Below are 56,367 nucleotides of genomic sequence, written 5' to 3'. Positions count from 1 at the left end.
GTCGCGGGCGATGAGGCTCTCCACCGCGGCGACCTGGCCCTCGTTGTCGCCGTCGAACCTGCCGGCCAGGGCGATGAGCTCGGCGCCGTTCTTCTTCGCGGCGTCCGCGGCGGCCTTGCGCATGGTCACGAAGAACGGGTTGGTCTCGGTCTTGGTCACCAGACCGATCGTGACCTTCGGGGTCCCGTCGCCCCCACCGGAGTCCTGACTCCCGCCGCAGGCCGCGGCGCCCAGCAGCAACGTGCCCACCAGGAGGAGCGTGGCTCCTTGCCGGGGGCGCCGTGGCCGGCTGCGCCTGCGGACGGTGTGGTGGTGTGCCATCGGTGACACCTCTTCCGGCCGGATCCAGCTTCTGGGAGGCCTCTGATCGACACATGCGCCTAGATTGTTAATAAATATCGTATTTGCCCCTCTCTGGCGGAGAAGGTGAGATGCGCGTGGCCGGTCCGCCTCTTCTCTCGCTGCGCGGAGTCTCCAAGCGGTTCGGCGCCGTCCAGGCCCTCAAGGACGTCGACCTGGAGCTGCACGCCGGGGAGGTGGTCGCCCTGCTCGGCGACAACGGTGCCGGCAAGTCCACCCTGATCAGGGTGATCGCCGGGGTCGACCCCGCCGACGAAGGCGTCATCGAGTGGGAGGGCCAGGTCGTCCATGTCAGGACCCCCCGGATCGCCCAGCGCCTGGGCATCGCGACCGTGTACCAGAACCTGGCGCTGTGCGACAACCTCGATGTCGCCGAGAACCTGTTCCTGGGACAGGAACGCCGGTGCCCCGGTGTACGGGGCCGTCTGTTCCGGCTGATGGACAGCGGCGGCATGCGGGGCGAGGCCCGACGGCAGCTCGACGCGCTGGGCATCCGTGTCCCCGACGTCCGTGCCCCGGTCGCTTCGCTGTCCGGGGGCCAGCGGCAGACCGTGGCGATATCCCGCGCGCTCCTCGGCCGGCCGAGGGCCCTCCTCCTCGACGAGCCCACCGCGGCGCTGGGGGTCCCGCAGACCGGCCATGTCCTCGACCTCGTCGACGAACTCCGCGAGCGGGGCATCGGGGTGATCCTCATCAGTCACAACCTGGGGGACGTCAAGGCCGTGGCGGACGAGGCGGCGGTGCTGCGGCTGGGCCGCAACAACGGCTTCTTCCATGTGCCGACCACACCGCAGGACCGGATCTTCTCCGCCATCGTCGGCGCCACGGGTCATGACTGACTCGTACATTGAGAGGTGGGAATCCCAGGGGCCCCGGGATGGCGGGCAGCAGCCATGACATCACGCAGGCAGACACCAGCGGCGCACACACCGGCCACGCACACCACGGCAGGCGCAGCGCGGATCGACTACGCGGCGCTGTTCGCCGCCACCCCGAGCCCGTACCTCGTCCTCGGCCCCGATCTGGTGATCGTCGATGTCAACGACGCCTATCTGCGGGCGACCCGGCGCACCAGGGACGACCTGGTCGGGACGTACATCTTCGACGCCTTCCCCGACAACCCGGCGGACCCCGACGCGGACGGGGTGAGCAACCTCAGCGCCTCCCTGCACCGGGTGCTGGCCACCCGGGAACGCGACACCATGGCGCTGCAGAAGTACGACATCCCCGTCGTGGACCGGCCGGGTGCGTTCGAGGAGCGCTGGTGGTCCCCGATCAACACCCCGGTCGTCGCCCCCGACGGGACGGTCGCCTGGATCATCCACCGGGTCGAGGACGTGACGGAGTTCGTCCACTCGCGCCGCTCACGCCGTGAAGAGGCCCACGACGAGGTGACGGTCGAACCGGAGGCCCTCGAGGCGGAGCTGTACGCCCGGGCCCAGGAGTTGCAGCGCCTCAACGACGAACTGCGCCGGGCCCACGCCCGCGAGCGCCAGGTCGCCGTCACCCTGCAGGAGGCGATGCTCACCTCCCCGGACCTGGTCCGCCACCACCCCGACATCGCGGTGCGCTATCTGCCCGCCGTGGGTTCGCTCAACGTCTGCGGCGACTGGTACGACGTGATCGACCTGCCCGACGGCTCGTTCGCCGTCTCGGTCGGCGACGTCGTCGGCCACGGCCTGGAGGCCGCTGCCGTCATGGGCATGCTCCGCAGCGCCCTGAGCGCGGCGACCCGAACCGTCGAGGGACCCGCCCATGCCCTGGAGGTGTTGTGCCGGTACGCCCTCTCTGTGGACGGAGCCCTCACCACCACCGCGGTCCATGCGGTGATCCACAGGAGCGCACACGTGATCGCCTACAGCAGCGCCGGCCACCCGCCCCCGGTCCTGCTGCACGCCGACGGCACCTGCGACCTCCTCGACCAGGCCACCGACCCACCGCTCGGCGCGCACGCCGAACACGTCGAGCGGGCCGAGTCGCAGGTGGCCTACACCGTCGGCGACACCCTCGTCCTCTACAGCGACGGGCTCATCGAACGCCGGGGCGAGGACATCGACGCGGGCCTGCACCGCCTGTGCGACGCGGTCTGCCACTCCGCCCACCTCAGCCCCGAACACCTCACGGACGCACTCCTCGCCCACCTCGGCGTCAGCGGCGGCGCACGCGACGACATCGCCCTGATCGCCGTACGCCTTTAGAAACTGCGACGGTACGGCGACCGTTTCACGGGCTTCCGCCTGTAACGCCTTTTCGCCGACCGCCGGGCCCTCACTGGTCCGAGTAGCCGATGTCCCCGATGGTCCACGCGCTCACGTCCTCGATCGCGACGCGGTACATGCCTCCTGTCTCCGGGATGCCGAAGCTTCCCTGGAGAATTCGGGCGACGTGGAAGTGGAGGTGCGTGGGTGGCGCGTCGTCCTGCTCCGGTCGGCGGTCGCCGCTGCCCCGGTCCGGGGTGAACGCGGCGGCGAACCGTCCGAGGTGTTCGGAGTCCCGCAGGACTTCGGCCACGCGTTCCTTCCACAGGGCTTCCGGGGCGAGCCGTCCCGTGAGGACGGCTCCCGGGATCACCACGGTCAGGGACATCCGGCTGCTGTGCTGCGACTCCACCATCGCGGCGATCGTGACGAGCAGGTCGTCAGGGCGCTTCATGCCTCAGGAGCCTAGCCGGACGCCGGGTGTCGGCGCGCGCAGGAGCCGAACTGTTTCACCAGCCCAGCACACCCTCGTCGGGGCGCGCCGCGTCCCTGGGCGGCGTGATCGCGGGGGCGTTGTGGCAGGTGAAGCCGAGTCGGGTCAGGGCCCGGCGCATCTCCCCCGCGGTGAAGTCGCGGCGGTCCTGCTTGGTGATGACTTCCCCGACCTGCATCACGGAGTAGACGCGGCGGCCGATGGTGACGGCCACGCCGGTGACGGGTTCGGGCTTGATGCCGCTCATCGACTGCTCGACCTCGCTCTTGACCAGGTCGAAGGGGAAACGGGCGATGACACAACGCATGGATGCCTCCACAGAGTTGGGGGAGAAACACCGTCAGGGGCCGACCGTGCGGCAGCGGTCAGTGGGTGAGCGAGAGGACGCCCAGGGCGTATCCGTGCTCGTCGATCACGGGGGACACGTCGAGGGCCCGGACCCGCATGGCGGCTTCGGCCTCGCCGAGTTCGGCCATGGACGAGGTGAACGGTCCGCGGTCGAAGGAAATGTCCCGCAGCCGCGTCCGGTCGCCGTACCACGAGCCGCCGCGGTGCGCGGAGAGCTCGGCGAGGGTGACCAGCCCCGCGCACCGCCCGTCCTCGTCCTCGAGGAGCAGGTGCGGGACGCGGGCACCGATGAGCACGGACAGAGCCACGTCGACAGTCATGTGGTCGTCCACCTGGGGTCCGGGAGCGTACATGGCGTCCCTGGCGGTCAGACCGGTGCCGTCGGTGTTCCCGGCCTGCCGCGCGGGCGGCGGAATCGGCGTCAAGGGCTTCTCCTCTTCGTCGGGTCGGCAGCGAGGTCCATCTGCCCCGCCCGGCACGGAGCTCCGGGCTGCCGGCCAGCGGGCTGCCAGGGCTACGGGTTGTTCCTCGGGGCGGAGCGCCCGGTGCGGGCAGCGGCCCGTCCGGCTCCCCCACGGTCACCCGCCCGTCCGGCTCCCCCACGGTCGGCGGCCCGCCCGGTCCCTGCACGGCCGGCGGCCCGTCCCCTCCGGCCCCGCCCGTTGGCCCGTCCGCTTCGGGCGCGGTCGGCGGATCCCGTGCGTTCGCCCTGTTCGGTGGCCGGCGGGGTGATGGTGACGGGTACACCGGACGGAGTCCGGGCGCCGGTGATGCGCTGCAGTTCGGCCTCGCCCGGGCGGACCCGGGCGGTGCGCGCGGTGATGCCGGCGTCCGCCATCAGACGGTCCACCGCGCGCCGCTGGTGCGGCAGGACGAGGGTGACGACGGTGCCGGACCCGCCGGCGCGGGCGGTACGGCCGCCGCGGTGCAGGTAGTCCTTGTGGTCGCCGGGAGGGTCGACGTTCACGACGAGGTCGAGGTCGTCGACGTGGATGCCGCGGGCGGCGACGTTGGTGGCCACCAGGACGGTGACATGGCCGTCCTTGAACCGGGCGAGCGTCCGGTTGCGCTGCGGTTGGGACTTGCCGCCGTGCAGGGCCGAGGCACGCACACCGACGGACAGCAGGTGCTTGGCCAGCCGGTCGGCCGCGTGCTTGGTGTCGAGGAACATGATCACTCGTCCGTCGCGGGCGGCGATCTCGGTGGCGGTGGTGTGCTTGTCGTCGTCGTGCACGTGCAGCAGATGGTGCTCCATGGTGGCGACGGCGCCCGCGGACGGGTCGACCGAGTGCACCACCGGGTCGTGCAGGTAGCGCCGCACGAGGAGGTCGATGTTGCGGTCCAGGGTGGCCGAGAACAGCAACCGCTGGCCGCCCGGAGCGACTTGGTCGAGCAGCGCGGTCACCTGCGGCATGAAGCCCATGTCGGCCATCTGGTCGGCTTCGTCCAGGACCGTGACGGCGACGCGGTCCAGCCGGCAGTCGCCCCGCTCGATGAGGTCCTTGAGACGGCCGGGCGTCGCCACGACGACCTCGGCGCCGCCGCGCAGCGCACTGGCCTGGCGGCCGATCGCCATGCCGCCCACGACGGTGGCGAGCCGCAGGCGCAGGGCGCGGGCGTAGGGGGTGAGCGCGTCGGTGACCTGCTGGGCCAGTTCCCGGGTGGGAACCAGGACGAGGGCCAGCGGCTGCCGGGGCTGGGCCCGCTGCCCGTCCAGCCGTGCCAGCACGGGCAGGCCGAAGGCGAGCGTCTTGCCGGAGCCGGTGCGCCCGCGGCCCAGCACGTCCCGTCCGGCCAGCGCGTTCGGCAGCGTGGCCGCCTGGATCGGGAAGGGCACGGTCACGCCCTCGGTGCCGAGCGCGGCCAGCAGAGGTGCGGGCATGTCCAGCTCGGTGAACGTCGCGACCGCCGGCAGTGGCTCGGTGACGGTGACCGGCAGGGTGAACTCCTGTGGGCGTGCGGCGCCGCGTGCCCGTGGGCCACTGTTTCGCCCGGTGCCCGGACGGGGACTCTGCCGGCCCTTCTCCTGGGCGCGGAAGCGGCCGGAGCCGCGGCCGGTACTGCGGGTGCGGTTCATGGAGGAACCTTCCTCGATGCGGCGTATCGAGGAATTCCAGCCGGCAGCGGAAGCCGCACGAGGATTCGCAAGAATGAGCCGAGGTAAATACTGAAACGAGCCCGCTCGGCCTGATGCCGGGGCTGTCAAGAACGCGGAAAATCCCGGATAACACTGGATCCGGGAGAGCAACGAGCTGGGGCCCGCACCCCAAGAGTGCGGGCCCCAGTCACAAGGTTCGTGTGACGCGTCGGCGTCAGGCAGGAACGATGTTCTCGGCCTGCGGGCCCTTCTGGCCCTGCGTGACGTCGAAGGTAACCTTCTGGCCTTCCTGAAGCTCGCGGAAGCCGCTGGTGGCGATGTTCGAGTAGTGGGCGAACACGTCAGCGCCGCCGCCGTCCTGCTCGATGAAGCCGAAGCCCTTTTCCGCGTTGAACCACTTCACGGTGCCAGATGCCATATTGAATCTCCCTTGGGGGGCAGTGCCGGACTCCGCACTTTACGGGTCCGAGTCGCCGCTGTGATCACCCCTCCGGAAGCATTCCGGAAAGCTCTGCAAAGAATCAAGTCTCTGGTAACCAAAACTGCAACTGCTATCACGCTAACACAGGTCGGGCGGAAGACCTCATGCGTTTTCGGTATCGTTCAGGAATTCTTATCCCGCGGCGGTCTTCGTTTCTGTAGCGGCGGGACTAGGTATCCGTGCCGCGCTCGGCCAGCTTCCGGCGCATTTCCTGGTTCAGGCGGAGGGCGTCGTCGAGCTGGTCCTCGAGGGAGACGATGCGGCACGCGGCCTCGATGGGGGTGCCCTGGTCGACGAGTTCACGGGCGCGGGCCGCGATGCGCAACTGGCGGCGGGAGTACCGGCGATGGCCGCCTTCCGAGCGCAGGGGAGTGATCAGCTCGGCTTCGCCCACGGCCCGGAGGAAGGCCGGAGTGGTGCCTAGGACGTCGGCGGCCCGCCCCATGGTGTAGGCGGGGTAGTCGTCGTCGTCGAGGTTCCCGGCGACAGGGGCGTTATCAGCGGGCATAGCACCTTCGTTTCGGGGGCGCGGGGAGCGGCCCGGGCGTGCGCGGCACCCGTGCGCCGCGGGATTCGGCACCATCTGCCTCGTGCGACAACCCTAACTCCGGCGGGCACGGAGATGTGGTCTGGCCGCTGCAGACTTTCCCCCGCCGCGCAGACCGGACTGCGAACGGCGCGAGCGGTCAGCGCACGGGACGCCGGGCAACGCGCCGGGACACCACTGCGGCGAAGGCCACATCGGCCACGAAGAGCACGACACCGATGGCCAGCAGATAGCCCAGGCCGTCCGCCGCCGCACCGATGATTCCGAGGACCACGGCCACCAGCAGAAGCAGCAGAAAGGTCACCAGCAACCCGACCACCTCCTGGCGGGGTCAGCGCCGCGCGAGTTGACGTTCGCCGTGCGCACCCGGCTGGTACGCCATGTCGTAGTAGCGGAAGATCGTCTCCTCCTGCTCGGCGGGCAGCACGTCGTCCGTCCCGATGGAGGGCGCCTTCCGCACCGTCCCCTTGGCGTGGGAGACCTTGACGTACCCCGGCCCCAGGACCACCTCGTCGAGCGGGACGAAAACCAGGCGCTGACGGGTGGGCAGCCCGGTACGGACCGTGGCCATGGCCGGTTCGTCGGTGGCGGTGTTCACGTAGACGGCTTCGAGTGTGCCGATCTTGTGCCCCTTGGGGTCGACCACGGCGTGTTCGCGCCACTCCCGGACATCGGCCGCGCGGATCATGCCTGCCCCCTGTCTCCACTGCCGTAAGGGGAAGAGAGGGGCTGGGCACCGGTGTCGACGAGTATCCGCCCGGCCCCCTTGACGTTGTCGGCACGCACCGCCTGGGCCATCGCCGCCCGCGCCGCGCCGGGCGGCGTGTCCGGCGGTACGACCAGCAGCGAGAAGAGGTCCTGATCGCCTCGGGTGACCAGGACGGTGTCGTCGCCCACGGACGACGCGTCGATGTGCACCACCCGGCCGTCGACGACCAGGCGTGTCGGAAGTCCGTCCCAGGCGGCGGAGTCCAGGCCGACCCGTGCGATCGGCCCGAGGTGTTCGCTCAGCGCGCCGATCAGACCGGGCAGCTCGGCGGCGACATCACGGGAGCGCGGCCACCAGGCGCCGTCCAGCACTCCCCGGCGGTCATGCGTCGTCTCCAGCCGCAGGAGCGCCGAGCCCGGGCGTACGGAGTCGTACAGGCCGTCCGGGAGGAGCCCCGCCGCGGGCGGGGGATCGGTACCGGGCACTGTGCTCACCTGCCTGTGCGGTTTGGGCAGCGGCTCGTGAAGGTGGGCCGACGGCTCATCCTCGTTCCACGCTACTCCTGCGGGGGCTGTCGGCCGACGCAGGCCTCAGCGGCAGCGACGGGTACGGGAGACCGGCGGGCCGACCGGGTGCTTCCGACCACGATGGCCGCTGTACCGGGTACACGCTCTGCACCCGGTCCGAAGGCGACGAAGGCCGCTACGGGGACGACGGAGCAGTGACCGACCGTATGAGCAGGGTGATCTGCGACATCACGATCTCGGCCGACGGGTACTCGGCCGGGCTCCATCAGAGCGAGGAACGCCCGTTCGGCGACGGTGGCGACGGCTGGGGCGACAGGCTGCACGCCTGGATGTTCGACGCCTCCGGGCGGCGCGACCATCGTCAGCCAGTACCTCGCCGCCGGCCTGATCGACGAGCTGCGGCTGCACATCGTGCCGCTGACGCTCGGCGCCGGCACGCACGTGACCTACCGCGTGCTGTCGTGAGCCGGCCGGGCTCAGCGCACCGGGAAGCCGAAGGAGTAGCCCTGCTCCTTGAGCGAGGGAAGGATCCGGCGCAGGGCCTCGACGGTCTGGGAACGGTCGCCTCCCGCGTCGTGGAAGAGCAGCGTCGGGCCGTTCGGCAGCTCCCTCTCCACGGTGGCCACGATGGCGTCCGTGCCAGGCCGCTCGAAGTCCTTGGTGTCCACGTTCCAGCCCAGCGGGCGCATGCCCCGGGAGGCGGCGACCTTGCGGCTGTAGGGGGTGAAGGCGCCGCCGGGCGCCCGGTAGTACATCGGCCGTACGCCCCCGGACGCCTTGGTGATCATGCGTTCGGCGTCGAGTATCTGCTGCGACTGGTAGGCCTGGGACTGCCTGTCCATGGTGGTGTCGTGCGACACCGAGTGGTCGCACAGCCGGTGCCCGGCCGCGACCACCTTCTTCACGAGGTCCGGGTGGGCCTGCGCCTGCGTCCCCACCATGCAGAACGTGGCCTTCACCCCGTACTCCCGCAGCACGTCGAGCACTTGAGGCGTCCACACGGGGTCGGGGCCGTCGTCGATGGTGATGTTGACGCCGCGCGCCCCCTTGTCCGAGGCGTGCGCGATGGTCACCGCGACCGGCTTGACGTCACTGGCCGGCGTGGCCGACGCGGTCGCCTTCGGCGAGGAGCCGCCCACGGCACCGGCCTGCGCGGTCCACACCGCGGCACCGGCGGCGAGCACCGTCACCCCGAGCGCCGCCCCGATCACCTTGCCGTACCAGCCCCGCCCACCGCCGTGCCGTGCCATGTCCGCCCCGCTTCCGCACAGTTCCTCGCCGATCCCTGGTCACCTCGCGACCACCTGGCAGGACGAGGGAAAGCGGCCACGGGATCCGTCCGTTACCGATCACGGACAATCCCGGGGGAGTTCGCGGACAACTCGGCGACGCCACGGGCGCACACCGAGGCGGGGCGTGGGGTGGTCAGCTCGCCGGCGTGCCGGTGAGGTCGGCCAGCTCGGCGGCGAAGAGCTGCGCGGGGTCGATGCCCATACCGGTGAAGTGGCCGGCGAGTTCCAGGGACAGGACGCCGTGCAGCCGGGTCCAGAAGCTCAGGGCCCGGTGGAGGACCGCGGGCGGGGCGGGATGGCCGTCCGCCCAGTGCCGGTGGCCCTCGAGGTGCGCGTCGAACGGCGTCGCCGGGCCCTCCGAGGGCAGCGCGGCGCAGGCGTCCAGGAGGGTCGCCATGATCTCGGACGCGATCGCGGTGGTGTCGTCGGGCGCTCGGTAGCCGGGGACGGGTGTGCCGTAGATGAGGAAGTAGCGCTGGGGGTCCCGCATGGCCCATTCCCGCAAGGTGTGCGCCAGCGCGGTCACGTCGGCACCGCTGTACGAGGCCGCGCGGAAGGCGTCGGCGAGGCTTCGGTACGCGTCCCTGACGAGCTCGGTGATCAGCTCGTCGCGGCCGCCGAAGTACCGGTACAGCGCGGGTCCGCTCATGCCCATCTGCTTGGCGATCGCGTTGAGGGAGAGCGCGGACGCGCCCGCCGTGGCGATCTGTTCCCACGCGCGTTGCTTGATCTCCGTACGCACCTGGGCGCGGTAGCGCTCGCGCGGGGTCTTCGCGTCCTCGTCGTCGCTCATGGTTAGAGGCTATCACTGAAGTTATTGACACTTACCTGCCCGTGAGTTAGAACCTATAACGAACACGATGAGCAGTAACTCAAGCGGAGGTCGTCATGAACAGCACCGAGGAACTCGTCGAGATCGTCCTGCCGGGCAAGGTCGAGCCGGAGGGGCTCCAGGTCCGGCACGGAGCGGTTCCCGTCCCCGGTCACGGGCAGGTCGTCGTACGGATGGAGGCGACCGGCGTCTCCTTCGCCGAGCAGCAGATGCGGCGCGGCCGCTACTTCGACCAGCCGCCCTTCCCGTTCGTGCCCGGCTACGACCTTGTGGGTACGGTGCTGGAGACCGGCGAGGGGGTCGAGCGGAGCCTGGCCGGCGCCCGGGTCGCCGCGCTGGTCAAGGTCGGCGGCTGGGCCAGCCACGTGCTCGTCGACGCGGCGGACGTCGTGCCGGTACCCGACGGGATCGGTGCGGCGGAGGCGGAGACCCTCGTCCTCAACGGCATCACCGCCTGGCAGATGCTGCACCGCAAGGCCCGCGTCCGGGCGGGGCACACCGTCGTGGTGCACGGCGCGAACGGTGGCGTCGGATCGGTCCTGGTCCAGCTCGCCCGGGCCGCGGGCGCGCAGGTGATCGGTACGGCGTCCGCGCGCCATCACGACGCCCTGCGCGAACGGGGAGTCGTCCCCGTCGACTACCGCACCGACGACGTCGGCGCACGGATCCGCGAACTCGCCCCGCGCGGCGTGGACGCCGTCTTCGACCACGTCGGCGGGCGCGGCATCGTCGACTCCTGGCGCCTCCTCGCCCCCGGCGGCACGCTCGTCTCGTACGGCAGCGCCTCCACCCGTGATGCCGAGGGGTCCAAGCAGTGGCCCGTCCTCAAGCTGCTGCTGCGGGTGTGGCTGTGGAACGCGCTGCCCAACCGTCGCCGCGCGTACTTCTTCAACGTCTGGGCCGGCCGGGCCCTGGCCAGGAACCGCTTCCGGTCCCGGCTGCGCGCCGACCTCACCCAGGTCTTCGCCGCGCTCCAGCGCGGGGAGGTCAGCGCCCAGATCGCCGCCCGCCTGCCGCTCACCCGCGTCGCCGACGCCCTGCGGCTGGCCGAGTCGGGCACCGTCGCGGGGAAGGTCGTGCTGACCCCGTAGCAAGCACCCGAGTGCCTTCGGCACGGAACGGGTGACGACAACCGAACTCGCGCTCTCAGCCGCACCGTGTGCTGACGCCGCCGGTCTCGTCGCCCTTGAGGTAGATGCCGCTGACGTAACCGACCCCGCCCGCGTTCAGCGGCAGGCGGACCCACTTGTCGTTGGTGATGCCCTCGGCGGTCACGCTCTGACCGACCACCCAGCACTGCGCCGGGTAGGACTCGCCCGCGTACACCTTGCTGACCACACCACACGAAGTCGACGCACAGGAACGGACGTTGGCCTCGGCCCACGCCGTCACCGTCGTCGAACCACCCCCGCCGTTCCCGTCGGGCATGAAGGTGACGTCCACCCAGTCGTTGTCGGTCATGCCGAGGCCGTCCCAGAAGGTGCCGTCCGCGACGTCGATGCCGGCAGGGTTGGCGACCCGCCGGCCGAACTCGTCGAGCCCGCCGTTGTAGCCGTTGAGGTAGGCCGCCTGGGACTCGGGGGTGCCCTGCGGCAGGTCCCGCCACATCTCCCGCTGCGCGGGCGGGTTCCAGTAGTCGTCGCGGGTGTTCCACGGGCCGACGTCCCACACGGGCGCGGTCTCGCAACGCCCCTTGTAGCACAGACGCACCTGGTACTCGTGTCCGCCGTTGGTCGCCAGCATCCGTCGCGAGGGCAGGGCCACGAAGTGGTCGCGGGGCTGGATGACATGGCCGTTGGCGGTGGTCTGCCCGGTGAGGCCCTCCCGGGTGGCGAACAGCCGGTAGGTGGGACCGGACGCGGCCGCCGACATGCCGTTCTGCGGGGTCTGCTGTGGCGCGGGCTGCTCGGCCGCGGCGGCGACGGTGACGGCGTGGACGGTGGGTGACGGCCCGCCGGGGACGCCGAGCAGGGTGAGCCGGACCTGGAGGAGGGAGACCGTCTGCGGCAGCCGGACCGCGCCGGCGCCGTCCGTGGTCCGCCACTGCGTCCAGGTGCCCGGGTGGTTGCTGCCCCGGATCTCGGTCAGCACCTTGGTGCCGGTGGGGATTTCCGCCTCGGTCCGCACGGTGAACGCCGTGAGTTGCCGGCCGAGGCTTCTGCCGGGCGAGGTGTAGACGGCGTGGGACGTGCCGGGTGCCGACGGTGTGCGGCCCTTGCTGTCCTTGACGGTGATCCCGTCCGGACGGCGGGCGACGTTGCCCCGGTCGGCCTCCGGCCCCGCCAGGTCGATACGCCAACTGCTCTGACGTTTCGGATCCTGCGCGGCGGCGGGCGGTGCCGCGGTCAGGCCCGTCAGGACGAGCAGCAGACACAGGATCTGCGTTCTCCACAGCGGCGTACGCCACTTGGCACGCACGGATGCGACATGCACGGGTTCCCCCTCGGCGGATGCGGACGACGGTCCAGGACTACCGCGCTCCCGGGGCACCGTCTCTCCGCAAACTTCCGGATGCCCCGCGCGACCGCCGCGCGTCTATGTTCCGTGGTCCGGCCGACCGCCCCACAGCGGGCGTGGCCGTACACCCACCCGACGGCTCGTCAGAAGCCGCTACCTCATGGGAGGAACCCGTGCGACTTGGTCTGCGCGGCATGAACCTGCGGGCCGGCCTGCTGGCCGCGGCGGCCCTGCTGCTGCCGCTCGCGGCGGCCACCCCCGGCCACGCGGCGACGAACGGCTCCACCGCCGCCACCGCCTACGCCGGCTCCTGCCCGGCCGCAGGCGTGGTCACCCAGGGCTACAGCAGCACCCACGACGGCGTCGACATCGCGAACTCGCTCGGCACCCCGATCCACGCGGTCGGCGCCGGCGAGGTCATCGCCTCCGGCCCGGCCCAGGGATACGGCCAGTGGATCCGCATCCTCCACCCCGACGGCACGGTGACCGAGTACGGGCACATGTACCAGCGGGACGTCTCCGTCGGCCAGCAGGTGTCGGCCGGTCAGCGCATCGCCCTGATGGGCTCCGAGGGCGACTCCACCGGCGTCCACCTGCATCTGCGGGTGCGGGTCGGCACGTCCACCTCGATCCGCGGCATCGACCCGGTCCCGTACCTGCGCGACCGCGGGGTGGGGCTGCCGTGCACGCCCGGCGGGGGCGGCGGAGGTGGCGGGGGTGGTTCGACGACGGTGACGGCGTGGGCCGAGGCCAACGTCCGTTCCTGCGCGTCGACTTCGTGTGGTGTGGTCAGCAAGGTGTACGCGGGCGAGTCCTACCCGGCGCAGTGCTGGGTGGTCGGTCAGAGCGTGACCGCCGAGGGCATCACCAACGACAAGTGGGTCCGCCTGCCGCTGAACGCGGGCGGGGTCGGTTACGTCAGCGGCATCTACCTCAAGGGCGACGAGACCGGCGGCGTCAGCACACGGTGCGGCTGACGTCGGCCGTGGCTCAGCCGGCGCAGGCCGGGACGGCGGGGCGGCTCCTGGTCCGTACGCCGGGCAGCCAGGCGGTGGTCCGCACGGTCTCCGGGCCCTTCTCCGCCGTGGGCAGGCGCACCCGGTACCACCGTGACGACCGGACGCCCGCCTCGTCGGTGATGGGGATGCCGCGTTCCATACCGCACTCGACGGCGAGGGCGTCGCCGTGCCAGACCCGGGTCTGCACGACGTTGTCCAGCACGTACGCCGCGGTGGGGTCGATGGCGAGGCCGAGGCTGCACTCCGGGTGGCGGTCCTTGCGGGCGCGGCACTTGTCGTCGGCGTTGTACACGCTCAGCCGCACCTGCGGAGCCGTTCGCCGGGCGTCGCCGTCGGAGCCTCCCCACTGCCACCAGGCGGCGCCGCCCGCGCCCAGCAGGGCCAGCGCGGCACCGGCGGCCAGCGCCGCGGCCCGCTTGCCGGTCCGCTGCCGGGCGGCGGTGCGGCCGTCCCCGCGCCCGGCGGCCCGGACGCGTTCCAGCAGGCTCTCGGCCGTGTGCGCCGCACGCTCGGCGTGTGCGGGCAGGAGGCAGTCGGCGGCCAGGGCGCGCCAGAACTCCGGCACCGCGACGTGCAGCCTGAGCGGCGCCCTGCCCCCGGCGTACTCCTGGACCGCCGAGGTCCGGGAGATGGGCGTGGCCCCGGGGAAGGGCGAGGCACCGCCGGTGAACACCTGGTGGATCATCACGCCCAGGGCCCACACGTCGGCGGTGGGCCGCACCTGCACCCCGCGCTCGTCCAGCGGGGCCCGCCAGCGCTCGGGCGGCAGGTAGTCGGGCGATCCGAGGGGCGGGATGTAGCCGTGGGTGCCGCGCGTCCCCTCCAACTCGGCGGTGAGACCGAAGTCGGACAGCCGTACCGAACCGTCCGCCATGATCAGCACGTTGGCCGGCTTCAGATCGCCGTGCACCCAGCCGAGCCCGTGCAGGTGGGCCAGCCCCTCGCAGATCTCGGTCAGCAGCCGGTCCGCTTCCGGCAGGGCGGTGCCGTCCGCGGCGTCCAGCAGGTCCTGCAGGCTGCTCTCGGCCCGCTCCATGACCAGCACGACGGCGCCGTCCAGTCCGGGCACCTCGCAGTCGCCGAGCACCACGGAGTCCAACAGCCGCATCAGCCGGGGGTGATGGGCACGGCTGCCGAACTCGATCTCGCGCCGCGCCGTCTCCGCCAGCCGTTCGGCCTGCCGGGGAGCCAGCCCCGAGGTCGGCAGGAACTTCAACGCGACCCGCCGCTCCGCCCCACCGTCCCCTGCTCCGCCGCTCCCTGCCTGCTCCGGGGCCGTTGCGTCCGCCGCCGTGTCGCGGCCCTCGTAGACGCGTCCCCAGCCGCCGTCGGCGATCGGCTCGGTGACCTCCCAGCGGCCCACGCGGAAGCCCCGGGGTATCCGACCGGGCGTCTCACCGGTCCCGCCGTGGTCTGACCCGCCGGTCCCGCCATGACCCGGTTCGCCGGTTCTGCCGTCGACCGTCTCGTCGTACGTCTCTCTCGCGCCGCTCATCGGTGGCCTCCGGGCCGTGCCTGCTCCGGGAGCGGCAGGCTCGGGGTGCGGGGCGGCAGCAGCGCCAGGTGCTCCTCGCGGACCAGGCCGAAGCGCAGCGCGACGCCGACCACGGCCTCGCGCTTGCCGGTACGCCGCGCGCCGCTGCCGGCGTCGGCGGTGTCCTGCGGCCCGCGCACCCGCAGCTTCTGCTCCGCCAGGTAGTCGATGTGGGCGCTGACCGCCCGCGCGGTCAGCCGCGTCAGCGCCGGGTGGGTGCGGATGCGTTCCACCACCTGCGGGGTGGTCGGCACGGAGACCGCCGACTCGTCGCGCAGCCGCGGTTCGCACAGGGCCACCAGGACGAGGAAGTACGTGGCGGTCTCGTCCAGGGAGTAGGCGTTCAGGGTGCGGGTGCCCCAGGCGCCGCCGGGATCGTCCGGGTCGAGGTAGACGTGGTCGGGCGCGAACACCTGGAAGCTCACCGTGGAGCCCCGGGTGGGCAGCACGACCCGGGCGAACTCGAACGGGATCGGCGCCCCCGAGCGGCGCGGCGGGACCCGCAGGTACTCCCCGGCCCCTTCCGGGTTCTCCACCAGGTAACTGTGGGTGGTGGAGTAGTTGGTGAGCTGCCAGTGGTCCTCCGTCACCCGGATCTCGCCGGCGAGCCGGGAGACGGCCGGGTCGGGCAGCAGCAGTTCGACCGGATGCGCCTTCGTGCCGCGGCCGAAGCGCGCCGCCTCCCCCGCCCCCAGGCGCAGGCTCGTCGGCGGCTCCGTGCGGTGCGCTGACGGCAAATGGATCAGTATGCCGCTCATCGGCAGATTTTCCTTCCCCGATTTTCGGCCTGGTCAGTGGCCGGCAGGCATCGTAGCCCCGGGGGGTATCCCGTGCGGGCTCGTTCGCGTGCGCGTCGGCTGGATTCTGCCGTTGGGCGGGGGCGGCCGTCCGCCCTGGGGCGGCGCAAGGGGAAAGGGAGAGGAGGGCGGGCCCCACGTGGAGTCCGTTCCACGTCAGGCCCTTTGCCGCTCTTCCAGCGCTTTTTACGAGGAACAGACGGGCACGCCGGGGAGCTGGTTGCCCGGCGAGCTGATGTAGATGTTGGTCATGTAGCCGCCGTACTGGGGGAGATAGGCCCACCACGCGTTCGTGTATGGCGGAATGGTGACCTCCTGGCCCAGCTTCTGGCAGCTCACCAGGACCTCCACGCCGGCGGGCAGCGTCGTCAGTGGCGCGGAGTCGACGGTCGTCGGCCGCGGGCGCACGTTCACGCCCGAGCCCCAGGTGCCGAACCAGGTTCCCGACGGGCGGACGGCGCCCGGCACGTCGAGGGAGCGGGTGAGCCGGTTGACGGCCGTGTACGCGGTGCCGTACGGGGTGCCGTCGGGGTGCAGGGTGAACACGGCCACGATGGTGCGGTCACCGGCCCCGACCGTGCCCGTGGTGTGCAGCGCCTCGCGCGTCAGGTCGACCCCGGCCGCGGCACGCGGCGCGGACCGCTGCGGCGTGGACCGCTGCGCCGCGGCGGCGGGGACGGTCGTCGGGGGCTTGGGGGTGCAGCTGCCGGAGCTGCCGAAGCCGGACCAGCCCTGCTTGACCGCCCACGGCCGCTCGAACGAGCCCGCGATGCCGAACTGCTGGTCGAACCCGTCGGTGCCACAGCGCGTCGACTGCCGCAGGTTGCCCATCACGTAGTCGCGCACCGGCGCGGAGGCGGTGTCCAGGACGTACCGGTAGATCCGCACCGTGTCGGCGGCCGACAGGGCCACGTATCCCCAGTAACCCTCGTACCCCGGCGGGGGGTTGGCGGTGTCGGTCAGGCCGAGCCGCGCCACCGTCCGGTCGATGACCGCCGTCCGCCCGCCGAGGTCCCAGTAATAGCCGGCCGCGTTGTCGTCGCTGCTGCGCAGCATCGAGTCGAGCCGGGTGCGGTCGGCGGCGGACAGGGCGCGGGGGTCGCGGTTGCGCAGGTAGTCGAGGGCGATGAGCAGCTTCACCACCGAGGCCGAGCGGAACCGCATGGTCTCGTTGAGCCGTTCGGTGAAGGTCCCGGTCGTACGGTCGAAGACCGCCACGCCTGCGGTCACGCCCGCCGGTATCTCCGCCTGCGTGGCGCGGGCAGGTGCGGCGGTGGCCGGTGCCGCGGTGGCCGGTGGTGCCCCGGTCAGGCCCAGCACCGTAGCGGCCAGGGCGAGGACGGCGGCGATCGCGCCGGGTCGCCGCAGGCGCGCACCGCGCCGGTTCGGCGGTCGGCCGGCGGCTGCTCCGCCGTGGTGGGTGGTCGGACTGTTCACAGTGGGTTCCCCTTCTCACTCGGGCCACCGCGGCGCCCCGGTACGGGCCGGCCGCCCCCGCCGCGTCGGCCCTTCAGATGTGCACGGACACCTGTCCCCGGGCCCGTCGTCCGGTCCGGTCCGCAGGCGGCGGGTGCACGCTACGGCGCTCATCTGCCCGCCGGTACCCGGAAGTTGACGGGGTGGCCGCACCGACGCGCCGGTCACCCGCAGCCGCCCGCGACCGGGCCGCCGCGGCCCTACCCCACCGCCCCTCAGGGCGTCATTCCGTGAACTTCCGGATGACGTGCCCGGCCGCGCCCCGGATACGTTCCGCAGCGTTCGGCCGCGCCGCACGCCGTCGGCCGGCGCCACACGTTCCGTCCGCCGCCGGGGCCGTCATCCCGCGGCGGACCACCATCGACGACACGAGGAGTTCCGATGAGCGGAAAGGATCTGCTCCGGACGCTCGCCGTGACGGGCCTGCTGCTCGTCACGGCCTGCTCCGCCGCCGACCGGCCGTCCGAGGACACCGGCGGCCGATTGCGCACCGGGCTGACCGACGCGGAGCGGGGCCTCCTCAGCGAAGCCGAGCAGCGGCTGATCACCAGCTGTATGCGGGACAAGGGCTTCCAGTACCGGCTCGACCCGGGCGGACCGCGCAGCGAGGCACCCGAACGCCGCTTCGGCCTGGACGACGTCGCCTGGGCCCGCCGGCACGGTTACGGCCTGGCCGAGGCGGCCCGGTCCGGCGCCGGGGACGTAGACCGGTCCGGCGACCGAAACGGCGAGCGGTCCGGCGACCGGTCCGGCGACCGGGACCGGAAGGCCGCGGCCGAGAACAGCCCCCAGGCACGCTACTTCGCCTCCCTCCCGCCGCGGCGCCAGGCCGAGTTCGACCGCGCCCTGAACGGCACCGACCGCGCCGCCATCGTCGTCCCGGCGCCCGGCCGCGGCCAGATCTTCACCAGCGCCGACGGCTGCCAGGCCGACGCCCGCCGACGGCTCTACGGCGATCTGCGCAAGTGGACCGAGGCCAAGGCGGCCGTGGTGAACCTGGAGTACTTCACCTTCGACGACGTGGTGGCGGAACCCCGGTACACCGAGGCGCTGGCCGACTGGCGTGCCTGCATGAAGGCACGGGGACTGGCCTACCGGAGCTCTTCGCAGGCCATCGGCGCCGTGGCGAAGGACAACCGGTCCCGCACCGCCGAGGAGGCGTTCGAGCACGAGGTGACCGTCGCCGTCGCCGACGCGGAGTGCAACCGTACGGCCGGACTCGCCAGGACCGGCGCCCGGCTGCAGCGGGAGCACGTGCGGGACGCCGCACGGCACGAGTTCGCCCGCCAGACCCGCTACTACACCCAGGCGGTCACGACCGCGCTCGGCCGAGCCCGCTCCGTCGTCGGCTCCGGCTGAGGCCGCACCACCCCACCGAACCCGCGCGCCCGGCCGCCGTAGGCCCGGCGTGGGACCCCCGGCGCCCGCCGGAGGAAATCCACCACAAGCAGAACCCAGAAGTAGAACGGAGAACACCATGCGCACCACCAAGCGCGCCCTGCTGGGGCTGGCCCTGGCCGCCGCCCTGCTTCCGATCGCCGCCACCACCGCGCAGGCCGGGGGCACGAACCCCACGTACAGCCAGCGGAATCCCGGCAACTGCCCGCAGGGGAACCTGTGCGTCTACAAGGGCATCAACTACGAGCTCGAAGACGTCGGCATCGCCATGTTCAAGTACGACAACCCCATCTGGTCGGACACCGTCAACCGGTTCATCGCCCACGAGGACTCGTCCTGGTTCAACAACGGCACCGGCACCTCGTACAGCTCCGTGGTGGTCTACGCGGACAACGGCTACGGCGGGAACTCCTTCTGCCTGGACAAGGGCTGGGGCAACACCTGGGACTCGGAGGCGAACGACGAGGGCGAGGCCAACCGCTGGGTGAACGGTCCTTGCTGATCCGTCCTCTCCGCTGACCCGTCTGCCACCGGGTGACGCCGCCGGCCGGCCCCGACTCGAGCGAGTCGGGGCCGGGAACCCGGGTTTCAGCGGGCTTCTAGAACAGGCCCTTGTAGCCCTGCCACCCCGTGGCGATCTGCGTGCGGGAGGTGAAGGAGCCGTTCCCCTTGCCGTTGTTGCGGTAGAGGTTCCCGGAGGTGTCGCGGACGACCAGGTCGGCCCTGCCGTCACCGGTGATGTCGCCGACGCCCAGCATCGCGTTGTACGTCCTGCCCCAGGACGTGAAGACGGTGACCCGCTCCTTGAACTGACCCGCGCCCGTGCCGTCGTAGCGGAAGAGCGTGCCGTCGCTGCGGCGGGCCAGCAGGTCGCCGAAGCCGTCGCCGTTGAGGTCGCCGGCGCCGGTGATGTGGGTGTACGTCCACGCCGAGCGGATCTTCAGCCGGCTCTTGAAGCCGCCGGAGCCGTTGTCGGCGAACAGGTAGATGTCGCCCGTGGAGGCCTGTCGCGCGATCAGGTCCGTACGGCCGTCGCCCGTGATGTCACCGGGCGCGGTCAGCACGTTGTACTGCTGCCAGCCGGTGCCGAGGGCCGTGTAGCCGCCGGTGGGGCTGTAGCCGCCGCCCGCGCACTTGCCCGTGTAGCGGCGCAGAGTGCCGTCGGGCACGCGGACCAGCAGGTCGTTGCAGCGGTCCTCGGTGAGGTCGCCGAACGGGACGGCGACCGTGCCCGCGGGCCAGCCGGAGCCGGACGCCTTGCCGGCGAAGGCGCCCTTGCCGTCGCCGTAGTGGGTGGTGAGGTAGCCGGAGGAGGTGAGCGTCGTCAGGTCGCCCGCGCCGCCGTTGAGGTCGTGGTACGGCCGGGTGCCGCCGGTCAGGGTGAAGGTGCCGGTGGCGGAGAGCGCCGGACCCTGACCGTCGGCCGGGGTGCCGGTCAGCCGCCAGGTGTAGGTGCCGTCGGTGGCGTACCGGGTGTCGCTGACTTTGCCGTCCCATGTGGTGGCGAGCGAGGCGTCGAGGCGGGTCGGGGTCAGCGTGCGCACCACGCGCCCGGCCTTGTCCCGGATCTCGGCCTTGGCACCGGTGACCGGCTTGGACAGCAGCCAGGATGCGTTCCACGTCCGGTCGGCGGAGTTGGCGGAGACGTCCACCGACGACTCGACGCGCGACTGGATCTTCTTCACCGGGGACGTCGGCACGCCGCTGTCCGCGACCCGGACCTTCCCGTCGCCGACCGCATAGGCGATCGTCCCGCCGTAGGGGTCCGCGCTGACGGGGTCCTTGACGCCGGGGTCGGCGGGCAGTTCCTCGACGGTGCGCGGCTCGGCCACGGTCCCGGTGTGGAAGTCGGTGACCTCGACACGTCGCGTCGCGCTGTCGTACGAGACCACGTACCCGTCGCCCAGCTTGCCGGGCCGCGGCAGGGTCATCCGCGTCCCGGTCGCGGCGTCGTACACCTCGACGGGGTTCGTCTCGTACGGCGACGAGCACTCCCAGTACACCCAACGCCCCACGGCCTGCAGGTCCTTGGCGGCGCAGGCGGAGACGGTGGCGGTGCCCGATGCGGTGGGCAGGCCACGGCCCTCAAGGTTGCCGGAGCCGTCCACGGTCCACCGCGCGGTGCCCCAGACGGCGGCATTCGTCACGCCTTCGAGGACGCTGTACGAGGGGTCGTCCTGGTCGACCAGGTACTTGTCCTCCTCAGCGCCGGGCCGCCCGTAGACCACGTACCGGCCGGAGGCCGACAGCACCTTGTCGCCGTCGCCCCACGCGCCGTACGGGGCGCCGGTCAGCTTCGTCAGGTCGGTGACTCGGCCGTCCGCGTCGGCGGACTCCAGCACGTCCTGCCCGGCATTGTCGGCCAGGACCACGGAGCGGCCGTCACCGGTGCCGACCGGCCGGACGTCGACGTACCGCTTGTACTGGGCCGCGTCCGATCCGTCCGGCTCGGCCACCGCGCGCCACGTCCCCGTCGACGACGTGGTGCCGACGGTGATGCCGCCGCGCTGCGCCACCGCGGGCAGCGCACGGCTGTCGGGCTCGGCGGTGGTGAGCCGCCCGGCGGCCAGGGACAGGGACGCGACCCTGCCCGCCTTCGCCGGCACGCCGTGCACGGCGGTGACCGCGGGCGCCCCGTCGGCGCCCGGCGCGACCTTGCGCACCGCCCAGTCCGCGGCACCCGTGCCACCGGTCACCAGGGCTCCGCCGCCCGGGGCCTGCACGATCCGGGACTGCACGTGCGCCAGCACGGTGCTGCGCTCGCCGCCGTCCAACGGGTAGGCGTACAGCGGGTTTCCGAGCCGTACTCGGATGTCGGACTCGGCGACCCAGACGGGCTTGCGGGTGAGCAGGACGTAGTCGCCGGACAGGCCGATGACCGGCTTGCCCTTGGTCTCCTCGGTGTCGCCGAACGCGGACATGCCGACCTTGACGTAGACCGGCTCCTTGGTCACGTCCGAGCGGTCCCAGACGCGTACGCCGTACATGTCGTCGTTGTAGAAGGCGATGCGGTCGGGCGAGAACACCGCCATGGAGTCCGCGTCGACGCCGGCGCCGCCCAGCGACGCGGTGATCTTCGCGCTCTCCAGGTCGAGGAGCCCCAGGGCCGGGCCGTGCCCCTCGACGAAGTAGTGCACGGCCAGCGTCCTGGCATCGCCGCCCTGGACGGTGTGGCCGGCGATGGCGCCCGCGTCCAGCCCGGCCACCGGGGTGTCGGTGGTGCCCGCGCCCTCGGCGCGCAGGATGTGCAGCTCGCCGCGCTCGGCGCCGTCGGCCCAGACACCGGTCAGCACGGCGGTGCCGTAGGTGCCGAGGTACTTCTGCCCCGCGGGCACGGCGATCTCGGTCGACGTGCCGGCCCCCAGGTCCTTGAGGGTGACGGTGCGGGCGGCTTCGTCGTAGATGCCGACGGTGTTGGATCCGGCGCCGGTGACGGCCCCGGCCTCGGCCTGTTCCTGGCTGCCGAGATCGACCGGGTCACCGGCGGCGGGCACCCAGCGGTAGCGGCCGAGGCCGGTCCCGGAGCCGTCGGGCTCCGTCCGCTCGAGCTGTCCGTCGGGGCCCGCGGCGTACAGCGCGTCGGCACGCGGCAGATAGCGGTCGGGCGCGTCGATGGTGACCGGGGCCGCCTCGGCCTGCGCTCCCTGGAGCAGGAACGGGACGGCGCCTCCGGCGACGGCGAGCGCGGCGGCAGTGGCGATGCCGGCGCGCGTGAACGTACCTCCACGGCCAGGCGAGTGTCGCCCTGTCACACATACCTCCAAGTGGCTGGTGGTGAGGAGGCAGCTCGACGCGGACACACACGGACACGCACGCACGGTGCACATCGACGTGGCGCGATGCGGAGCAGGCCTCCAGCAAGCGCCGGAAGGTAACACAGGGCGTCAACGGAATTCGAACGTGTTCATAAATCGCCGATCAGCGGGCGAAACGGGCAGGGGGCGGGAGGCGCGGGAAACAGGGAGGACCCGGGCGTCCTCCGCTGTCCGCCCGCGCTCAGCCGGGAATGTCGGGATACGACTCGTCCCGCCCCCACTCCGAGGAGCCGAGCGGATAGGTGTAGGCGGGCCGTCCCACGTTCCCGCTGGTCCGGAAGGGCTTGCCGTGGTCGTCGATGCGTACGGTGCCCTTCTGGTCACCGCTGGACCAGTCCAGTTCCAGGTACCAGCTCACGTTGTGCGCCCGCGCGTCCGCGAAGACGTAGAAGACTTCGGGATCGGACTCACTCACCTTGTACGGGAAGTCGCGCTGACCGGCCTTGGGGGAGACATCGGGCCGCCCGGCATCGAGGTCCACCTCGAATGCCGCCGTCTCCACGTCGCCACCGCATCCGACGCCCATCGCGAAGTCGTTCCAGGCGAGCGGCGCGCTCTTCTCCACCACCCGCACATGCAGTTCGTCCAGGACGACGGTGGCCTTCCCGGTGCCCTGCACGGTCAGCGCGAGCATCTGCTGCCCGCCGGCGACGCCGCCGAGCGCGGTGACCCACCCGCGCGCGTCCGGCTCGGCCGGCGGCGGAGGCACCTGCTCCGGCTTCCGGTCGATCAGGTAGTGCTGGCTGCACGGGCCTTCCCACTTGTACGGGTTGACGGCGACGGTGGGCGCGGTGGCCCCGTCCTCGGCACCGCTGCCCGCAGCCGCCCCGGCCCCGCCGCTCCGGGAGGCGGAGGCGGAAGCCGTCGGACCGCCCTTGCCGCTGCGCGAGGCGGACGGTGCGGCCGACCCGGCCGTCGCGTCGGCCGACTCGGAGGCGCGGGGGCTTTCACCGACGGACCGGGAGGCGGCCGCCCCTGTGGTCTGCTTCCCGTCCCGGTCGTCGTCGCCCTTGCCGACCACGAGGTTCACCACCAGCGCGGCCGACACGAGGGCGGCGGCCACGGCGATCCCGGCGAGGACGACGGTACGCCGCCGCGCCGCGGGAGCCTCGATCGTGGGCGGTTGCTCATCCCGCGGTTCCACCGCCGTGGGTGTCTCGACAGGTGTCTGCGCCGAGGCCCCGATCTCCGCAGGGGCCCCGGTCTCCGCAGAGGTCCCGGCCGCCTTCCGCCTTCGCCGGGCGTCCGCGAGAACCCACTGCCGATGCAGTTCCACCAGTTCCTCGGGCGTCGCCTTGCATATCCGCGCGAAGCGCTCCACGGGCGCGTAGTCCGTCGGTACGGCGTCTCCGTTGACGTACCGGTGAAGCGTGGACGCACTCGTGTGCAGCCGCTTCCCGAGCACCCCGTAACTGAGCCCGGACCGCTCCTTCAACCGGCCCAACAGCTGCGAGAACTCGTCCCCCGCCACCATTCCTCCCTCTCCTCACGTCCCGGACCGCCATTCCAGGCGGAGGTCATTCCCCCAGGTCGGAGCCGCCGCAAGCGTTCCAGCGTCCCTGATGCCCCGGCAGTTGTGGCGGCCGGGACGGATCACCGCACAAGCTCTGGCCATCCAAGCACGCCGCTCCCGGCACCCGGACGAGCGGCCCATGCAACACCCGTACCGCACAAGGGGGATCACATGTCCACACGCACCCGCCGCACCCACATGTTCGTCGCTGCCGCGCTCACGGCCGCCACGCTGACGTTGACGGCATGCAACAACGGAGAAGGCGTCGCCGACGAAGGGGCATCGGCAGGATCCGCGTCCACGTCGACGCCCGCGGCCTCCACCACGCCCTCGCCCAAGGCGAGCGGGGGGACCTCCACCGGGGCCGGCCAGACCGACGCGGCGGGCGGGGCCTCCGAAGGCTCGACGGGCGGCGCGGCAGGTTCAAGTGGCACGGGGTCGTCGGGTTCCACGGGTACGTCGGGTTCCACGGGCTCGTCCGGTTCCACGGGCTCCAATGACTCGGAGCCCACCAGGACCCCCTGCTCCACGACCTCCACCCGGACGACCGCCACGGAGATCTCCCGCCCCCTGAACCACCTGCTCATCACCGTGACCAACACCGGCTCGAAGAACTGCAACCTCGTCGGCCATCCGGCGGTCCGGTTCGGCGAGGCCCAGTCCGTCCCGCCGGCCTTCGAGGACTCCAAGCCGCAGGCCGTCGTCACGCTGGCCCCTGGCGAGTCGGGCTATGCGGGCGTCCTTCTCTCGGCCGCGGACGGCAGCGGCTCCAACGGCTACACGGCCAAGTCCCTCGCGGTCCTCTTCGACCAGGGCGCCGGGAGCGCGGCCCACCCGTCACTGCCCGAGAAGGGCGTGTACGTCGACGACTCGATCCGGGTCTCGTACTGGCAGTCGACCATGGCCGACGCCCTGGCCTGGTGACGCACCGGCTCCCCGGGGCTCCCGGCAAGCTCATCGCCCACGCCCTGCGCACGTGCGGTTCGCCGCAACCGCCGTAATAGGTAGACTGACCTACCTAGAACACAGGAAGGCGACGTGATGGGCGACACCCCCACCCCGGCCGCACGACCCGGTAAGAGGCAGGGAAGCGCACGGGCGCGGCTGCTCGACGCCGCCGCGCGCCGCTTCTACGCGGACGGCGTGTCGGCGACAGGCATCGACACGATCACCGCCGAGGCGGGCGTGGCGAAGATGAGCCTGTACAACAACTTCTCCTCCAAGGCCGACCTGGTGATGGCCTACCTCGAGGCACGGCACGAGGAGTGGCTGGGCCTGTACCGGCGGCGGCTGGAAGAAGCCGGGGACGGTCGAGGCGGCGTACTGGCCGTATTCGACGCCTACGCCGATCACGCCGCGTTCGCCTACGAGCACGGCTTCCGCGGATGCGGGCTGCTGAACGCGGCCGCCGAACTGCCCGCCGGGCACGAGGGGCGGGACGTGGTGCGCCGGCACAAGGAGGAGGTCGAGGCCCTCCTCGCCGGGCACGTCGAGGAGTTGCTGCCCGACCGGCCCGAGGAGGTGCGCTCGGTGGCGGAGCATCTGTCGTTCCTGCTGGAGGGCGCGACGGCGCGGGCCGGTCTGGAGGGTGCGGGTACCCGTCTGGAGCATGCGCGGGACATGGCGGCGAACCTGCTGGACCGGCTGTGACGCGTCCCGCCGGACACGCGGCCGGCTCGGTGGGGATGGGCTCGCTGTGCGTGCTCGTGGCGTCGGTGCTGTGGGGCACCACCGGCACCGCCGCGACCTTCGCCCCATCCGTCGGGCCTCTCGCCGTCGGAGCCGCCGCCATGGGCCTCGGGGGACTGCTCCAAGCCCTCGTCGCCGCCCCGCGTATCGCCAGGGAGACGCCGGGGCTGCGCGCACAGCGCGGCGTGGTCGTGCTCGGCGCGCTGTCGGTGGGGGCCTACCCCCTGGCCTTCTACACCTCCATGCACCTGGCCGGGGTTGCCGCCGGCACCGTGGTGTCGATCGGCTCGGCGCCGCTCGCCTCGGCCGTCATCGAGCGCGTGGTGGACAAACGCCGCCTCACCCGACGCTGGATGATCGGCGCCGCTCTGGGCCTGTCGGGGACCGTGCTGCTGTGCATGGCCGAGGCGGCCCAGGCGCACGCCGGCTCCGGGACCCGCTCCGCGCAGTCGACCGTGCTCGGCGTGGGTCTGGGCCTGGTGGCCGGCTTCACCTACGCCCTGTACTCCTGGGCGGCCCACCGCCTGATCAGCCGCGGTGTCAGCTCGGGCGCGGCCATGGGGACCGTCTTCGGGCTGGGCGGTCTGCTGCTCCTGCCCGTGCTGCTGGTCACCGGCGCCCCGCTTCTCGACTCATGGTCGAACGCGGCCGTCGGGGCCTATATGGCCCTGGTGCCCATGTTCCTCGGCTACCTCTTGTTCGGCTGGGGCCTGGCGCACGTCCCGGCGAGCACGGCGACCACCCTTTCGCTGCTGGAACCCGTCGTCGCGGCCGTACTCGCCGTGCTGGTCGTCGGTGAGCGCCTGCCGCTGCTCGGCTGGGCCGGCACAGCCCTGGTCGTCGGCTGCCTCGCCGTCCTCACCACGCCGGCCCGCCCTGCCGCGAAGACCCCAAGGACCACCGGCGCCCGGGAAGTACCTGCGACGGAGCCCGAACAGGCCCTCCAGACCTGACACTCCGCTTCCCGACGACGAGGAAGGCCCCGACCGGCGATGGTCGGGGCCTTCCTCGTCCTGTCACGGTGGTCAGCGGTCAGAAGAGGGCCTTGTAGCCCCGCCATCCGGTGGCGATCTTCACCCGGCCGGAGAACGAGCCACTGCCGTTGCCGCTGTTGCGCCACAGGTTGCCGGAGGTGTCCCGGGAGACGAGGTCCGCCTTCCCGTCACGGGTGATGTCCCCGACGCCGACGACGACGTTGTACGCCGCACCCCAGTCGTCGAACACCTTCACCCGGGACGCGAACTTCCCCGTCGCCGTGCCGTTGTAGCGCCACAGCTCGTTCGAGGAGTCCTGGGCGAGCAGGTCGCCGTGGCCGTCGCCGTTCAGGTCCCCGACCCCGACGATCTTCTTGTAGCCCTTCCAGTTGTCGTAGAGCTTCACCCGCGCCGCCAGTTTCCCGTCGCTGGTGCCCTTGTGCAGGTACACGGCACCGGTGGAGGAGTTGCGGGTGATCAGGTCCGCCCGCCCGTCACCGGTGATGTCCCCAGGCGAGGTCAGCACGTTGTACTGGTTCCAGCCCGTGCCCAGCGACACGTACGACGTCGACGGCGTGACCGCCTTCCCGCAGCCCGGCCGGTACGCCCGCAGGGAGCCGTCGGCCATCCGCACCAGCACGTCGTTGCACCGGTCACCGTTCACGTCCCCGAACGGGATCGCCCTGACCGAGGTCGACCAGCCCGAGCCGCTGGTCCTGCCCGAGAAGATCCCCGTACCGGAACCATGCTGGAAGGTGAGCGAGCCGGTGGAGTTCAGTGTCAGCAGATCCCCGACGCCGTCCGGCACCGAACCGGCACCCGTGTGGTCCCTGGGCGCCGCCGTGACGACGCGCGCGGAGGACTCGGCCGTCGTGCTCTGCCAGCCGCTCTTGAGGGCGGTGACGGCCACACTCAGCTTCTTGCCGCGCAGCGAGGCGGGCACCACATACGTTGCGGCGGTGGCCCCCGAGATCGCCTGGCCGTCGGCCTTCCACCGGTAGGTGTACGAGTCCGGGGCCGGCGTCCAGGATCCGGGCTTGACGGTGAGCTTGGCGCCGACCCGGGCGGTGCCGGTGACGGTCGGGACGGCGGTGTTCTTCAGCGGGGCCGGGGTGACGGTGAACGTGCCGCGCTGGTACTCCCAGGAGTTGTGGGTGATGACGCTGAGGCTCCAGTCGCCCGGGGCGAGTCCGGTCAGGTCCAGAGCGGCCTTCAGGGACTTCCGGTCGGCGGCCACCGAGGTGGTGGTCGACTCGACCGACTTGCCGGACTTGCTGATCCGTACCTTGTCGTCCTCGTGCAGGGCGGTGCCCGTCACGGTCACCGTGGTCTTCGTGCCACTGACGCCGCTGGTCGGGGTGACCGCGCCGATGCTGATCTTCTCGGTGCCGCAGAGCGCGTACGTACAGACCAGTTCCGCCTTGTAGGAGGTCTGCGAGGCCTTCTCCGGCAGCCCGACGACCAGGATGCTCGGGCTGACGTCCGTCGTGTACGGCTCGTTCACGTAGCACTGGTAGCCGCTCGGAATGAACAGTGTGCAGTTGTTGTCCAGGCTCGCGTCGTAGAGCGCGGGCACGGCCGTCGCGGTGCCGCCCGCGGTGTCGCTGACCTCGAAGTCGAAGCGGTCGCTGTACGCGGTGGGCAGCGCCGCGCAGACCGCGGTGTGCTGCTCGTCGAGGGTGCCGGTGACCGGCCCGTACCCGTAGCTGACGTTCGGGACCTCGGCGCATTCGGCGGCCGGCCCGGCGGACGTCGCGATGCGCAGGGCGTCGAACCGGTAGGACTCGGCGGCCTTCAGGTTCGTCGGGACGGTGACGAGGACCTGGTAGCTGGTGGAGCCGGTGACCGCGCACGCCTTGTTGCGGTACGAGCAGACGGGGTCGCCCTGCGCGTCGTACGCCAGGATGTTGGCGGTGCCCAGCGGGTCGCGGACGTCGAGGTGCAGGGTGTCCCCGGCGTCGGCGGTGGTCACCTGGCGGCAGAGCAGCAGGCCGGGTGCCGCCGGAGTGCCGCCCGTGGACGGGCCGCCCACCGCGGTCGCCGGGTTCGCCGCGCAGCCCTTGGCGGTGGCGGTGACGTCACGCCGGGCGAGGGTGTACTCGGCGGGGGTGTCGCGGCCGGTGACCAGCACCGTGTGCGCGACGCCCGGGGCGAGGGCGCAGGTGGTCCAGGTGGACAGAGAGGGCCAGACGCTGCACACCTGCTTGCCGTCGCCGTCCAGCACCGAGAACTCGGCGGTGGAGCCACCGGAGACGGCCCGCAGCTGGAGGTTCTCCATCGCGCTGTGGTCGTCCGCCGGAATGGACAGGCAGTGCGAGAAGACCCCGTCGCCGGTGCTGAACCGGGCCGTGGCGCTGTCGGCGGTGAAGTCGCCCACCGGGACGGCCGGGCAGCCGCTCGCCGCGTCCGTGCGGTGCAGGGCGATGCGGTAGGAACCGGTCGCCGTGTCGCTGTCGTCGGTGGACACCAGGGCGCGGAACGGGGCGGAGCCGGTCAGCGCGCAGGTCCCCGCGCCGAGGGTCTCCCAGTTGCACCGCTGGACGCCGTCCGCGTCGACGACCACGACCTCCGGCCGGGGAGCCGCTCCGCTCAGGGGCGTCAGCGCGGCCATCCGGGCGCCCTCGGGCAGCGGCAGCGTCAGGCAGTCGATCTCGCCCGCCGTGCCGAAGGTGCCCTGGTGGGTGCCGAGTTCGGCGGGCTCGCAGCCGGCGGTTCCGGCGCGGTCGAGGATGAGGGTGGCGTGGTCGGTGAGGACGGTGTAGTCACCGGCGGGGACGCCGCAGCCGGCGCACACGGTCTTCCCCTCGCGGTCGTACACGGTGAGGGCGGAACGGGATCCGTCGGTCACCTCGTACACGCTGTACCGTGCCGCCGCCGTGGCGGTGAAGACCTTGCAGCCGGTGGCCGGATCCACCGTGGTGGGCGCGGAGTTGTACGCGTTCACGGGGACGCGCGCGCAACCGGCGGGGTCGGACAGCCGACGGATCTTCAGGGTGTACGGTGCGGGGAAGCCGCGCTCGGCCTGCCTGACGTGCCCGAGCACCCGGTACGGCCCGTCACCGGGCAGCACACACCCGTCGCTGTCGTCCTCGTTGAAGTGCGGGCAGATGTGGGCACCCGTCTCGTCGGTGATCCAGTTGACGCTCTCGCCGTACGTGTCGATATGGAAGTCGACCGTGATCCGCTCGCCGGGCTTGGCCGTGAACGGATGGCACACGAGGCCGAACGGAGAGACCGCGGACCCGGTGACCGGGGGCAGGTCCCAGGACGTACCGGTCTCCTCCGCGCAGCCGGCGGTGGTGGCCAGCGGGGTGACGGTCACGGGGATCTCGCGACTGCCGGTCCCCCAGCTGGTGTTGGTGAGCTTCAGGGTGAAGGCGCCGGCCCGCGGCAGCGCACACCAGCCGTTGCCCCACGTGGCGTCGTAGCAGTCCACCTCGGTCTCACCGTCGAAGACCTGGGCGGTCGTCGCGCTCCTTTCCGTCAGCACGCGGTGCAGTCCCGGCTGCTCGGCGGTGAAGGTGAAGCAGGCGCTGCCGTCGGCGGGGACGGTCGCCTTGCCCACCGCGGAACCCGGGTCGCCGAAGGGGGCGAGCGCGAGGGGGGCGCAGTCCTCGGCGGCGGCCGGTGCGGTGGCATCAAACGCGGCGGCCACGGACGTGGTGCCTTCCGACGCCTGTGCGGCGCCGGTCGGCAGAAGGCCCGTCAGCAGGACCGACAGTGCGAGTGTGAGCAGGAGTGCGGTGTACGCCGCGGATCTCCCGCGTGCACACAGGCGGTAGGGCATGGCGTTCCCCCCAGGACGGCGTCGAGCGACGCAGGTGAAGGCCGGGGCCCTGCATGACCTGGGGTCGAGGGCGGCGCACGGCGAAATCAGGCGAATGATCGCACACGTGTGCCCCTTGTGGCACCTGTCTTCAGGACGCCCCCACCCACGCGCACGGCGTCACCGGCCGGCAGGCCGCCGCCCTGCGCCTCAGGAGAACAGCAGGCGCCAGGTCAGCGGTCCGGGATTGCCGTCGGCGTCGCCGCGCAGTTCCTTGCGTGACTTCTGGAAGTCCCGCACGTTCAGCCGGTCCGCCTCGCCCCAGGTCCTGCTCGGGCCGACCTTGTAGTGGTCGCCGAAGCCGCGCTTCACCAGCTGCTTGCCGAGCTGCAGGACATACGCGTTCGAGGCCCCGGCCACGAAGTACTTGCGTCCCGGGAACGCGGGAACCCTGGGTTTGGTGGGTGTGGTCGGCTCCGGGGTGTCGTCGTCCACGTCCAGCTCGGCCTTCGCGTACTTGGTGATCCTGGCGAAGTCGATCGCGCCGGGGTCGCCGTGGACGTTCTCGGGCACGTGCATGTGCCCGCACACCCCTTTGAAGTCCGTCCACTGCGCGCCGGTCAGCCGCTGGCCGCCGCTCCCGTACGACGTGGGGTACGCGGGCCACGACTTCGGACCGGACAGCGGTACGCCGTGTTCCTCGTGCATCCAGGCCAGGAAGCGGGCGACGCCCTGCAGTGCCCAGTCGGGGGCGTCCGGCCAGTAGATGTGCGCCTGGCCCGCGGTCTTCCACTTCGCGTGGGTCTTCGGGTCGCAGGTGCCGACCAGCTCGACCTGGCACACGTTCATGGTGTTCGTCTCGACGCCGCCCCGCAGGTTGACCAGCGCCCTGGAGGAGGTCTCTATGTCGAAGTGCTGGTACCACTTCAGCTTCTTGGCGGCGAGATCGGGGACCGCCGTCAGGTTCGGTGCGGAGGAGCCGCCGCCGTATCCGGGAAGGGTGCGGCCCTCCGTGGTGTGGAGGACGACGACATTGACCTGCATCGGGTCACCGCCGAAGTCGTCCTGGTACCAGTTCGCCCGGCTTGCGCCGGGGTATCTCTGCGGGCCCGTCTTGGTGGTCATCACAGACTCCTGATCGAGTGTGGGCTCGCCGGGTTCGGCGAGGTGGGGGAGGAGCGAGAACGAGGATCAGTGACCTTGCCCCAGGGCGGAGGGGCGGCTTCGGGCCGGGACCGGGGCCGTGGGGCCCGCCGCGCGCAGATGCCGCTCCAGCCGGGCCGGGTCGGTGTCGGTACGGCCCGCCAGCTCGCGGGCGAGCGCCGCGTGCCGGAGTTGCCGGGAGGACGGGGTCTGGGTGCTCAGCACCACGTCGCGGGGCAGTTCGGGCAACCAGTAACGGCCGGTGCCACCCATGGCGGGGTCCGCGTCCCAGACCAGGATCCGGGCGGTGACGGCGGCGTCGATCAGCGGCAGCAGCTCGTCCGGTGCCAGCCCCTGGACGTCCGCGAGGAGACCGACGTCGAGCCATTCGCCGTCGGCGGCGGCGTAGGTGAGCATGGTCCGGGCCGCATCCGGCAGCTCGACCAGCCGCGCATGGAGGATGTTGCGCACCGCGGCCGGTACCTGTGCCTGCGGCCCGGTGCGCCGGCCGGCCGGCAGCTTGAGCAGCTCGGCCAAGGCGAACGGGTGGCCCTCGGTACGCCGGTGCAGCGCCGCCACCTCCTCGGGCCGGACATCCTCGCCGCGCGCCGCGAGCAGCTCGGCCACGCCGTCGGCGGTCAGCGGCTCCAGGGTCAGCCAGGTCGCGCCGAGCAGGGCCAGGTCCGCGAGCAGCATGCTGGACACGGGGGCGTCGGGATTGCGCAGGGTGCAGACGAAGAGGACGGGCGCCTCCCGCACCACATTGGCGAGCCGCCGCAGCAGGCGGTGGAAGCCCTGCGGTGCCTGGTCGAGGTCGTCGACGACACACAGCGTGGGTCCCTGCGTGAGTTCGTGGACGACCGTGCCGAGCGGGTCCTTCTGCGCGACCTCGTCCTGAGCGGAGTCGGTGCCGTCCTGCCGCAGCGCGTCGAGGAGTTGCACGGTCGGGCAGGTCTGGAAGACCCCACGGTTCCCACTGAGCGCCTGACCGCCCTTGGTGCGGGCGACCGTGAACCCCGCCGCCGCGGCCCGGGCGGACAGCTCCTCCACCAGCCGGGTCTTGCCGTACCCCTGCTCCCCGTTGACCACGGCCCACTGGGGGCGGCCCGCTGCCGCGGCCGACAGCAGCCCGGCCAGTTGCGCGGTCTGCTCGTCGCGGCCCACGAAGGGGATGGCGGCGGCAGGTCCGGGGCCCCGGTGCGGAGACGTGACGGGCGCGGCGGCGAGGTCGGGAGGCGAAGGACGAACAGGGGGAAGGCGTGTACCGGACGAAGCCGTGGGAGGCGTGCCGAGGACGGTGATGTCGTGCCGCAGGATCGCGGTGTGCAGGTCCCGCAGTTGGGGGCTGGGGTCCAGGCCGAGCTCCGTGGCCAGCATGTGGCGGAACCGCTCGTACTGCTTGAGTGCCTCGACCGGCCGCCCGGCCGCGTACAGCGCGCGCATCAGCAGGGCCCAGGAGGTCTCCCGCAGCGGTGCCTTGAGTACGAGGTCCTCGGTGACGTCGATCGCCGGTTCCGTCTCGCCCTGCCCCAGGAGGATGGTGGCCCGCAGTTCCTCGGCGTCCTGGAGGGCGCTGTCGAGCCGGGCACGTTCACGGTTGGCGAAGGCGTGCTCGGCGGCCTCGGCCAGTGCCTCGCCGCGCCACAGGCCGAGCGCCGTGTCGATCTCCTGCCGGGCGACGGGAAGCCGACCGTTTCTCAGCGCTTCGCGGGCCCGGCTCAGCGAGTCCTCGAAGAGGGCCGTGTCCCGTGCTTCGCGGGGTACCTTCAGCGCGTATCCGGCCGGGCCGCTGACCAGCATGGTGGACTGGCCCTGCCGTACGGGGTCGAGGACCGCGCGCAGTCGGCTGATGTGGGCGCGTACGGAGGAAGAGGCGCCGGTCGGCCGGTCCGTGGGCCACAGGTCGCGCAGGAGGGTGTGCTGGGAGACGGGGCGGCCGTCCTCCAGGAGCAGGCGGACGAGCAGCAGCCGGCGCTGGCGGGGCCCGAGGTCGAGGGGAACGCCGCCTTTCAGCACTTCCAGGGGGCCGAGCACGCCGAACCGCATCGCGTGTCCATGACGTGAGTTCAACGGGCGGGCCACCTCCTGGGCGACATCAGTGTTTTGCACGCTACGCGATCAATGCGACGGCGAGCTCGGGCAGCTGTCACTTTTTCCGCAGTCAACCAATGGTTTGTTGCTCCGCTGTTGTCCCCGTGTTGTTGCTCGGGGATCAGCGTGCGACGTCGAAGGTGGCGGCGCGGGGTACGAACGTCGTGTCCCCGTCCCTGGCCGTGGCCAGTGCCGAGACGTACCAGGTGCCCTTGTCCAGTTCGGCCGCCTCCCGTTTCGCGACCTTCAGCGTGTAGGTGCAACGGGTGGTGTCGTCCGAGGTGTCCCGGCACTCGGCGACCTCCGCCGAGCGAAGCTCCGCCTCGGTCGGGTCGAGCTTCGAACTCGCGGGCCAGACAAGGACCTTGAGGTCGCGGAGGTCCGAGTCGTCACGCACGTCCACGGTGTAGGTGAGCGAGCCCGCACTGCCTTCGGACGGAGCTGCGTAGCGGGCCGAGCCGTTCTCCAGGGTCGGTTCCGTAGCGGCCGATGCCAGGGCGAGGCCGCCGGCGGCGACTCCGCCGAGGGCGACGGCGCCGATGAGCGAGGAGAGAAGAACGCGCTTGGACATGGGAGATCCCCCTGAAGTCGTTGGAGAGTTGGATACGCGGTGAAGCGTGAAAGAGCCGCTGGTGGAAGCGGTGGCCGACCGCGTTCTCGATGTGATCGAGCCTATGGTCGGCGGCGTGGCACCGTCGTCGCGCTGCGGGACGATCGGCGCCTCCAACCGCAGGTAGAGCATCTGCAACCCGGGTTGGGGACCGGGATCCGACTCCAGCCGGAGTCGGGCCGCTCACCTGCGGCCATAGCCTTGATCCGCCATGAAACCCGTCATGAGATCTGCCATTGGCTCCGCCATGGACCGAACCGACGACCGTCTGGCCCCGGTCCTGCTGCTCTGCGCCCAGGCCGTGGTCTGGCCCGGGGCGGCGCTGGTGCGCGGGGCCGTCCCGCCCGCGTCCGCCCTCCTCCTGGCGGCCCTGGTCGCCGGAGTGGTGACGGCGGCGCTCGTCCTCCGCCGTAGCCGCCCGGTGGTCACGCTCGTCGTGGCCGCCGCCGCCTGCGCACTGGGCGCCGGACCGCTGCCCGCCGGGGCGATGGCGGTACTCGGCACCGCGGGCGTCGCGCTGGCCCTGTTCACCGTGGCGACCGAACGCGATGCCTTCACCGCCGTGTTGTGCGTGGTGGCACTCGCCACCTGGCAGCTCCTGCAGGGCATCAGCCTGCACGGACTCAGCGACCGTGACGGACTCGACCTCGTCCTGACCGCGGTCCTGTACGCGACCGCGTGCGGTGCCGGGCGCCTCGTACGGCGGAGTCGTCGCGCGCGGGAAGCGGCCGAACGACTGCTGAAGCGGGCCGAGTCCGAGCGCCACCGGCTCCCCGCGGCCGAACGGCGCCGCATGGAAAGGGAGTTGCACGACGTCAGCGCCCACCATCTGACGGCCGTGGTGGTCACGGCGGGGGCGGCCCTCGGGCTGCGTGACCGCCGTCCCGAACTGGCCGAGGAGGCACTGCAGTTCGCGGTCGAGACCGGCCGCGAGGTCACCCGCGCGCTCGGCGCGGTACGGGCGCCGGCCCCCTCCCGCGAGGACCTGCCGTCACCGGAGGAACGGCTGCTGGACCTGGTCACGGGGTTCCGGCGCCTGGACCAGCGGGTGGACTGCGAGATCGACCCCCTGCCGGACGGCGCCGTCGCGGACGCGGCGTACGGCATCGTGCGCGAGGCGCTGACCAACGTGGCCCGGCACGCCCCCGGCGCGCACACGAGGGTGCGGGTCCGGTACGGCGACACCCGTACGGACGTCGTGGTCACCAGCGCGGCACCACCGGCCGGTGCGGCGGCGCACGGCGCGGGGCTCGGCGGGGGACGCGGCCAGGGCTTCCTGAGGTCGCGGGCACGGGAGGCGGGCGGCACCCTGAGCACCGGGCCGACGGACGACGGCGGTTGGGAGGTCCGCGCGGTCCTGCCCGGCCGGACCGCGGCCCCCGTGGAGCGGTCCGTTCCGCGGAGCTACCGCCTGGCGCAGCTGACGGCCGCCGTCGGCCTGGTCGTACAGCCGCTGCTCCCGGCGCTGGTCATCCGCGCGGAGGACGCGTCGAGCGGGACGCGGGTGTCGGCGGGCGTCCTCTTCGCCCTGCTGGCAGCCGCCCAGGCGGTCGCCCTGCTGTGGCTACGGAGGGCACCCCGGACGGCATACGGTGCGCTGCTCGGCCTGGCCCTGCTGTGGCCGGTGGCGATGGCGGTGGGGGAGTACAGCGGCCCGGTCGTGCTCCCGTCCGCGTTGAGCATGTTGGCCACGTGCACGGCCCTCGCGTCACAGGCGACCCGAACTGCAACGCCGCTGAAGGGGCGCGGGGCTGTACTGGATATGCGGCTACCGCCGCGCGGGCGCGACAAGCCCCCACCGGCCCGCAGCAACCCACGGCCTCAAGTCCGTTTCTTCCCGATCGCAGCCGCAGCCGTAAACATCACCGCTTTCACCATCGCCGTTCTGAACCGAGGCACTGCTCTTCCCACCTGGGCAGTCACCCTGCTCGCAACGGCAGGCGTCTCATCGGCCGTCACCGCCACCCACTGGGCCGGAACCCTACGAGGCCGCCGTAACGAAGCCGCCCAGAGCATCCACGACGCACGCCTCGCCACCTGGACCGAGGAAGCCGTCCGCGACGCCTGGGCCGAGCGTCGCCGTATGGCCGCCGGTCTGGAAACCACCGTGCTGGCCCGTACCGCCGACATGGTCACCGAAGCAGAAGCGGGCCGCCTCGACGCGACAGCGACCCGCGCCCGCGAGGCCCTGGCCGCGATGCGCGCCCTGCTCGACACGGTCCGGGAGGGCGAGACGGCGCCCGAGCTGCGGCCGCAGCCCACCCTCCAGGCGCTCGACCTGCTCGCCCACCAGCTGCGGGCCACCGGCCGCGACGTCGAGATACGGCTGACCGACCGCGTACCGGAACGACTGCCCACCGCCGTCGACCTGGCCGCCTACCACACCGCCGAGACGGTGCTCGCGACCGGCGGCGAGGAACCGGCGACTCTCGAACTCGACGCGGACGACGATACGTTGACGCTCACGGCCACCGGAGTGTCCCGCGCCGCCGACCCCGCCGTACGGGAGCGCCTGACCCCGCGGGTCTCGGCACTCGGCGGCACCCTGACCACCGGCCCGCAGGGCACCGTCCGCATCCGGCTGCCGCTCGCCGTCGCGCCGGACAACGAGGAGAGAGAACGATGAGCCTCAACGTGCTGGTCGTCGACGACCAGGGCATCGTCCGTGCCGGGTTCGCCGCCGTGATCGACGCCGATGAGGACATGACGGTCGTCGGCGAGGCCGCCGACGGCGCCGACGCCGTACGGCTCGCCGAGGAACTGTCCCCCGACGTGGTCGTCATGGACGTACGCATGCCCGAACTGGACGGCATCGCCGCCACCCGCATCATCACCGGCCGCGAGAACGCGCCCCGGGTCCTCGTCCTGACCACCTTCGACCTCGACGCGTACGTCTTCGACGCGCTGCGCGCCGGCGCCTCGGGCTTCCTCCTCAAGGACGTACACCCCGCCGAACTGCTGCAGGGCATCCGGGTCGTGGCGGCCGGAGAGAGCGTGCTCGCCCCGTCCGCGACCCGCCGCCTCATCGGCCACTACGCGTCCGGCCCGCCCGCCGCGGTCCCGGCCGGGAGCTTCCCCGAGCTCGACACCCTGACCGGCAGCCAGCGGGGCGTCCTCACCCTGGTCGCGGCCGGCCTGACCAACGCGGAGATCGCCGAGCACCTCGGCATCACCGTGGGCACCGTGAAGTCCCATGTGAACGCGCTGCTCCGCAAACTCGGCCTGCGCGACCGCGTACAGGCGACGATCCTCGCGTACGACCTCGGCCTCGCCCGCCCGAACCCACCCGGCGGCCACCTCTGACCACCGTCCTCCGACCACCGCGACGCAACCAAGGAGTCCACCCGTGACCGGTACCGATCGCGATTCCGTGAAATCCGACTTCCGCCGCTTCCGCGACCACCTCGGCGTTGTAGGCCTCGTCTACCTCGCCGTCTGTTTCGTCCTGCTCGTGTGGGCGCTCATGGCGACCGCGGCCGACAGTTCGGGCGAGTCCATGGCGGGCGTCATCCCTCTCCTCGCCACCGCCCCGGCCAGCCTCGTGTACCTCGTTCTGCCGGACAACGACGTGATGTTCATCAGCGCCGTCGTCATCGGCGCGGAGGTCAACGCCGAGATCATCGGCTGGTGCACCCGCGCACTGCGCCGCGGCGGCCGCCGGGACCCGGAGTCCTGAGCCCCGGCACCCGCTGCGTCGGGAGGCATCCGACACGTCACGCCGGGCCGGTGAAGGCCCATGTGCCGGGCCCGACACGGAAGACGACGAAGTCGGGATCGCTGCGCAGCAACTCCGCGCCCTTCGGCGCGGCCACCTGGGCGGGCGCCTGAGCCGGCACATGCACCTCGGCCGTGGACCCCACCGGCACCCGCAGCTCCCGGTCCAGACGCGACCAGGACACGGCGGCCTCGCCCCGCACGGTACGGACGGACGTACGGGCCCAGCTCACTCCCGTACGGGCGTCGGGCCGTACCGAGAAGGTGCGGTAGCCGGCGTCCCCGGGGCGCAGTCCGGCCACGTTCTCGTACAGCCACTGCGCGGAGCCCTGGGGCTTCCAGTTCGACGGCCACCACCTGGTCATCAACTACTGCGTCCTGGGCGACCAGGTGGTCATGAGCCCCTGCTTCTGGGGCTCGGAGCCCACGTCGATGGAGATCGACGGCGAGACGGTCACCGTCTGCCACGAGGAGGTCGCAGCCAGCCTCGCCTTCATCAACTCCCTCACGGCGGCCCAGCAGTCGGTCGCGATCGCCTCCTCGACCAAGTCGAACGAGTCGATGAAGGCGGGCGCGTTCTCCGACAACACGGTCCAGGCGTACGAGGGCTGCGCGGCAACAAGCTCACCGCCGCGCAGAAGAAGAAGCTCCTCGGCATCGTCGAAGCCTTCGTGGGCCGCGCCAAGGCCGATGCCGCCAAGGTGCGGATGGCCGAGGTCCGGGGGCACCTCGACGACACCTACGTCACCTGGGCCGGCGGCACCGCCGACGACTCGGCCAGTGAGGCACAACATCCCGTCATGGCGGAGGGCCGCACCCACTCAGGTGCGGCCCTCCGGCCGTTCAGTCCCCGGATCACCGGCAACCGCCAATTGTCATACCGGTGTGGCAGGATCCGCTGCCATGTCGTCGTTACGCGCACCCACATGGTGGTCAAAAGCCGGTCGTCGTCTGCTCGTTGTACCGCTCGCCTTGCTCACGGCGGCGGGCGCCACCGGTGCCGGTGCCGCGACGGCACCGGCATCCAAGGCCGAGGCCGAGGCCGCGACGCCCGATCGGCTTCGCTACGACGTGTCCTTGCGCGGCGACGCCGACGGCTCCCACTGGACGGGCCGGCAGCGGGTGTCGTTCCGCAATGCCTCCGACCGGCCCCTGCGTGAGGTGTACGTACGTCTGTGGGGCAACGGCGACGACAAGTGCGGCACGCCGGGCACGCCGCCGCCGGTCAAGGTGTCCGAGGTGCGCGGCGGCACCGCGGGCCGCCTCACCGTGGACTGCACCGCGCTGCGTATCACCCTGCCGAAGCCGCTCGCGCGCGGCGAGCGGACGGCCGTCTCCTTCGACGTGTCCATCACCGTGCCCCAGCGCAACGACCGCTTCGGCCGCGAGGGCGCGTTCCGCTTCCTGGGCAATGCGCTGCCGGTGCTCGCCGTGCACGACGCGAAGGGATGGCACCTCGACCCGTATGTGTCGACCGGCGAGAGCTTCTACGCCCTGGCGAGCGACTTCCGTGTGCGTATCGACCACCCGTCGTCCCTCAAGGTCCCCGCAACGGGCCGCACTTGGACCAGCCACGGCAAGCCCGGGCGCACGGTCACGCACAGCGTCGCGCAGCGGGTGCGGGACTTCGCGTGGGCGGCGGGCCCGTTCCGTACAGCGACGGAGGCCTCGCCCGGTGGCGTGCGCGTGAAGTCGTACTGGGCGCCGAACACGCCCACGGCGGGTGTACGCCTCAACCGCAAGGACGGCGTCGCCGCCGTCGACCGGTTCGGCAGGGAGTTCGGCCGCTATCCGTACGGCGAGATCGACCTCGTGATGACCAAGGGCTTCCCCGGCGGTATGGAGTACCCCGGCCTGGTCATCCTCGGCACCACCGAGGAGGGCGGCGCCGTCGTCCACGAGGTGGCCCACCAGTGGTGGTACGGCATCGTGGGCAACGACGAGTACGGCGCGCCCTGGCTGGACGAGAGCTTCGCCCAGTACGCCAACGCACGCTTCTACGGCTGGGACACAAGCGACTGCTGGTCGGATGACGACTGGCCGAGCGAGCACACCGCGCTCACCAACTCGATGGCCTACTGGAGCAAGCACCCGGGCGAGTACCACCTCATCTACACGGCCGGCCCCTGCGCCCTGGCCCGCCTGGAGCGCACCATCGGAGCCGACACGATGGCGCGGCTCCTCAAGCGGTACGCCCGCGACCACTGGTACGGCGTCTCCACCACCGCCGACTTCAAGAAGGCCGCACAGTCCGCGACGGACAAGGACCTGGACCCCTTCTGGACGCAGCACCGCATCCGGTGAAACCCCTGGTCGCCGCAGCTGCGCCGGCCGCCTTCCAGCCGCTGGGCCGGTCCCGCCAGGGCCTCGAACTTGTCGAATATCGATATGCTCCGCTACCTTCCCCCTATCGAAAATCGATAGGGGGAGATGAGATGAACACGCGGCTCACGAGGACCCTGGCCTCGGTGACCTGGGCGCTGGCGGTGCTCTGCGGGCTCGCTTTCGTAGGCACGGGCGTCACGCACATGCTCGACGACGGGGCGGTCTGTGTGCAGACGGACTTCTGGAGCAACGCCTCACTGGCGGACTCACTGCCGGTGGGCGCGGGCGTGGAGGCGTCCAGCAGTACCGCGCGCCTGTGCCAGGACAGTCCCTCCGTGGGGCAGCGAGCCGCCGATCTCGGGGGCGAACTGCCCTGGCTGCTGTTCGCTGCGCTCGCGCTGTTCCTCTTCTCCCGACTGCTGAAGGCCGTCCTGCTGCAGGGGCCGTTCACCGAGGCGGTGGCGCAACGGCTCTCCGTTCTCGGCTGGTTCGTCGCCGTGGGCACGCCGCTGGCCGGCCTCACCGTCGGCTGGTCGCGATCCTGGCTCGTCGGGAGCATGGCGCCGATCGCCGGTTCCGGGCCGACGGTCTCCGGACCGCTGGTGCTCGTCCTCGCCGGCCTCACGGCGGTGATCATGGGGAAGATCATGCGCGAGGGTGTGCGCATGCGAGAGGACCTCGAAGGGACCATCTGATGTCCGAAGAGGAACCTCACGCGATCCGGATCCACCTCGACCGCCTTCTCACCGAGCGCGGCATGACCCTCACCGAACTGGCCGCGCAAGTGGGCATCACCGTCGTCAACCTGTCCATCCTGAAAAACGGACGGGCCAAGGCGATCCGCTTCTCGACCCTGTCGAGGATCTGCGAGGTCCTGCGCTGCCAGCCGGGAGATCTGATCACCCACGAGCCCGCCAAGCCGGGGCCATAGCCGACCACTCCCAAACGATCCATGTGCTGGATGCCTTGGCGGGGCCGCAGGCCGTTGTGGCTGCGGCCCCGCTCGGGCGTCGGGTCAGGACGGGTCGCCGTACTGGAGGCCGCGTCCGTTGGTGCCGACGTAGACGCGGCCGTAGGTGTCGGGGTCGCCGGTGATGACGCCGGTGCCGCCGATGGCGCCCCACTGGTGGGCCTTGTCGTTGACGCGGAGCCAGGTGGCGCCCTTGTCGGTGGAGCGGAAGACGCCGGTGACGTCCTTGACTGTGCCGATCAGGTACAGGGCCTGGTAGCCGGTGCCCGGCTTGGCCTTGCCGAAGCCGAGGGCGGAGGCGGACTGCACCGTCGTGAGCGTGGTGAAGCTGCGGCCGCCGTCGGTGGAGTGCAGCAGCCCCTTGCCGTAGCCGGAGATCCACAGGTCCCCGGCGATGCCCGGGACGGTCGTGAGCCGGCCGGAGGGCAGGTCGGTGGCGCGGGCGGTGAAGGTCGCGCCGCCGTCGGTGCTGGCGTAGAGCGTGCCGCCGGACAGCGAGTAGAAGGTCTTGGCCGAGGAGCGGTCGGCGACGACCACGGCGTCGGTGCCCAGACCGCCGACCTTGGACCAGCTCGCCCCCTTGTCGGTCGAGCGGTACGGGACCTGACCGGCCTGGGTCCAGACGATGGTGGAGCCGTCCGCCGCGAGCGCGACATGACCGTCCTGGGCACCGGCCACAGGCTCTGCCCTGAAGCCGTTCCAGCTGCGGCCGCCGTCGCTGGAGTAGGCGCCGTCCTTCTCGCCGCCACGGCCGACGCGGACCATCAGCGCTGGCTTGGACTGGGCGAAGTCGATGTCGGTGCTGTTGGTCATCATCGGGTTCTTCAGCCGCCCGGCGGGCACCTTGGTCAGGGAGTCGTGGCGGAAGCCGCCCTGGTCGCCCATGGAGGTGATGACGGTGGCGCCGCCGGGAGGGGCGATCGCGTCCATCAGCGCGGTCTCCTCCAGCCCTCGGGCCCCCGCGGTCCAGTGGCTGGTGCCGCCGCTGTCGGTGGCGCTCGCGTCCTTGCTGCGCCAGATGCCGTTTCCGGTGCCGTACAGCACGTGCCCGGAGTTGAAGGGGTCGATGGCCAGGGCGGTCATCCAGTGCCCGGTGTGGGTGCCGATGTAAGGAGCGGCGGAGGCGCTGCGCACCGACTTGTCGGCCAGCGCCTTCCACGTCGTGCCGCCGTCGGTGGTCCGGTAGATCTCGTCCTCCGGCCACCAGCGGCCGAGGGTGGTGACCATCACCGTGGACGGCTTGCGCGGGTCGACGGCCAGACCGGAGAACCCGTAGCTGCCCTGGGACGGGGAGATGTTCTTCCACGCCCCGCGGTCCGGCGTGTACTTCCACACCGAGCCCGCCGTCACGCCGTTGGGTCCGAGGGCGTTGGTGTACGTCAGGTACAGCGAGCCGTCACCGGAAAGCACGCCGTGCTGCGGCAGCTGGCCGGTGGGCTGCCCGGAGACGGCCTGCCAGGTGCTCCCGCCGTCGGTCGAGCGGTACAGGGAGGTGGACTTGTCGTTGACGCCGACGTAGATCGTCCTGCTGCCGGCCGGGCCGTACGTCACGAAGGAGATGCCCGCGCCGCTGCTCGCCCCGTCCTTGACGGGGAACGAGGAGACCTGACTCCATGTCACGCCGTGGTCGGTGCTGCGCCACAGGCCGTTCTTGCGGGTGCCGAGCAGCAGGGTGCCGTTGTCCGCCGGGTTGATCGCCAGCCGTTCGCCCGCACCGCGGCCGTCCTCGTTGCCGCCCAGCTTGAACGGCAGATCGGTGCGCTTGAAGGTGCGGCCCCGGTCGGTGGAGCGCAGGAGCGCGCCGTTACCGGCCCACTCGTTGGTGTAGGTGCCCGCCGCGAGGTAGAGCCGCTTGGGGTCGACGGGGTCGGTGGCCACCGAGTCGATGCCCAGCAGGTTCCAGTCCTTCTCGCCGAGCCAGTCGGTGAGCGGGATCCACTGCTCGGCCGCGGTGTCCCAGCGGTAGGCCCCGCCCATGTCGGTGCGCGCGTACAGCAGACCCTTCTCCCGCTGGTTGAACACCAGCCCGGTGACGTAACCGCCGCCCACCACCTGGGCGTTCTTCCACACATACGGCCCGGCCGCGGCCGTGGTCTGCGCTCCGCCGGTCCCGGCCACCCGGGCCTCGGCCGCCTTCACCAGCTTCCACTGCTGGTTGGTGCTGCCCCGGCTCGGATACTGGACGACTGCCGCGCCCTCGGCAGTGGAGCCTCCGGAAACATCCAGGACCTGGCCGCTCCTGCGGGAGGTGAAGGTGACGGCGTCGGAGCCGCTCACCTCGTCGATCCGCCACTCCTGGGAGGCGGAGGAACTGTCGGTCTGCTGCTCGGCGGCGGCCGCCTCAGCCGCCGAATTGCCTGCGATGCCCAGCACTTTGCCGCTGTTGCGGTTCACCAGCTCGTAGTAGCCGTCCCCGGTGGGTCGCAGCCTCCACTGCTGGTTGGCGGTGTTCTGGTCGGTCCACTGCTGGATACGGGTGCCGTCGGCGGTGGAGAAGCCGTTGACGTCCAGCACCTTGCCGCTGCGCACGGAAACCAGCCGGTAGTAGGCATCGCCGTCGACCGTCGCGGCCTGCGAGTCCTCCTGGGCGAACAGCAGATACGGCACGACGATGGCGGGCACGCCGAGCAGCAGACCGGTGGCGGTCCAGCGACGGCGATGACGCCCGCGGCGCCCGCCGTTCGTGGGGTTGTTCATGGGGGCGAGGTTCTCCTTGCACGCTGTTCACCAGACGAAAGCCGGATCCCGGCCACGGGAACTGGCCGGATCCGCTTCCTTGTCGCCACAGGCCCCGCACAGGGTTGCCACAGGCCGGGAACTTCTTTCAGGTCACCTCGAGGCCCGTGCCGGAGGCCTGTCTCCAGCCCCTGACCGCCGGTGCGTACACTGCCGGAACTTATAGGCGGCCTGCTGAAGAGGCGGGCCCAACCCTTCGGGGACTCAATGCGTAGATTGACGATCGGCTCTGCCCTGCTCGGTTCTCTGGCCATAGCCGCCCTGCTCACTCCAGGTGCGCAGGCGGACGAGGTAGTGGGCAACGCTGATGTGGGCGACTTCCGGATCACCGGCGGGGGCGGCTCGGGCAACGACGTCGTCCTGGGCATCACCGACCCAAGGACGATCACCGTCAAGCTGACGGCCGGCGACGATTCGGGCATCAAGTCCGCGGACTTCACGCTCTACCACGGAAGCAGCCGCAGCAACGCCGACGCGGTCCTGAAGTCCAGTGAAGCGGCGCCGGTGTGCACAGCGGACGGAACCACTTCCGTCTGCACCAAGCACTACACGATCGACCCTCGGCGTGATCTGAAGAACTCGCTGGCCGGCATCTGGAAGGTCTACGTCGAAGCCCACGCCAACGACGGGGACTACGTGAAGGCGGACGGCCACACCACCTTCTTCATGAAGCGTTACGCCAAGCTGACCGCCAACGCTTCTCCCGAGCCGGTCGCCAAGGGCGGCACCATCACCGTCACGGGCAAACTCACCCGGGCCAACTGGGACACCCACGACTACCGCGGCTACACGAACCAGCGCGCTTACCTCGAGTTCCGCCGACCGGGCACCGACTACTACGAGTCTCTGGGCTACACCACCACGAACTCCACCGGGGTAGCCACCGCGAAGGTCACCGCAACCGCGGACCGCTACTGGCGGTATGAATTCAGAAGCACCATGACAACCCGGGGCGTCAAGGCGACGGGTGACTTCGTGGACGTTCGTTAGCGGACCGCAGGAGCTTCACGACGCGGGTGGGCGGTTTTCGCCGGTGCCGGATCGGCGTGTGAGCGTTGACGGTGCGGCTTGGTGCGGCTGTTCAGCGGGCGCTGCTACCTGGGGCTGGGTTGCTGCCAGGCTGGCCAGGAGCTTGAGTCGGTCTTCGGAGGGGGTGCCCGGTTCGGCGGTGTAGAGGGTCAGGTCGTGCATGGCCCGGTGGGACAACGGCAGGTCCAGGGACTGGTAGGTCAGCTCCAGGGCACCGACCTCGGGGTGCCACAGCCGTTTGATGCCGTCGTGGCGGATGCGGACGTCGTGCGCGGCCCATTGGCCGCGGAAGTCGGGACTGAGGGTGGACAGTTCGCCGATGAGTTCGCGCAGGGCCCGGTCGTGGGGTTCGCGTCCGGCTTCCGCGCGGAGCAGCGCGGCGGTGACGGCGGCGGCGGCCTCCCAGTCGACGAAGAACTGCCGGGCACCCGGATCGAGGAAGATGTAGCGGGCGACATTGGGCCGGCCGCGCTTGTCGGTGGTCTCGCTTTCGAAGAGCGGCGCGTGCAGGGCCCGGGCCAGCGGGTTGCTGGCGACGACGTCCTGTCGGCCGTTGCGCACGAAGGCGGAGGACAGCGTCATCGAGTCGAGCAGCCACTGGACGCGGGGCGGGACCGCGACGTCCTTGCGGCGGGACGGTGTGCGTGCGGCGGGGCGGGCGGCCCGGGCCAGGTCGAACAGGTAGGTGCGTTCGTCCTCGTCCAGTTGCAGGGCCTGGGCGACCGCGGCGAGCACGTCCTCGGAGACGCCGCTGATGTGGCCCTTCTCCAGGCGGGTGTACCACTCGGTGCTCACGCCGGCCAGTACGGCGACCTCTTCGCGCCGCAGCCCGGGCACCCGGCGCCGGCCGCTGGTGGGCATCCCGGCCTGCTCCGGGGTGATCTTGGCGCGGCGGCTGGCGAGGAAGTCCCGGATCTCCGCTCTGTGGTCACTTCGGTGGTCCATGCGTTCCACGGTAGCCAGCAGCCGCCGCTGAGGGAGGTTGAGCTTGTACCCCCTATAAACGCGACCTTCTCCGCCCGCGCAGATGCCGGTCTCCTGGGACACGTAACCCGATCACGACCCCCACGGAGATGAACCTTGAGTACGCGAGGAGCAACCCTCCACGCCCTCGACGGTGTCCAGGCCGACCAGTCGCGGCCGGCTTCTGCCCGGCTTCCGCTCGTCGTCCATGTGCTCGCGCTGGGCACGTTCCTGATGGGCACCACCGAGTTCGTGGTAGCCGGCCTGCTGCCCGAGATCGCGGGAGACCTGCAGGTCAGCGTCGCCCGGACCGGCCTGATGATCACCGTCTTCGCGGTCGGGATGATCGTCGGAGCGCCGTTGACGGCGATGCTCACGCTGCGGCTGCCCGCGCGGCTGACCCTGATGCTCGCCCTGGGCGTCTTCGCCCTCGGGCACGTGGTCGTCGCCGTCGGCTCCAGCTTCACTCTGCTGCTCGCCGCACGGTTCCTGACCGCGATCGCCACCGGAGCGTTCTGGGCCGTGGCCAACGTGGCCGCCACTCGCGCCGCGGGCCCGGCGGCGAGCGCCCGCGCCCTCGGGCTCGTCGGGGCCGGTGCCATGCTCGCCAACGTCGTCGGCGTACCGCTGGGCGCGTTCGCCGGACAGCTCATGGGCTGGCGCGGACCGTTCTGGGCCCTCGCGGCCCTCTCCGCGGCCGCCATCGTCCTGATCGCCCGCAGCGTCCCGCACGACGGGCCCGCCCAACACACGGGATCGATCCGCGCGGAGCTGACCGCGCTGCGCTCGGGCCGTCTGTGGCTGGTGCTGGCCGCCTGCGCGACCACCACCGGCGGCGTTCTGGCCGCGTACTCCTACATCGCACCCCTGCTGACCGACCGGTCGGGCCTCGCGGCCGGACTGGTGCCGCTGGTCCTCGTCGGCTTCGGCCTCGGCGCCCTCGTCGGCTCGATCGTGGGAGGCCGTCTGGGTGACCGCCGCCCGCACATGGTGACCCTCACCGCCGCCACGGGCGCCACCCTTCTCCTGCTGGCAGTCGTCCTGTTGGCCGACTCGGCCCCCGCGACCATCGTCCTGGTCGCCCTGTTGGGCTTCTTCGGCCTGGGCGCCAACCCGGTCCTCATGGCCCTGGCCGTCCGTTACGCCGGCAAGGCACCCACCCTGGCCTCGGCCCTGACCGTCTCGGCGTTCAACCTCGGCACCGCGATCGGCTCCTGGCTCGCCGGCCGCACCCTCGACACCGGCCTGGGCGCCATCGGCCCCGCCGTCGTCGGGACTGCCGTCGCCGCCCTGACCCTGATCCCCACCATCGCCCTCGCCCTGCCACGGGACCACCGCGCCGGTTCACCTGGCCCGGTCGCCCGCAGTGCGGCCACCGTTCATGCCGACCAGGCTTGAGCCAGCCCGGCCCCACCGCCCTGACCGGTCCCTTTCCCTCGAATTCCCTCGAACCCGCACTACCGCACCGGAGAGCACTCATGCGCGCGACCCTCATGTACGGCGCCGGCGACGTCCGCGTCGAGAACGTCCCCGACTCCGTCGTCAAGCTGCCCACCGACGCCCTGGTCCGCATCACCAGTTCCTGCATCTGCGGCAGCGACCTGTGGCCGTACGGCTCGATGAAGCCGGAGGACGGACCGGCCCGGATGGGCCACGAGTTCATCGGCGTCGTCGAGGACACCGGCTCGGAGGTGACCACCGTCAAGCGCGGTGACCTGGTCGTCGCCCCGTTCGCCATCTCCGACAACACGTGCCCGTTCTGCCGCGAGGGTCTGCACACCTCCTGCGCCCACCCGCAGGCGAACTTCTGGGACGGCGAGCCGGAGGAGGGCGGCCAGGCCGAAGCGGCCCGCGTCCCGCTCGCCGACGGCACCCTCGTCAAGCTCCCCGTTGCCCCGGACTCCGCGCTCATCCCGTCCCTGCTGACGCTCTCGGACGTGCTCGGCACCGGCTACCACGCCGCCGTCGTGGGCGGCGTCAGCGAGCGCACCCGCGTCACCGTGATCGGCGACGGCGCCGTCGGCCTGATGGCGGTGCTCTCGGCCAAGCGCCTGGGCGCCGAACAGATCATCCTCATGGGCCGCCACCGGGCGCGCACCGACCTCGGCCGCGAGTTCGGCGCCACCGACGTCGTCTCCGCCCGCGGCGAGGAAGGCATCGAAACCGTCCGGGAACTCACCGGCGGCGACGGCACGCACGTGGTCCTCGAATGCGTCGGCAACATGCCGGCCTACGAACAGTCCCTCGGCATCGTGCGCCACGGCGGCGCCATCAGCCGTGTCGGCGTCCCCCAGTACGAGGACGCCCCCGTCGGCTTCGGCAGCCTCTTCGGCCACAACATCCGCCTCGCCGGCGGCCCCGCCCCCGTACGCGCCTACATCGAGGAACTGATGCCCGACATCCTCGACGGCACCATCGAGCCCGGGAAGGTCTTCGACGCCACCACCACCCTCGACGGCGTCCCGGCCGGCTACCAGGACATGGCCGACCGCAACACCCTCAAGGTCCTCATCAACCCCTGACCCCTGCCCGGCGACAAGGGGATCGACGCGGCGCCGGGGGCCGCGAGGTGTCGGTGTGGCATGCCTTCCGCGCTACGCCGCACACCCCGCGCGCGGTGGGGGGTTGAGCTTGTACCCCCCATAAACCCGACCTGCCACGCCTGGCGCAGAACAGGTTCTCTGGAATCGCGCCTGGTCACGACAGCACCGACCAGCGCGCCCTCTCCCCCACCGATCGAATATGAGGTGTCCACTCCATGGAACGTCGCAAAGCGCTCGGCCTGATCGCCGCCACCGGCGCCGCCGCCACCGCCGCCACCGCCACGGCTCTGCCCGCCTTCGGCGAGGAGACCGGCCGCGCCGCGGGCGCCGCAGGACAGGGCAAGGCCACGGCCAAGGGCGGCTACACCTTCGCGTTGGACAAGAACGTCACGCGGACCTCGGTGCGGTTCAAGAACCGCTACGGCATCACGGTCGCCGCGGACCTCTACGTACCGAAGAACGCCAGCGGCAAGCTGCCCGCCCTGGCCCTCAGCGGCCCGTTCGGCGCGGTCAAGGAACAGTCCTCGGGGCTCTACGCCAACGAGTTCGCCCGGCGCGGCTACGTCGCCCTCGCCTTCGACCCCTCCTTCACCGGGGAGAGCGGCGGTACGGTGCGCGACGTGGGCTCGCCGGACATCTACACCGAGGACTTCAGCGCCGCCGTCGACTTCCTCGGCCTGCAGAAGGTCGTCGACCGCGAGCGGATCGGCATGCAGGCCATCTGCGGCCTGAGCGGTATGGCGCTCACCGCGGCGGCCGCGGACAGCCGTATCAAGGCGGTCGCCACGTCCGCGATGTACGACATGTCGCGCAGCATGTCCCGCGGCCACCAGGACTCCTACACGCGTGAGCAGCGCCAGAAGGTCGTCGACTACCTCAGCCGGCAGCGCTGGACCGACGCCGAGAACGGCACCCACGCGCGGGGATCCCACGAGGTGCCCTTCGACGAGAACGGCGACGTCGCCCCCTCCAACCGCGTCCTGCCCAAGACCCTCCCGGCGGACGCCGACCCGATCACGAAGATCTTCTTCGACTACTACCGCACCGAGCGCGGCTACCACCCGCGCTCGATCAACTCCACCACCGCGTGGACCGCGACCACGCCGATGTCGTTCTTCGCCTTCCGGCAGATGACGAACCTCGACATGCTGGCACCCCGCAAGGCCCTCCTGGTGGCCGGCGCCGAAGCGCACTCCCTCTACTACTCCGAGGACGTCCAGAAGACGGCCCCCGACAGCATCGACCTCGTCGTCGTCCCGGGCGCGGACCACGTCGACCTGTACGACCGCAAGGACCTCATCCCCTTCGACAAGCTCGACGAGTTCTTCACCAAGAACCTCGCCTGACCGCAAGTGTCTCCGACAGGTCGGTATCTCCACCGGCCTGTCGGGGAGCCCCTGCGGTCTGCGGGCCCTCGGCTGCGCGGTCCGGACGGACCGTCGTGGGATGTCCGGGCGCGGTCGCCGCGTACAGCTGGTGCAGGGCACCATCGCGACTTCCTGTCGGTCACGAGCACCTCGCGGCCGAGGCCGACGGGGCGAGCCGGTGCGGGTGGAGATCCGTCCAGGACCTGGTCCTCTGCCACGGCGGCCCGCAGCTCCGCAAGACCGGCAAGGCACGGGTCAGGACGCCCCGGCGGGACTGGATCCGCACCAGGTCGCAGCCGGAACGGCCGCTTGAAGTGGCACCGCGCACCAGCGGCCAGTCACCGTCGCCTTGGCGTCCGCCGATCCGGTTGACCCGGTGGGTACGGGGCGTGGTCAGGTCGTGCACACGGCCGGGCGGCGCGGGCGAGACGCACGGCAGCCGCCCGGCCGCAGTCCCGCCTGGTGCGGCCAGGGCGCCGTCTCGCCGGTGGGCGGATACGGGCCCTGGCCTCTCCACTGGGTCAACTGCCCTGCCACACGGGGTCAGCCGCTGCGGCGTGTGGCGCCTGCGTCGGTGAGAACGCGGACTTCGGTCTCCGTGTAGTCGGCCCCGCCCGGCTGGCGCCGGTCGCTTACCGAGCCGGCCCAGCCGAGCAGGAATCCCACGGGAATGGAGATGAGACCGGGGTTCCGCAGGGGGAAGATCGCGAAGTCCAGGCCCGGCAGCAGCGCAGTGGGGTTCCCCGAGACCGCCGGGGACAGCGTCGTCAGCAGTACGGCGACGAGCAGGCCGCCGTAGATGCTCCAGACCGCTCCCCTGGTCGTGAAGCCCTTCCACCACAGGTTGAACAGCAGGGCGGGCAGGAGCGCGGAGGCCGCGATGGCGAAGGCGAGGCTGACCAGGAAGGCGATGTTGAGGTGCTGGGCGATCATCGACAGGGCGATCGCGGCCACGCCGATCAGCACTACGCCCAGCCGTGCCACCAGGAGTTCGCTCTTCTCGGACGCTCTGCCCCGCATGATCGTGGCCCCGTAGATGTCATGGGCCACGGCCGCCGCCGCGGTGAGTGTGAGCGCGGCGACGACCGCCATGATCGTGACGAAGGCGACGCTGGAGACCACGGTCAGCAGGAACGAGCCACCCAGGCGCTCGGCCAGCAGAAGCACGGCCGTGTTGCCGGAGGCCGCGTCCGCGGCGATGGCCTCCGTGCCGATGAGCGCTGCGGAGCCCAGGCCCGTCAGTATCTCGAACAGGGTGAAGACGATGACCATGCCGGCCGCCCATGCCGCCGACTTGCGGGCTCTGCGCCCGCTGGAGACCGTGCCGATCCGCATCAGGACGTGCGGCAGGGCGGCCGCTCCGAGCACGAACGCCAGTTGCAGGCTGATCTGGTCGATCTTGCTGGTGCGGTCGTGGAAGCGAATGCCCGGTTCCAGGAAGGGCTGGCCGAAGCCGCTGTGCACGACGGCCGCATCCAGCAGACGCGCGGGGCTCCAGCCGAACTCCGACAGGACCGCGAGCACGACGACCAGACCCGTGGCGAGGAGGACCACGGCTTTGATGCTCTGCACCAGGGTGGCCGCCCGCATACCGCCGATGAGGACGTAGAGCACCATCAGCAGTCCGAGTCCGGCCACGACGACCCGCTGGGCGCCGTCGCCGTCGATGCCGAGGACCGTCGCCGACAGCGCCCCGGCGCCGACGAGCTGAGCGGTCAGATACAGCAGGCAGACGACCACGCTCGTGATGCCCGCCGCCAGGTGCGCGGGCCGGGCGTGCAGTCGCAGGGCCAGGGAGTCGCCGATGGTGAACCGTGAGGTGCTGTGGTACGGCTGGGCGACCAACAGCACCAGGAGAGACCAGGCGACCATCGGCGCCAGCACATAGGCGATGCCGTCGTAACCGGTGAGCGCGATGAGACCGGGATTGCCCAGCATCCCTGCCGCGGACATGTAGGCACCGAAGATCGCCAGCCCGTTGACGACGGACAGCAGCCGCCGCTGACCGAGGTAGAACCCCCTCAGTTCGTCCTCCTCCGGGAGGATCGAGCCGATCGACAGAAACAGCGTCAGGACGATGCAGAGGCCGAAGACGGCAAGAACGGGAAAGGCTCCGCCGGGACCTGAGAGCGCGAGAACGGAATTCATCGGCGGCTCTCCAAGTGCCCTGTGCGGGACGAGTTGTGACGTTCCGTCATCGGCTCCAGCAGGTTGCGCGCGTACCGCATGTACCACAGGACCGCCACGCCGGTGATCACCAGTTGCACCAGGACCAGGGTGAGCCCGATGTTCAGCGGACCCGCCCAGGAGACCGCCATGAGACCGGGCGCCTCGTTGGCCAGGACGACACCGGCCATCTGAGCGCCGACGACCGCGGCGGTGACCAGGGCGGGGCGGCGGCGTGCGGCACGCAGTTCGCGCAGCGTCACGGTCTGACCTGAGACGGGGAAGGGCGCCGGGTCCGCCTGATCGGACGGTGGCGTCGCATGCAGGCGCGGGGGCGGCTCGGAGAAGGCCGTGGTCGGCTCTGCCCAGGCCGGCTGCCCCGCAGCCCCGGCCAGGGACGGGCCGTCGTCGAGAGCCAGGTGCCGGGCCATGCGAAGGGCCCAGGATCTTCGTGCGGCCCGGACATCCGGCTCGGCGGTCCGAGGCCCCTGAACGGACCGAAGGTATTGGTCCAGGAGCGCGGCCGGTTGGCCGACGGCCGCATGGGTGCGGGAGACGGCCTGTCGCAACTCCGCTGATGAGTAGCGGCGTTCATGGTCGAGAGCGCTGAGATAGAGCGCGGCAGCCGCGGGAGGGTCTTGATCGGGGAAGGGAGTGAGAGTGTCCATGAGGGCTCTTCGGCGAGGAGTGGCGCGGAAAGTGGAGAGCGCGGCATAGAGGGCTTGTGGCCGCACGCGTACTGCCGGCCCGTGGATGGGGGCCGATGCCGGTGACGAAGACGCTCGACAGCGGGGGATACCGCAACGGATGCCGGACCTGCCCCGAAACCATGCGCTCGGTTCGCCGACCGAGCCGTGTCAGTCCTTCCGGCGTCCTCGCTTCATCGGCGCCAACCGTGCCGTAGCGATCACCGGCCGACAAGGATGTGAACGGCAACAATCCGGGGTACTTGCGTACATTGCGTTCCCTGCGTCGCGGACTGAGCCCTCCTCCCGCCGTACTGTCCGGAGCGGACGTGCGGGGCGCGGTCGTCGACCGGTACCCATCCAAAGGCGGTGGGACCGGAACGTGGCTTCGTCTGGAAACCACTGCACGTTGCACAGCCGGATCGGCGGAGGGGGGAGGATGCGCTCAGCCAACCGCGTCCTCCCCCGACCCCCCCCCGAGCCTCCGCGCGCCTACACCACAGCGCCTGAGTCCCGCGCCCGCCCGCGTCGCTCCAGCGGACTGCGCGCCCCCCTGTCCTCGCCGCGCCTGGGGCGCACCGGCGGCGCCGGGTGGCTGCCCTCCAACTGCACGGCGATCGGCACGGCGGTGAACACCGAAGACGCCATACCGATCACCACGCCGGCGATCAGCGCCACGGAGAAGTCCGCGAGCGAGTCACCGCCGAGCACGGCCAGCGCCGCCAGGATGAACAGCGCGCCCATACCGGTGTTCACCGTGCGCGGCAGCGTCTGGATGACGGCCTCGTTCGCGGTGGCCTCCAGGTCCGCCGCCGGATCGCGGCGGCGCGCCTCGCGCACCCGGTCGAAGACGACGACGGTGTCATTGACGGAGTACCCGATGACCGTGAGCAGGGCTGCCAGGAAGACGCTGTCGACGGGCTTGCCGAGCCAGGCGAACAGGCCCACCACGAGCAGCACGTCGTGCACCATGGCCGTGACCGCCGCGGTGGCGAACGTCCATCGGAACCGCACGCTGAGGTAGATCAGCTGGGCCGCGACGGCGATGCCGAGCGCGATGAGCGCGTTCCGGCGCAGTTCGTCGCCGAGGCTCGGGCCGATCAGCTCGTCCCGCTCGACGGTGACCTCGCCGCCCTCCTTCGCCAGCGCCGTCTTGATCGTGTGCTGCTGGTCGTTGCTCAGCTCACCGGTGCGTACCGAGATGTCCCCGTCCCCCGACTCCTGCACCACCGCGCGCGGGAACCCGGCGTCCGCGACCGCCGTGCGCGCCGCATCCACGTCCACGGGCCCGCTGGTGCTGTACTCCACCAGGCGCCCGCCGGTGAACTCCACCCCGAACTCCAGGCCGCGCAGGCCGATTCCCGCGACGGCGACCACGATCAGCAGCGCGCTGACGCCGAGCCAGCGGCGCCGGTGGTGCACCAGGCGGGGTTTGCGGTGCGCGAGCCAGGTACGCACCCGGCCGGTGGAGGTGATCCCGGTGAGGCCGGGCCGGTTGCGCACGAAGCGGCGCCGGATCGCGAGGTCGGCGAGGACCCGGGTGATCACCAGGGCCGAGATCATCGAGACGAGGACACCGATGGAAAGCGTGACGCCGAAGCCCTTGACGGGTCCGGTGGCGAAGAAGAAGAGCAGCCCGGCCGCGAGCAGCGTGGTCACATTCGAGTCGACGACCGCGCTCCAGGTCTTGGAGAAGCCGGTGCGCAGTGGCTTGTCCAGGCGCGCCGAGGCCGACTTCAGGGCGCGGGCTCCCAGATACTCCTCGCGGGCACGCTCGAAGACCAGCACGTTCGCGTCCACCGCCATGCCGATCGCCAGGACGAAACCGGCGAGTCCGGGCAGTGTCAGGGTCGCGCCCAGGGCGACCAGTGCGGCGTAGGAGATCAGCCCGTACAGCGCGAGCGCGATGGTGGCGAGGGCGCCGAGCAGCCGGTAGACGACGAGGATGAACAGCGCCGTCAGGGCGAGCCCGATGATCGCGGCCTGGGTGCTGGCGGCGATGGCGTCGGCACCGAGCGTGGGGCCGACGGTGCGCTGCTCCACGACGTCCACGGGCACCGGCAGCGCACCGCCTTTGACGAGCGCGGCCAGCTCGCGGGCCTCTTCCCGGTCGAAGCCGCCGGTGATCTGCGTGGAGCCGCCGGAGATGCCGACCTCGCACGCCACATCCGCGTTGACGCCGGGCGCCGAGAGGACCTTGCCGTCCAGGACGATGGCGACGCGCCGCTCGGGGGCGCCCTGCGGGGCACAGGCCGCCGCCCCGGTGACCCGTGCCCAGTCCTTGCCTGCCTGCCCGCGGAAGGTGAGGTTGACCATCCAGCCCGACATCGTCTGCTGGTCGAGCACCGCCTCGGCGTCCTTGACGCCTTCGCCGGTGAGGGCGGTGGGCCCGAGCTTGAGGAACGCCCCCTTTTGGTCGGGGTCGGCGAGGATGCGCGAGCCGTCCTGGGCCGGCCTCCCCTTGCCTGTGTCCTGCTGGTCCGTCACGCCCCGCACCGGGTGGACGGTCAACTGCGCGGTACGTCCGATGACTTCGGCGGCCTCGCGCGGGTCCTGCACGCCGGGCAGCTCGACGAAGATCCGCTGCTGTCCGGACCGGTAGAGGGTCGGCTCGGACACGCCGAGCGCGTCGACCCGCTGGCGGAGCACCTCCAGGGCCCGCTGGGTCGATTCGGCATCGGCCTTGACGACGGGTGAGTCCTTGGTCTCCAGGACGATCTGGGTGCCGCCGCGCAGGTCGAGGCCGAGGCGGGCGGACTGGGTGAGAGCGAAGAAGAGCGAGGCGGCGATCACACCTAGGGCGACGATCGCCCGCCACATGGGCGCGCGAGACATGAGTTCTCCACGATGGGCAGGCAGACGGAGTCGACGTCTGCCCCGGGCGCGGAGGCGAACGGTCAGGCGTCGATACGGACTTCGGTGCTCCATCGGGACGGCGGGCCGCGCGGGCGATACGTGTGGGCGCCCCGACTCGCTCCCGCGGCCGCGGCGGTCACGGCCACGGCGGGGCCGCCGACAGCGCGGTGCGGGGCTGCGTCCCCGGCGCCAGGGTCCACGAAGCCGTGGTGCTGGTACGGCACGGCGTCGGCGTGGCCGAGCACGGGGTGCGCCACGGTGACGGGCCGCTGCGCGTCGGCGGTCACGGACGCCTGCGCGGTCGCCGTCGCGGCCGTGCCCGTCGAGGACGGGCGGGACGCCGGCGCCGACTTTGCCGAAACCGGAAGGAGGAAGCTCAGGACCGCGAGCAGCGCGGAGAGCACGACGGCGGCTGGGCGCGTGGGGTGCGCGCGGTACTGCTGCACGCCTCTTGCCCCCCGGTCAAGTCGTCGTACGGAACCAGCAGTTGGACACTATGAGCCGACGGCTCGGCTCATGCGGCCGTCAGTGACACGAACGCTGTCGGGCGCCCGGAGGTTCCCGACTCACCGCAGGAATGTTGCCGCCGGCAGGGGGGCGGGTCCGGCGGCACGGAAGTTCGGGGAAGGGGCGGGACGACCGCGGCGGTATGGACCCTTGAGCCCGAGCCGCCGCCGCACCTGCGCAGCCGGAGTCGGCCCGAGAAGCGGAGGGACGGCCGGTGGCCGGCAGCGATGAGGTCATCCGCGCCACTCTTTCCGGCGTGGCGGACGCGGGCCATTCGGGCAGTGTCGGTGCCGCTCAGCGACGCAGGGCCTCGACCGGCTGGATACGGGCTGCACGCA

Annotated in this window: 50 protein-coding genes and 1 pseudogene (2 of these 51 only partly in view); 21 read left to right on the top strand and 30 right to left on the bottom strand. The window is 71.6% G+C overall.

The features are described from left to right. Nucleotides 1–321 carry the beginning of a substrate-binding domain-containing protein gene (locus tag ACZ7L6_RS16100; RefSeq protein WP_471924175.1) on the bottom strand. Its footprint begins 720 nt before the window's first position, so only the first 321 of its 1,041 coding nucleotides appear in the window; the start codon lies at nt 319–321; the stop codon falls past the left edge of the window. A gap of 110 nt (nt 322–431) precedes the next feature. Here ACZ7L6_RS16100 and ACZ7L6_RS16095 point away from each other — a divergent pair, with 110 nt between their 5' ends. Both ACZ7L6_RS16095 and ACZ7L6_RS16090 read left to right on the top strand, forming a co-directional pair. Beyond that, on the top strand, nt 432–1,199 hold the full coding sequence (locus ACZ7L6_RS16095; RefSeq protein WP_471924173.1) for an ATP-binding cassette domain-containing protein: 768 nt from the start codon (nt 432–434) through the stop codon (nt 1,197–1,199). Between the two features lie 54 nt (nt 1,200–1,253). After that, on the top strand, nt 1,254–2,558 hold the full coding sequence (locus ACZ7L6_RS16090) for a PP2C family protein-serine/threonine phosphatase (protein ID WP_471924171.1): 1,305 nt from the start codon (nt 1,254–1,256) through the stop codon (nt 2,556–2,558). A gap of 70 nt (nt 2,559–2,628) precedes the next feature. Here ACZ7L6_RS16090 and ACZ7L6_RS16085 read toward each other — a convergent pair whose 3' ends face one another. From ACZ7L6_RS16085 to ACZ7L6_RS16045, 9 genes are all read right to left on the bottom strand, one after another. Further along, nucleotides 2,629–3,012 carry a hypothetical protein gene (locus ACZ7L6_RS16085; RefSeq protein WP_471924169.1) on the bottom strand — a complete coding sequence of 128 codons (384 nt, stop codon included), beginning with the start codon at nt 3,010–3,012 and terminating at the stop codon, nt 2,629–2,631. A 55-nt stretch (nt 3,013–3,067) separates the two neighbouring features. Further along, a complete protein-coding gene (locus tag ACZ7L6_RS16080; RefSeq protein WP_433044123.1) occupies nt 3,068–3,358 on the bottom strand; it encodes an SCO5918 family protein in 291 nt (96 codons plus the stop codon). A 58-nt stretch (nt 3,359–3,416) separates the two neighbouring features. After that, the gene (locus ACZ7L6_RS16075) at nt 3,417–3,824 is read right to left on the bottom strand and encodes a CBS domain-containing protein (RefSeq protein WP_471924167.1); all 408 of its coding nucleotides are present in this window, start codon (nt 3,822–3,824) and stop codon (nt 3,417–3,419) included. 89 nt (nt 3,825–3,913) lie between these two features. Continuing rightward, on the bottom strand, nt 3,914–5,476 hold the full coding sequence (locus ACZ7L6_RS16070; RefSeq protein WP_471924165.1) for a DEAD/DEAH box helicase: 1,563 nt from the start codon (nt 5,474–5,476) through the stop codon (nt 3,914–3,916). A gap of 235 nt (nt 5,477–5,711) precedes the next feature. Next, nucleotides 5,712–5,915 carry a cold-shock protein gene (locus ACZ7L6_RS16065; protein ID WP_007383480.1) on the bottom strand — a complete coding sequence of 68 codons (204 nt, stop codon included), beginning with the start codon at nt 5,913–5,915 and terminating at the stop codon, nt 5,712–5,714. Nucleotides 5,916–6,147: 232 nt separating this feature from the next. Beyond that, nucleotides 6,148–6,486, bottom strand: a complete 339-nt coding sequence (locus tag ACZ7L6_RS16060) for a MerR family transcriptional regulator (protein WP_471924163.1) — start codon at nt 6,484–6,486, stop codon at nt 6,148–6,150. A gap of 178 nt (nt 6,487–6,664) precedes the next feature. After that, nucleotides 6,665–6,835, bottom strand: coding sequence for a hypothetical protein (locus ACZ7L6_RS16055; RefSeq protein ID WP_471924608.1), 171 nt, complete (start codon nt 6,833–6,835; stop codon nt 6,665–6,667). Nucleotides 6,836–6,856: 21 nt separating this feature from the next. Next, the gene (locus tag ACZ7L6_RS16050; RefSeq protein WP_471924161.1) at nt 6,857–7,213 is read right to left on the bottom strand and encodes a PRC-barrel domain-containing protein; all 357 of its coding nucleotides are present in this window, start codon (nt 7,211–7,213) and stop codon (nt 6,857–6,859) included. Further along, nucleotides 7,210–7,719, bottom strand: coding sequence for a DUF5994 family protein (locus ACZ7L6_RS16045; RefSeq protein ID WP_471924159.1), 510 nt, complete (start codon nt 7,717–7,719; stop codon nt 7,210–7,212). The genes ACZ7L6_RS16050 and ACZ7L6_RS16045 overlap by 4 nt, the downstream gene beginning before the upstream one ends. Nucleotides 7,720–8,055: 336 nt before the next feature. Here ACZ7L6_RS16045 and ACZ7L6_RS16040 point away from each other — a divergent pair, with 336 nt between their 5' ends. Beyond that, entirely contained in the window at nt 8,056–8,226 is a 171-nt protein-coding gene (locus ACZ7L6_RS16040; RefSeq protein ID WP_471924157.1) for a dihydrofolate reductase family protein, read from the top strand. A gap of 11 nt (nt 8,227–8,237) precedes the next feature. Here the strand turns inward: ACZ7L6_RS16040 and ACZ7L6_RS16035 are convergent, their stop codons facing one another. Next, nucleotides 8,238–9,011: a polysaccharide deacetylase family protein gene (locus ACZ7L6_RS16035; protein ID WP_471924155.1), complete on the bottom strand. Its 774-nt coding sequence runs from the start codon at nt 9,009–9,011 to the stop codon at nt 8,238–8,240. Between the two features lie 175 nt (nt 9,012–9,186). After that, a complete protein-coding gene (locus ACZ7L6_RS16030) occupies nt 9,187–9,846 on the bottom strand; it encodes a TetR/AcrR family transcriptional regulator (RefSeq protein WP_471924153.1) in 660 nt (219 codons plus the stop codon). A 95-nt stretch (nt 9,847–9,941) separates the two neighbouring features. Here ACZ7L6_RS16030 and ACZ7L6_RS16025 point away from each other — a divergent pair, with 95 nt between their 5' ends. Further along, nucleotides 9,942–10,976: a medium chain dehydrogenase/reductase family protein gene (locus ACZ7L6_RS16025; protein WP_471924151.1), complete on the top strand. Its 1,035-nt coding sequence runs from the start codon at nt 9,942–9,944 to the stop codon at nt 10,974–10,976. 55 nt (nt 10,977–11,031) lie between these two features. On the opposite strand, the gene ACZ7L6_RS16020 is transcribed toward ACZ7L6_RS16025, so the two are convergent. After that, nucleotides 11,032–12,318, bottom strand: coding sequence for an SH3 domain-containing protein (locus ACZ7L6_RS16020; protein WP_471924149.1), 1,287 nt, complete (start codon nt 12,316–12,318; stop codon nt 11,032–11,034). 197 nt (nt 12,319–12,515) lie between these two features. On the opposite strand from ACZ7L6_RS16020, the gene ACZ7L6_RS16015 reads away from it, so the two are divergent. Beyond that, nucleotides 12,516–13,319, top strand: a complete 804-nt coding sequence (locus ACZ7L6_RS16015; RefSeq protein WP_471924147.1) for a peptidoglycan DD-metalloendopeptidase family protein — start codon at nt 12,516–12,518, stop codon at nt 13,317–13,319. Between the two features lie 13 nt (nt 13,320–13,332). Here ACZ7L6_RS16015 and ACZ7L6_RS16010 read toward each other — a convergent pair whose 3' ends face one another. The 3 genes from ACZ7L6_RS16010 to ACZ7L6_RS16000 all read right to left on the bottom strand — a co-directional run bounded on the left by ACZ7L6_RS16010 (nt 13,333) and on the right by ACZ7L6_RS16000 (nt 17,024). Then, entirely contained in the window at nt 13,333–14,856 is a 1,524-nt protein-coding gene (locus ACZ7L6_RS16010; RefSeq protein ID WP_471924145.1) for a serine/threonine-protein kinase, read from the bottom strand. Continuing rightward, nucleotides 14,853–15,653 carry an FHA domain-containing protein gene (locus tag ACZ7L6_RS16005; RefSeq protein ID WP_471924143.1) on the bottom strand — a complete coding sequence of 267 codons (801 nt, stop codon included), beginning with the start codon at nt 15,651–15,653 and terminating at the stop codon, nt 14,853–14,855. Before ACZ7L6_RS16005 ends, ACZ7L6_RS16010 begins: the two co-directional genes overlap by 4 nt. 225 nt (nt 15,654–15,878) lie before the next feature. Further along, complete coding sequence (locus ACZ7L6_RS16000) at nt 15,879–17,024, bottom strand: serine hydrolase (RefSeq protein ID WP_471924598.1); 1,146 nt, start codon at nt 17,022–17,024, stop codon at nt 15,879–15,881. 525 nt (nt 17,025–17,549) lie between these two features. On the opposite strand from ACZ7L6_RS16000, the gene ACZ7L6_RS15995 reads away from it, so the two are divergent. Next, nucleotides 17,550–18,527, top strand: a complete 978-nt coding sequence (locus ACZ7L6_RS15995) for a hypothetical protein (RefSeq protein WP_471924141.1) — start codon at nt 17,550–17,552, stop codon at nt 18,525–18,527. 118 nt (nt 18,528–18,645) lie between these two features. Next, entirely contained in the window at nt 18,646–19,068 is a 423-nt protein-coding gene (locus ACZ7L6_RS15990) for a peptidase inhibitor family I36 protein (RefSeq protein ID WP_471924138.1), read from the top strand. A 97-nt stretch (nt 19,069–19,165) separates the two neighbouring features. Here ACZ7L6_RS15990 and ACZ7L6_RS15985 read toward each other — a convergent pair whose 3' ends face one another. Further along, nucleotides 19,166–22,318 carry an FG-GAP-like repeat-containing protein gene (locus tag ACZ7L6_RS15985; protein WP_471924136.1) on the bottom strand — a complete coding sequence of 1,051 codons (3,153 nt, stop codon included), beginning with the start codon at nt 22,316–22,318 and terminating at the stop codon, nt 19,166–19,168. 244 nt (nt 22,319–22,562) lie between these two features. Continuing rightward, nucleotides 22,563–23,852 (bottom strand): helix-turn-helix domain-containing protein, encoded by a 1,290-nt coding sequence (locus ACZ7L6_RS15980; protein WP_471924596.1) that lies wholly within the window; start codon nt 23,850–23,852, stop codon nt 22,563–22,565. Nucleotides 23,853–24,065: 213 nt separating this feature from the next. On the opposite strand from ACZ7L6_RS15980, the gene ACZ7L6_RS15975 reads away from it, so the two are divergent. From ACZ7L6_RS15975 to ACZ7L6_RS15965, 3 genes are all read left to right on the top strand, one after another. Next, nucleotides 24,066–24,818, top strand: a complete 753-nt coding sequence (locus ACZ7L6_RS15975; RefSeq protein WP_471924134.1) for a DUF4232 domain-containing protein — start codon at nt 24,066–24,068, stop codon at nt 24,816–24,818. A gap of 117 nt (nt 24,819–24,935) precedes the next feature. Beyond that, the gene (locus tag ACZ7L6_RS15970) at nt 24,936–25,544 is read left to right on the top strand and encodes a TetR/AcrR family transcriptional regulator (protein ID WP_471924131.1); all 609 of its coding nucleotides are present in this window, start codon (nt 24,936–24,938) and stop codon (nt 25,542–25,544) included. Next, nucleotides 25,541–26,536, top strand: a complete 996-nt coding sequence (locus tag ACZ7L6_RS15965) for a DMT family transporter (RefSeq protein ID WP_471924129.1) — start codon at nt 25,541–25,543, stop codon at nt 26,534–26,536. The genes ACZ7L6_RS15970 and ACZ7L6_RS15965 overlap by 4 nt, the downstream gene beginning before the upstream one ends. Before the next feature lie 79 nt (nt 26,537–26,615). Here ACZ7L6_RS15965 and ACZ7L6_RS15960 read toward each other — a convergent pair whose 3' ends face one another. From ACZ7L6_RS15960 to ACZ7L6_RS15945, 4 genes are all read right to left on the bottom strand, one after another. Beyond that, on the bottom strand, nt 26,616–30,344 hold the full coding sequence (locus tag ACZ7L6_RS15960) for an FG-GAP-like repeat-containing protein (RefSeq protein ID WP_471924127.1): 3,729 nt from the start codon (nt 30,342–30,344) through the stop codon (nt 26,616–26,618). A 189-nt stretch (nt 30,345–30,533) separates the two neighbouring features. Beyond that, nucleotides 30,534–31,448, bottom strand: a complete 915-nt coding sequence (locus tag ACZ7L6_RS15955) for a peptidoglycan-binding protein (protein WP_471924125.1) — start codon at nt 31,446–31,448, stop codon at nt 30,534–30,536. A 66-nt stretch (nt 31,449–31,514) separates the two neighbouring features. Further along, nucleotides 31,515–33,536, bottom strand: coding sequence for a BTAD domain-containing putative transcriptional regulator (locus tag ACZ7L6_RS15950; protein ID WP_471924123.1), 2,022 nt, complete (start codon nt 33,534–33,536; stop codon nt 31,515–31,517). Nucleotides 33,537–33,678: 142 nt separating this feature from the next. Further along, nucleotides 33,679–34,128, bottom strand: a complete 450-nt coding sequence (locus ACZ7L6_RS15945) for a DUF5707 domain-containing protein (RefSeq protein WP_471924121.1) — start codon at nt 34,126–34,128, stop codon at nt 33,679–33,681. Nucleotides 34,129–34,414: 286 nt separating this feature from the next. Between ACZ7L6_RS15945 and ACZ7L6_RS15940 the strand changes: the two genes are divergently transcribed. Genes ACZ7L6_RS15940 through ACZ7L6_RS15930 form a run of 3 tightly spaced genes read left to right on the top strand, consistent with a single transcriptional unit; the run spans nt 34,415 to nt 37,843 of the window. Further along, a complete protein-coding gene (locus ACZ7L6_RS15940) occupies nt 34,415–36,793 on the top strand; it encodes a sensor histidine kinase (RefSeq protein ID WP_471924594.1) in 2,379 nt (792 codons plus the stop codon). Continuing rightward, nucleotides 36,790–37,470, top strand: a complete 681-nt coding sequence (locus ACZ7L6_RS15935) for a response regulator (RefSeq protein WP_471924119.1) — start codon at nt 36,790–36,792, stop codon at nt 37,468–37,470. Before ACZ7L6_RS15940 ends, ACZ7L6_RS15935 begins: the two co-directional genes overlap by 4 nt. A 43-nt stretch (nt 37,471–37,513) precedes the next feature. Continuing rightward, nucleotides 37,514–37,843, top strand: coding sequence for an SCO4225 family membrane protein (locus ACZ7L6_RS15930; protein WP_471924117.1), 330 nt, complete (start codon nt 37,514–37,516; stop codon nt 37,841–37,843). A 37-nt stretch (nt 37,844–37,880) separates the two neighbouring features. Here the strand turns inward: ACZ7L6_RS15930 and ACZ7L6_RS15925 are convergent, their stop codons facing one another. Then, on the bottom strand, nt 37,881–38,246 hold the full coding sequence (locus tag ACZ7L6_RS15925; protein WP_471924115.1) for an alpha-L-rhamnosidase C-terminal domain-containing protein: 366 nt from the start codon (nt 38,244–38,246) through the stop codon (nt 37,881–37,883). Between ACZ7L6_RS15925 and ACZ7L6_RS15920 the strand changes: the two are divergent. The 4 genes and pseudogenes from ACZ7L6_RS15920 to ACZ7L6_RS15905 all read left to right on the top strand — a co-directional run. Next, nucleotides 38,239–38,597 (top strand): annotated as a pseudogene (locus ACZ7L6_RS15920) (DUF3500 domain-containing protein); the annotation flags it as partial. The gene ACZ7L6_RS15925 and the pseudogene ACZ7L6_RS15920 sit on opposite strands and share 8 nt — an antisense overlap. Nucleotides 38,598–38,784: 187 nt before the next feature. Continuing rightward, nucleotides 38,785–40,185 (top strand): M1 family metallopeptidase, encoded by a 1,401-nt coding sequence (locus ACZ7L6_RS15915; RefSeq protein WP_471924113.1) that lies wholly within the window; start codon nt 38,785–38,787, stop codon nt 40,183–40,185. A gap of 131 nt (nt 40,186–40,316) precedes the next feature. Beyond that, nucleotides 40,317–40,901: a DUF2975 domain-containing protein gene (locus tag ACZ7L6_RS15910; RefSeq protein ID WP_471924111.1), complete on the top strand. Its 585-nt coding sequence runs from the start codon at nt 40,317–40,319 to the stop codon at nt 40,899–40,901. Continuing rightward, nucleotides 40,901–41,137 (top strand): helix-turn-helix domain-containing protein, encoded by a 237-nt coding sequence (locus ACZ7L6_RS15905; RefSeq protein ID WP_471924109.1) that lies wholly within the window; start codon nt 40,901–40,903, stop codon nt 41,135–41,137. Before ACZ7L6_RS15910 ends, ACZ7L6_RS15905 begins: the two co-directional genes overlap by 1 nt. Nucleotides 41,138–41,221: 84 nt before the next feature. Here the strand turns inward: ACZ7L6_RS15905 and ACZ7L6_RS15900 are convergent, their stop codons facing one another. Further along, a complete protein-coding gene (locus ACZ7L6_RS15900; protein WP_471924107.1) occupies nt 41,222–43,873 on the bottom strand; it encodes an RICIN domain-containing protein in 2,652 nt (883 codons plus the stop codon). A gap of 255 nt (nt 43,874–44,128) precedes the next feature. Here ACZ7L6_RS15900 and ACZ7L6_RS15895 point away from each other — a divergent pair, with 255 nt between their 5' ends. Beyond that, nucleotides 44,129–44,902, top strand: coding sequence for a calcium-binding protein (locus tag ACZ7L6_RS15895; RefSeq protein ID WP_471924105.1), 774 nt, complete (start codon nt 44,129–44,131; stop codon nt 44,900–44,902). A 15-nt stretch (nt 44,903–44,917) separates the two neighbouring features. Here ACZ7L6_RS15895 and ACZ7L6_RS15890 read toward each other — a convergent pair whose 3' ends face one another. After that, nucleotides 44,918–45,886, bottom strand: a complete 969-nt coding sequence (locus ACZ7L6_RS15890; protein WP_471924103.1) for a helix-turn-helix transcriptional regulator — start codon at nt 45,884–45,886, stop codon at nt 44,918–44,920. A gap of 135 nt (nt 45,887–46,021) precedes the next feature. On the opposite strand from ACZ7L6_RS15890, the gene ACZ7L6_RS15885 reads away from it, so the two are divergent. The 3 genes from ACZ7L6_RS15885 (at nt 46,022) to ACZ7L6_RS15875 (ending at nt 49,793) form a co-directional block, all read left to right on the top strand. Further along, nucleotides 46,022–47,302 carry an MFS transporter gene (locus tag ACZ7L6_RS15885; protein WP_471924101.1) on the top strand — a complete coding sequence of 427 codons (1,281 nt, stop codon included), beginning with the start codon at nt 46,022–46,024 and terminating at the stop codon, nt 47,300–47,302. A gap of 80 nt (nt 47,303–47,382) precedes the next feature. After that, on the top strand, nt 47,383–48,426 hold the full coding sequence (locus ACZ7L6_RS15880; RefSeq protein ID WP_471924099.1) for a zinc-dependent alcohol dehydrogenase family protein: 1,044 nt from the start codon (nt 47,383–47,385) through the stop codon (nt 48,424–48,426). A gap of 236 nt (nt 48,427–48,662) precedes the next feature. Further along, on the top strand, nt 48,663–49,793 hold the full coding sequence (locus ACZ7L6_RS15875; protein WP_471924097.1) for an alpha/beta hydrolase: 1,131 nt from the start codon (nt 48,663–48,665) through the stop codon (nt 49,791–49,793). Between the two features lie 564 nt (nt 49,794–50,357). Here ACZ7L6_RS15875 and ACZ7L6_RS15870 read toward each other — a convergent pair. From ACZ7L6_RS15870 to ACZ7L6_RS15850, 5 genes are all read right to left on the bottom strand, one after another. After that, complete coding sequence (locus tag ACZ7L6_RS15870) at nt 50,358–51,962, bottom strand: solute symporter family protein (protein WP_471924095.1); 1,605 nt, start codon at nt 51,960–51,962, stop codon at nt 50,358–50,360. Continuing rightward, the gene (locus tag ACZ7L6_RS15865) at nt 51,959–52,411 is read right to left on the bottom strand and encodes a DUF485 domain-containing protein (RefSeq protein ID WP_471924093.1); all 453 of its coding nucleotides are present in this window, start codon (nt 52,409–52,411) and stop codon (nt 51,959–51,961) included. The genes ACZ7L6_RS15870 and ACZ7L6_RS15865 overlap by 4 nt, the downstream gene beginning before the upstream one ends. Before the next feature lie 747 nt (nt 52,412–53,158). Further along, complete coding sequence (secD, locus tag ACZ7L6_RS15860; RefSeq protein ID WP_471924091.1) at nt 53,159–55,501, bottom strand: protein translocase subunit SecD; 2,343 nt, start codon at nt 55,499–55,501, stop codon at nt 53,159–53,161. A gap of 62 nt (nt 55,502–55,563) precedes the next feature. Next, nucleotides 55,564–55,968 (bottom strand): hypothetical protein, encoded by a 405-nt coding sequence (locus tag ACZ7L6_RS15855; protein ID WP_471924089.1) that lies wholly within the window; start codon nt 55,966–55,968, stop codon nt 55,564–55,566. Between the two features lie 355 nt (nt 55,969–56,323). Then, nucleotides 56,324–56,367, bottom strand: partial view of an ABC transporter permease gene (locus tag ACZ7L6_RS15850; protein ID WP_471924087.1) — the final stretch only. It continues 1,225 nt past the right edge of the window; 44 of the gene's 1,269 nt are visible here — the last part of the coding sequence; the start codon falls outside the window, past its right edge; the stop codon is at nt 56,324–56,326.

The sequence above is a fragment of the Streptomyces sp. NPDC107522 genome (genome assembly GCF_055657525.1).
The sequence above is the reverse complement of the archived record's forward strand: the minus strand, read 5'-3'. Positions and strand labels throughout refer to the sequence as shown.

Excerpts from the sequence above, each read along its gene's own strand:
- ACZ7L6_RS16095 (WP_471924173.1), top strand. The coding sequence starts at position 432 with ATGCGCGTGGCCGGTCCGCCTCTTCTCTCGCTGCGCGGAGTCTCCAAG.
- ACZ7L6_RS16090 (WP_471924171.1), top strand. The coding sequence starts at position 1,254 with ATGACATCACGCAGGCAGACACCAGCGGCGCACACACCGGCCACGCAC.
- ACZ7L6_RS16085 (WP_471924169.1), bottom strand. The coding sequence starts at position 3,012 with ATGAAGCGCCCTGACGACCTGCTCGTCACGATCGCCGCGATGGTGGAG.
- ACZ7L6_RS16080 (WP_433044123.1), bottom strand. The coding sequence starts at position 3,358 with ATGCGTTGTGTCATCGCCCGTTTCCCCTTCGACCTGGTCAAGAGCGAG.
- ACZ7L6_RS16070 (WP_471924165.1), bottom strand. The coding sequence starts at position 5,476 with ATGAACCGCACCCGCAGTACCGGCCGCGGCTCCGGCCGCTTCCGCGCC.
- ACZ7L6_RS16065 (WP_007383480.1), bottom strand. The coding sequence starts at position 5,915 with ATGGCATCTGGCACCGTGAAGTGGTTCAACGCGGAAAAGGGCTTCGGC.
- ACZ7L6_RS16060 (WP_471924163.1), bottom strand. The coding sequence starts at position 6,486 with ATGCCCGCTGATAACGCCCCTGTCGCCGGGAACCTCGACGACGACGAC.
- ACZ7L6_RS16050 (WP_471924161.1), bottom strand. The coding sequence starts at position 7,213 with ATGATCCGCGCGGCCGATGTCCGGGAGTGGCGCGAACACGCCGTGGTC.
- ACZ7L6_RS16035 (WP_471924155.1), bottom strand. The coding sequence starts at position 9,011 with ATGGCACGGCACGGCGGTGGGCGGGGCTGGTACGGCAAGGTGATCGGG.
- ACZ7L6_RS16030 (WP_471924153.1), bottom strand. The coding sequence starts at position 9,846 with ATGAGCGACGACGAGGACGCGAAGACCCCGCGCGAGCGCTACCGCGCC.
- ACZ7L6_RS16025 (WP_471924151.1), top strand. The coding sequence starts at position 9,942 with ATGAACAGCACCGAGGAACTCGTCGAGATCGTCCTGCCGGGCAAGGTC.
- ACZ7L6_RS16010 (WP_471924145.1), bottom strand. The coding sequence starts at position 14,856 with ATGAGCGGCGCGAGAGAGACGTACGACGAGACGGTCGACGGCAGAACC.
- ACZ7L6_RS16005 (WP_471924143.1), bottom strand. The coding sequence starts at position 15,653 with ATGAGCGGCATACTGATCCATTTGCCGTCAGCGCACCGCACGGAGCCG.
- ACZ7L6_RS15995 (WP_471924141.1), top strand. The coding sequence starts at position 17,550 with ATGAGCGGAAAGGATCTGCTCCGGACGCTCGCCGTGACGGGCCTGCTG.
- ACZ7L6_RS15990 (WP_471924138.1), top strand. The coding sequence starts at position 18,646 with ATGCGCACCACCAAGCGCGCCCTGCTGGGGCTGGCCCTGGCCGCCGCC.
- ACZ7L6_RS15975 (WP_471924134.1), top strand. The coding sequence starts at position 24,066 with ATGTCCACACGCACCCGCCGCACCCACATGTTCGTCGCTGCCGCGCTC.
- ACZ7L6_RS15970 (WP_471924131.1), top strand. The coding sequence starts at position 24,936 with ATGGGCGACACCCCCACCCCGGCCGCACGACCCGGTAAGAGGCAGGGA.
- ACZ7L6_RS15960 (WP_471924127.1), bottom strand. The coding sequence starts at position 30,344 with ATGCCCTACCGCCTGTGTGCACGCGGGAGATCCGCGGCGTACACCGCA.
- ACZ7L6_RS15955 (WP_471924125.1), bottom strand. The coding sequence starts at position 31,448 with ATGACCACCAAGACGGGCCCGCAGAGATACCCCGGCGCAAGCCGGGCG.
- ACZ7L6_RS15945 (WP_471924121.1), bottom strand. The coding sequence starts at position 34,128 with ATGTCCAAGCGCGTTCTTCTCTCCTCGCTCATCGGCGCCGTCGCCCTC.
- ACZ7L6_RS15940 (WP_471924594.1), top strand. The coding sequence starts at position 34,415 with ATGGACCGAACCGACGACCGTCTGGCCCCGGTCCTGCTGCTCTGCGCC.
- ACZ7L6_RS15935 (WP_471924119.1), top strand. The coding sequence starts at position 36,790 with ATGAGCCTCAACGTGCTGGTCGTCGACGACCAGGGCATCGTCCGTGCC.
- ACZ7L6_RS15925 (WP_471924115.1), bottom strand. The coding sequence starts at position 38,246 with ATGACCAGGTGGTGGCCGTCGAACTGGAAGCCCCAGGGCTCCGCGCAG.
- ACZ7L6_RS15915 (WP_471924113.1), top strand. The coding sequence starts at position 38,785 with ATGTCGTCGTTACGCGCACCCACATGGTGGTCAAAAGCCGGTCGTCGT.
- ACZ7L6_RS15910 (WP_471924111.1), top strand. The coding sequence starts at position 40,317 with ATGAACACGCGGCTCACGAGGACCCTGGCCTCGGTGACCTGGGCGCTG.
- ACZ7L6_RS15905 (WP_471924109.1), top strand. The coding sequence starts at position 40,901 with ATGTCCGAAGAGGAACCTCACGCGATCCGGATCCACCTCGACCGCCTT.
- ACZ7L6_RS15900 (WP_471924107.1), bottom strand. The coding sequence starts at position 43,873 with ATGAACAACCCCACGAACGGCGGGCGCCGCGGGCGTCATCGCCGTCGC.
- ACZ7L6_RS15890 (WP_471924103.1), bottom strand. The coding sequence starts at position 45,886 with ATGGACCACCGAAGTGACCACAGAGCGGAGATCCGGGACTTCCTCGCC.
- ACZ7L6_RS15880 (WP_471924099.1), top strand. The coding sequence starts at position 47,383 with ATGCGCGCGACCCTCATGTACGGCGCCGGCGACGTCCGCGTCGAGAAC.
- ACZ7L6_RS15875 (WP_471924097.1), top strand. The coding sequence starts at position 48,663 with ATGGAACGTCGCAAAGCGCTCGGCCTGATCGCCGCCACCGGCGCCGCC.
- ACZ7L6_RS15870 (WP_471924095.1), bottom strand. The coding sequence starts at position 51,962 with ATGAATTCCGTTCTCGCGCTCTCAGGTCCCGGCGGAGCCTTTCCCGTT.
- ACZ7L6_RS15865 (WP_471924093.1), bottom strand. The coding sequence starts at position 52,411 with ATGGCCCGGCACCTGGCTCTCGACGACGGCCCGTCCCTGGCCGGGGCT.
- secD (WP_471924091.1), bottom strand. The coding sequence starts at position 55,501 with ATGTCTCGCGCGCCCATGTGGCGGGCGATCGTCGCCCTAGGTGTGATC.